Annotated in this window: 50 protein-coding genes and 1 pseudogene (2 of these 51 cut by a window edge); 28 read left to right on the forward strand and 23 right to left on the reverse strand. The window is 67.4% G+C overall.

Translation table 11 applies throughout. The features are described from left to right. Both QNM97_RS02460 and QNM97_RS02465 read right to left on the reverse strand, forming a co-directional pair. Window positions 1–457, reverse strand: partial view of a TetR/AcrR family transcriptional regulator gene (locus QNM97_RS02460; RefSeq protein ID WP_283821445.1) — the 5' portion only. 104 nt of this gene lie to the left of the window's left edge; only the first 457 of its 561 coding nucleotides appear in the window; its start codon is at window positions 455–457; its stop codon lies beyond the left edge, outside the window. 80 nt (window positions 458–537) lie between these two features. Continuing rightward, window positions 538–1,419 carry an IclR family transcriptional regulator gene (locus QNM97_RS02465; protein ID WP_283821446.1) on the reverse strand — a complete coding sequence of 294 codons (882 nt, stop codon included), beginning with the start codon at window positions 1,417–1,419 and terminating at the stop codon, window positions 538–540. A gap of 87 nt (window positions 1,420–1,506) precedes the next feature. Between QNM97_RS02465 and cysD the strand changes: the two genes are divergently transcribed. Genes cysD through QNM97_RS02480 form a run of 3 tightly spaced genes read left to right on the forward strand, consistent with a single transcriptional unit; the run spans window position 1,507 to window position 5,157 of the window. Beyond that, window positions 1,507–2,463 (forward strand): sulfate adenylyltransferase subunit CysD, encoded by a 957-nt coding sequence (cysD, locus tag QNM97_RS02470; RefSeq protein ID WP_208792536.1) that lies wholly within the window; start codon window positions 1,507–1,509, stop codon window positions 2,461–2,463. A gap of 29 nt (window positions 2,464–2,492) precedes the next feature. Then, window positions 2,493–4,370 carry an adenylyl-sulfate kinase gene (gene cysC, locus QNM97_RS02475; protein ID WP_283821447.1) on the forward strand — a complete coding sequence of 626 codons (1,878 nt, stop codon included), beginning with the start codon at window positions 2,493–2,495 and terminating at the stop codon, window positions 4,368–4,370. Window positions 4,371–4,395: 25 nt separating this feature from the next. After that, window positions 4,396–5,157: a 3'(2'),5'-bisphosphate nucleotidase CysQ gene (locus tag QNM97_RS02480; RefSeq protein WP_283821448.1), complete on the forward strand. Its 762-nt coding sequence runs from the start codon at window positions 4,396–4,398 to the stop codon at window positions 5,155–5,157. 10 nt (window positions 5,158–5,167) lie between these two features. Here the strand turns inward: QNM97_RS02480 and QNM97_RS02485 are convergent, their stop codons facing one another. Next, entirely contained in the window at window positions 5,168–5,632 is a 465-nt protein-coding gene (locus tag QNM97_RS02485; protein WP_283821449.1) for a hypothetical protein, read from the reverse strand. 14 nt (window positions 5,633–5,646) lie between these two features. After that, window positions 5,647–7,446 (reverse strand): type VII secretion AAA-ATPase EccA, encoded by a 1,800-nt coding sequence (gene eccA / locus QNM97_RS02490; protein ID WP_283821450.1) that lies wholly within the window; start codon window positions 7,444–7,446, stop codon window positions 5,647–5,649. Between the two features lie 160 nt (window positions 7,447–7,606). Here eccA and purL point away from each other — a divergent pair, with 160 nt between their 5' ends. Both purL and QNM97_RS02500 read left to right on the forward strand, forming a co-directional pair. Next, on the forward strand, window positions 7,607–9,880 hold the full coding sequence (purL, locus tag QNM97_RS02495; protein ID WP_283823074.1) for a phosphoribosylformylglycinamidine synthase subunit PurL: 2,274 nt from the start codon (window positions 7,607–7,609) through the stop codon (window positions 9,878–9,880). Window positions 9,881–9,990: 110 nt separating this feature from the next. After that, window positions 9,991–10,794 carry a hypothetical protein gene (locus tag QNM97_RS02500; RefSeq protein WP_283821451.1) on the forward strand — a complete coding sequence of 268 codons (804 nt, stop codon included), beginning with the start codon at window positions 9,991–9,993 and terminating at the stop codon, window positions 10,792–10,794. On the opposite strand, the gene QNM97_RS02505 is transcribed toward QNM97_RS02500, so the two are convergent. After that, entirely contained in the window at window positions 10,781–11,650 is an 870-nt protein-coding gene (locus QNM97_RS02505) for a glycerophosphodiester phosphodiesterase (protein ID WP_283821452.1), read from the reverse strand. The genes QNM97_RS02500 and QNM97_RS02505 overlap by 14 nt on opposite strands. A gap of 73 nt (window positions 11,651–11,723) precedes the next feature. Here QNM97_RS02505 and QNM97_RS02510 point away from each other — a divergent pair, with 73 nt between their 5' ends. The 4 genes and pseudogenes from QNM97_RS02510 to QNM97_RS02525 all read left to right on the forward strand — a co-directional run bounded on the left by QNM97_RS02510 (window position 11,724) and on the right by QNM97_RS02525 (window position 16,375). Further along, on the forward strand, window positions 11,724–12,800 hold the full coding sequence (locus tag QNM97_RS02510) for an NAD(P)H-dependent amine dehydrogenase family protein (protein ID WP_283821453.1): 1,077 nt from the start codon (window positions 11,724–11,726) through the stop codon (window positions 12,798–12,800). Window positions 12,801–12,922: 122 nt separating this feature from the next. Continuing rightward, entirely contained in the window at window positions 12,923–14,263 is a 1,341-nt protein-coding gene (locus QNM97_RS02515) for a PepSY-associated TM helix domain-containing protein (protein WP_283821454.1), read from the forward strand. A gap of 8 nt (window positions 14,264–14,271) precedes the next feature. Beyond that, window positions 14,272–14,637 (forward strand): hypothetical protein, encoded by a 366-nt coding sequence (locus tag QNM97_RS02520; protein WP_283821455.1) that lies wholly within the window; start codon window positions 14,272–14,274, stop codon window positions 14,635–14,637. A gap of 121 nt (window positions 14,638–14,758) precedes the next feature. Then, window positions 14,759–16,375, forward strand: a pseudogene (locus QNM97_RS02525) (HNH endonuclease signature motif containing protein). 225 nt (window positions 16,376–16,600) lie between these two features. Here the strand turns inward: QNM97_RS02525 and QNM97_RS02530 are convergent. After that, on the reverse strand, window positions 16,601–18,109 hold the full coding sequence (locus tag QNM97_RS02530; RefSeq protein ID WP_283821456.1) for a glutamate-cysteine ligase family protein: 1,509 nt from the start codon (window positions 18,107–18,109) through the stop codon (window positions 16,601–16,603). Between the two features lie 53 nt (window positions 18,110–18,162). Beyond that, window positions 18,163–19,056, reverse strand: coding sequence for an SGNH/GDSL hydrolase family protein (locus tag QNM97_RS02535; RefSeq protein ID WP_283821457.1), 894 nt, complete (start codon window positions 19,054–19,056; stop codon window positions 18,163–18,165). Window positions 19,057–19,233: 177 nt separating this feature from the next. Here QNM97_RS02535 and QNM97_RS02540 point away from each other — a divergent pair, with 177 nt between their 5' ends. From QNM97_RS02540 to purM, 3 genes are all read left to right on the forward strand, one after another. Continuing rightward, entirely contained in the window at window positions 19,234–19,635 is a 402-nt protein-coding gene (locus QNM97_RS02540; RefSeq protein ID WP_283823075.1) for a sterol carrier family protein, read from the forward strand. Between the two features lie 227 nt (window positions 19,636–19,862). Then, window positions 19,863–21,446 carry an amidophosphoribosyltransferase gene (gene purF, locus QNM97_RS02545; protein WP_208792528.1) on the forward strand — a complete coding sequence of 528 codons (1,584 nt, stop codon included), beginning with the start codon at window positions 19,863–19,865 and terminating at the stop codon, window positions 21,444–21,446. A 23-nt stretch (window positions 21,447–21,469) separates the two neighbouring features. Then, window positions 21,470–22,591 carry a phosphoribosylformylglycinamidine cyclo-ligase gene (gene purM, locus QNM97_RS02550; RefSeq protein WP_283821458.1) on the forward strand — a complete coding sequence of 374 codons (1,122 nt, stop codon included), beginning with the start codon at window positions 21,470–21,472 and terminating at the stop codon, window positions 22,589–22,591. 196 nt (window positions 22,592–22,787) lie between these two features. On the opposite strand, the gene QNM97_RS02555 is transcribed toward purM, so the two are convergent. The 3 genes from QNM97_RS02555 to ygfZ all read right to left on the reverse strand — a co-directional run bounded on the left by QNM97_RS02555 (window position 22,788) and on the right by ygfZ (window position 25,056). Continuing rightward, window positions 22,788–22,964, reverse strand: a complete 177-nt coding sequence (locus QNM97_RS02555) for a DUF3073 domain-containing protein (protein ID WP_208792526.1) — start codon at window positions 22,962–22,964, stop codon at window positions 22,788–22,790. 194 nt (window positions 22,965–23,158) lie between these two features. Next, the gene (locus QNM97_RS02560) at window positions 23,159–23,866 is read right to left on the reverse strand and encodes an MOSC domain-containing protein (protein WP_283821459.1); all 708 of its coding nucleotides are present in this window, start codon (window positions 23,864–23,866) and stop codon (window positions 23,159–23,161) included. Further along, entirely contained in the window at window positions 23,863–25,056 is a 1,194-nt protein-coding gene (gene ygfZ, locus QNM97_RS02565) for a CAF17-like 4Fe-4S cluster assembly/insertion protein YgfZ (RefSeq protein ID WP_283821460.1), read from the reverse strand. Before ygfZ ends, QNM97_RS02560 begins: the two co-directional genes overlap by 4 nt. A gap of 67 nt (window positions 25,057–25,123) precedes the next feature. On the opposite strand from ygfZ, the gene QNM97_RS02570 reads away from it, so the two are divergent. From QNM97_RS02570 to QNM97_RS02600, 7 genes are all read left to right on the forward strand, one after another. Further along, window positions 25,124–26,014, forward strand: a complete 891-nt coding sequence (locus QNM97_RS02570) for an aminodeoxychorismate lyase (protein ID WP_283823076.1) — start codon at window positions 25,124–25,126, stop codon at window positions 26,012–26,014. Window positions 26,015–26,212: 198 nt separating this feature from the next. Beyond that, a complete protein-coding gene (locus QNM97_RS02575) occupies window positions 26,213–27,778 on the forward strand; it encodes a cytochrome ubiquinol oxidase subunit I (protein ID WP_283823077.1) in 1,566 nt (521 codons plus the stop codon). Window positions 27,779–27,790: 12 nt separating this feature from the next. Beyond that, complete coding sequence (gene cydB, locus QNM97_RS02580; RefSeq protein ID WP_208792523.1) at window positions 27,791–28,867, forward strand: cytochrome d ubiquinol oxidase subunit II; 1,077 nt, start codon at window positions 27,791–27,793, stop codon at window positions 28,865–28,867. Further along, complete coding sequence (gene cydD / locus QNM97_RS02585) at window positions 28,858–30,579, forward strand: thiol reductant ABC exporter subunit CydD (RefSeq protein WP_283821461.1); 1,722 nt, start codon at window positions 28,858–28,860, stop codon at window positions 30,577–30,579. Before cydB ends, cydD begins: the two co-directional genes overlap by 10 nt. Window positions 30,580–30,622: 43 nt before the next feature. After that, window positions 30,623–32,380, forward strand: coding sequence for a thiol reductant ABC exporter subunit CydC (gene cydC / locus QNM97_RS02590; RefSeq protein WP_283821462.1), 1,758 nt, complete (start codon window positions 30,623–30,625; stop codon window positions 32,378–32,380). 434 nt (window positions 32,381–32,814) lie between these two features. Continuing rightward, window positions 32,815–33,555, forward strand: coding sequence for a hypothetical protein (locus QNM97_RS02595; RefSeq protein ID WP_283821463.1), 741 nt, complete (start codon window positions 32,815–32,817; stop codon window positions 33,553–33,555). Window positions 33,556–33,676: 121 nt separating this feature from the next. Further along, window positions 33,677–34,384: a hypothetical protein gene (locus tag QNM97_RS02600; RefSeq protein WP_283821464.1), complete on the forward strand. Its 708-nt coding sequence runs from the start codon at window positions 33,677–33,679 to the stop codon at window positions 34,382–34,384. A gap of 26 nt (window positions 34,385–34,410) precedes the next feature. On the opposite strand, the gene QNM97_RS02605 is transcribed toward QNM97_RS02600, so the two are convergent. The 4 genes from QNM97_RS02605 to QNM97_RS02620 all read right to left on the reverse strand — a co-directional run bounded on the left by QNM97_RS02605 (window position 34,411) and on the right by QNM97_RS02620 (window position 37,853). After that, window positions 34,411–35,082: a heme-binding beta-barrel domain-containing protein gene (locus tag QNM97_RS02605; RefSeq protein WP_283821465.1), complete on the reverse strand. Its 672-nt coding sequence runs from the start codon at window positions 35,080–35,082 to the stop codon at window positions 34,411–34,413. 257 nt (window positions 35,083–35,339) lie between these two features. Continuing rightward, complete coding sequence (locus QNM97_RS02610; RefSeq protein ID WP_283821466.1) at window positions 35,340–35,645, reverse strand: DUF1416 domain-containing protein; 306 nt, start codon at window positions 35,643–35,645, stop codon at window positions 35,340–35,342. Between the two features lie 2 nt (window positions 35,646–35,647). After that, the gene (locus tag QNM97_RS02615) at window positions 35,648–36,487 is read right to left on the reverse strand and encodes a sulfurtransferase (protein WP_208792520.1); all 840 of its coding nucleotides are present in this window, start codon (window positions 36,485–36,487) and stop codon (window positions 35,648–35,650) included. A gap of 397 nt (window positions 36,488–36,884) precedes the next feature. Further along, window positions 36,885–37,853 carry an LmeA family phospholipid-binding protein gene (locus tag QNM97_RS02620; RefSeq protein WP_502874980.1) on the reverse strand — a complete coding sequence of 323 codons (969 nt, stop codon included), beginning with the start codon at window positions 37,851–37,853 and terminating at the stop codon, window positions 36,885–36,887. Window positions 37,854–38,036: 183 nt separating this feature from the next. Here QNM97_RS02620 and QNM97_RS02625 point away from each other — a divergent pair, with 183 nt between their 5' ends. From QNM97_RS02625 to QNM97_RS02635, 3 genes are all read left to right on the forward strand, one after another. Next, window positions 38,037–38,837, forward strand: a complete 801-nt coding sequence (locus QNM97_RS02625) for a winged helix-turn-helix transcriptional regulator (RefSeq protein ID WP_208792518.1) — start codon at window positions 38,037–38,039, stop codon at window positions 38,835–38,837. Continuing rightward, window positions 38,827–39,777, forward strand: a complete 951-nt coding sequence (gene mshD, locus QNM97_RS02630) for a mycothiol synthase (protein WP_502874981.1) — start codon at window positions 38,827–38,829, stop codon at window positions 39,775–39,777. Before QNM97_RS02625 ends, mshD begins: the two co-directional genes overlap by 11 nt. Before the next feature lie 85 nt (window positions 39,778–39,862). Next, window positions 39,863–40,810 (forward strand): endonuclease/exonuclease/phosphatase family protein, encoded by a 948-nt coding sequence (locus QNM97_RS02635; RefSeq protein ID WP_283821468.1) that lies wholly within the window; start codon window positions 39,863–39,865, stop codon window positions 40,808–40,810. 6 nt (window positions 40,811–40,816) lie between these two features. On the opposite strand, the gene QNM97_RS02640 is transcribed toward QNM97_RS02635, so the two are convergent. Further along, entirely contained in the window at window positions 40,817–41,947 is a 1,131-nt protein-coding gene (locus tag QNM97_RS02640) for an LLM class flavin-dependent oxidoreductase (RefSeq protein ID WP_283821469.1), read from the reverse strand. A 29-nt stretch (window positions 41,948–41,976) separates the two neighbouring features. On the opposite strand from QNM97_RS02640, the gene QNM97_RS02645 reads away from it, so the two are divergent. Then, window positions 41,977–42,801 carry an arylamine N-acetyltransferase family protein gene (locus QNM97_RS02645; RefSeq protein ID WP_283821470.1) on the forward strand — a complete coding sequence of 275 codons (825 nt, stop codon included), beginning with the start codon at window positions 41,977–41,979 and terminating at the stop codon, window positions 42,799–42,801. Here the strand turns inward: QNM97_RS02645 and QNM97_RS02650 are convergent. Together QNM97_RS02650 and QNM97_RS02655 are read right to left on the reverse strand one after the other, a co-directional pair. Further along, on the reverse strand, window positions 42,759–43,961 hold the full coding sequence (locus tag QNM97_RS02650; RefSeq protein WP_283821471.1) for a 4-hydroxybenzoate 3-monooxygenase: 1,203 nt from the start codon (window positions 43,959–43,961) through the stop codon (window positions 42,759–42,761). The genes QNM97_RS02645 and QNM97_RS02650 overlap by 43 nt on opposite strands. A gap of 40 nt (window positions 43,962–44,001) precedes the next feature. After that, the gene (locus QNM97_RS02655) at window positions 44,002–45,180 is read right to left on the reverse strand and encodes a hypothetical protein (RefSeq protein WP_283821472.1); all 1,179 of its coding nucleotides are present in this window, start codon (window positions 45,178–45,180) and stop codon (window positions 44,002–44,004) included. Window positions 45,181–45,737: 557 nt separating this feature from the next. On the opposite strand from QNM97_RS02655, the gene pstS reads away from it, so the two are divergent. From pstS to pstB, 4 genes are all read left to right on the forward strand, one after another. Continuing rightward, entirely contained in the window at window positions 45,738–46,862 is a 1,125-nt protein-coding gene (pstS, locus tag QNM97_RS02660) for a phosphate ABC transporter substrate-binding protein PstS (protein ID WP_283821473.1), read from the forward strand. 64 nt (window positions 46,863–46,926) lie between these two features. After that, window positions 46,927–48,015: a phosphate ABC transporter permease subunit PstC gene (gene pstC, locus QNM97_RS02665; RefSeq protein ID WP_079930769.1), complete on the forward strand. Its 1,089-nt coding sequence runs from the start codon at window positions 46,927–46,929 to the stop codon at window positions 48,013–48,015. Then, the gene (gene pstA / locus QNM97_RS02670; protein ID WP_283821474.1) at window positions 48,012–48,941 is read left to right on the forward strand and encodes a phosphate ABC transporter permease PstA; all 930 of its coding nucleotides are present in this window, start codon (window positions 48,012–48,014) and stop codon (window positions 48,939–48,941) included. The genes pstC and pstA overlap by 4 nt, the downstream gene beginning before the upstream one ends. A 69-nt stretch (window positions 48,942–49,010) precedes the next feature. Beyond that, window positions 49,011–49,787 (forward strand): phosphate ABC transporter ATP-binding protein PstB, encoded by a 777-nt coding sequence (pstB, locus tag QNM97_RS02675; RefSeq protein WP_014361332.1) that lies wholly within the window; start codon window positions 49,011–49,013, stop codon window positions 49,785–49,787. A gap of 126 nt (window positions 49,788–49,913) precedes the next feature. On the opposite strand, the gene QNM97_RS02680 is transcribed toward pstB, so the two are convergent. The 6 genes from QNM97_RS02680 to QNM97_RS02705 form a co-directional block, all read right to left on the reverse strand. Then, on the reverse strand, window positions 49,914–50,066 hold the full coding sequence (locus QNM97_RS02680; RefSeq protein WP_283821475.1) for a hypothetical protein: 153 nt from the start codon (window positions 50,064–50,066) through the stop codon (window positions 49,914–49,916). A gap of 145 nt (window positions 50,067–50,211) precedes the next feature. Further along, window positions 50,212–50,868: a phosphate signaling complex protein PhoU gene (gene phoU, locus QNM97_RS02685; protein ID WP_208792508.1), complete on the reverse strand. Its 657-nt coding sequence runs from the start codon at window positions 50,866–50,868 to the stop codon at window positions 50,212–50,214. 117 nt (window positions 50,869–50,985) lie between these two features. Beyond that, entirely contained in the window at window positions 50,986–53,211 is a 2,226-nt protein-coding gene (locus QNM97_RS02690) for an LCP family protein (RefSeq protein WP_283821476.1), read from the reverse strand. A 185-nt stretch (window positions 53,212–53,396) separates the two neighbouring features. After that, complete coding sequence (gene dusB, locus QNM97_RS02695) at window positions 53,397–54,482, reverse strand: tRNA dihydrouridine synthase DusB (protein WP_283823079.1); 1,086 nt, start codon at window positions 54,480–54,482, stop codon at window positions 53,397–53,399. 140 nt (window positions 54,483–54,622) lie between these two features. Then, a complete protein-coding gene (locus QNM97_RS02700) occupies window positions 54,623–55,615 on the reverse strand; it encodes an acyl-ACP desaturase (protein ID WP_208792506.1) in 993 nt (330 codons plus the stop codon). A 283-nt stretch (window positions 55,616–55,898) separates the two neighbouring features. Continuing rightward, a complete protein-coding gene (locus QNM97_RS02705; protein WP_283821478.1) occupies window positions 55,899–56,429 on the reverse strand; it encodes a nuclear transport factor 2 family protein in 531 nt (176 codons plus the stop codon). Window positions 56,430–56,595: 166 nt separating this feature from the next. Between QNM97_RS02705 and QNM97_RS02710 the strand changes: the two genes are divergently transcribed. Next, window positions 56,596–57,671 carry the 5' portion of a WS/DGAT/MGAT family O-acyltransferase gene (locus tag QNM97_RS02710; RefSeq protein ID WP_208792504.1) on the forward strand. The gene runs 328 nt beyond the window's last position, so only the first 1,076 of its 1,404 coding nucleotides appear in the window; it begins with the start codon at window positions 56,596–56,598; the stop codon falls past the right edge of the window.

A 57,671-nucleotide genomic window follows, 5' to 3' on the forward strand; every position in this document is an offset into this window, starting at 1 on the left:
CGCCCGCGTTGAGGAGCATGCCATAGGCGAGAAATGTCTTCACTGTCACCGGTTCGAGTTCGGTGCCATGGTCGACGGTGTCCCACAGCTGTGCGAAGCACTCACGGACGGTTTCGCGCACCTCAGGGTCTCCGCATGCCGCCAATCCCTGCAACTGCAGCAGTAATCCGGTTCTGTCGGCGAGCAGATCGTAGTATTGCGCACCCATCTCCGAGAGGCCGGCGAGTCCGGTGGTCTCGCCGGCGGCTGTAGTCATTCCCTCGCTGACCCGGGTGAATGCCGCGCGCACCAGCTCGAGGAACAACGCCTTCTTGGTGCCGAAGATCCGAAATATGTAGGCCTGTGTGATCCCCGAGGATTGGGCGATCGACTCGGTCGACGCTCCGTGGAGGCCGAATGCTGCGAACTCCTCCGCTGCTATTGCCAGGATCTGAGCCCTGCGGTCTGCGCCGCTCATCCTCGATGCCATTAGGGATAAATTACCAGTTACTAACTACTTACAAAAGGGAGTAACGACGATCCCTGCGAGATACAGCGTCAGGCGCGATCTCCACTTGAGTGGCCTGCAGGGCGCTCGGAGAGTTCCGCAGCGCACCCACGTGCCGCGTCGATGAGGCGATCGAGTTCGGTGCGATCGACGTGACCGCGCGGGCAGACGACGACCGAGGCGTGGACGGCGCCGCCGGCATCGAAGACCGGTGCGCCGATGGTGACCGCGGCGATCGCGTCGTCGCTGAGCTCGTCGGGCAGATAGTCGATGGTGCTGATCTGCTCGAGGAGTTCATCGACACGCACCCGAACGCCTGCGGGTACCTCCAACGAGTCCAGCGTGGCCATCAGGGTGACGTGGTCGTCGGTCATCCGCTCGATCGAGGCGCCACGTTCGCGGACCGCATCGAGGACGAGTGCGAGACGGGTGCGCAGCGACGCCGGAGCCGTGGCGATCCACGACGCACGCTCGGCCGGTGGCGCCCAGGCGAGAAACTCGCGGCACACCGGCGGCCGCAACGGCATCCGGGCGCCGCTGGTCAGCCACGCCGCCGAGCCGAGGGCGCGGCCAGGTGGCGCCGACCCCACCACGATGGTGATCTCGTCACCGACCCGTCGTGCCAGAAAGCAGTGCAGGCCCAGCTGTTCGGCGAGGGCGTCGAGGAGAGGCCCCGCTCGACGAGTGAGGTGATCGGCCCGGGAGATCGCGACGGCGAGACCGACGAGGCGACCACCCGTCGAATAGGTTCCATCTGGGAGGCGCGTGGCCCATCCGCGCTCTGTCAATTCGCCGAGGATCGCGTGTGCCGTGGCGCGCGAGTGCCCGGTTCGGCGGACAATGTCGGCGAGGGACAGCGGACCGTCGGCGGTACCGAGGATCTCGACGATCTCCACGACGCGTGCAGTCGGCGGCGACGGCGGCCGTGTCACCGACGAGTGGGGTGGTTGTTGACCCGGCCCGTCTGCACCGCCTAGCGTGTCCGTCACATAGTCAATACTGAGTGTCGAATATTCGACATGTCAAGGGAGCGCAGAGTGACAGCGTCATCCGCGAGCACACCCGTACGGGGCCACTACGAGCTGAGTCATCTCGACGCACTCGAGGCCGAGTCGGTCCACATCTTCCGCGAGGTCGCGGCGACCTTCGAGCGGCCGGTGTTGCTGTTCTCCGGTGGCAAGGACTCGGTGGTGATGTTCCACCTCGCCCGCCGAGCGTTCTGGCCGGCCCCGATCCCGTTCCCGCTGATGCACGTCGACACCGGGCACAATTTCGACGAGGTCATCGACTACCGCGACCGGGTGGTCGCCGCGACCGGCGTGCGGCTGGTGGTGAGTTCGGTGCAGGACGACATCGACGCCGGTCGCGTCGTCGAGCAGACCGGACCGGGTGCGAGCCGCAATCGGCTGCAGACCACCGCGTTGCTCCGTGGCATCACCGAGAACGGATTCGATGCGGTGTTCGGCGGGGCGCGCCGCGACGAGGAGAAGGCTCGGGCCAAGGAACGTGTCTTCAGTTTCCGGGACGAGTTCGGCACGTGGGACCCGCGCGCCCAGCGGCCCGAGCTGTGGCACCTCTACAACGGCCGCCACCACAAGGGCGAGCACATCCGGGTGTTCCCGTTGAGTAATTGGACCGAACTCGACATCTGGCAATACATCGCCGAACAGCACATCGAGCTGCCGTCGATCTACTACGCACACGACCGTCAGGTGATACCGCGCGACGGAATGCTGTTGGCGGACACGCGGTTCCTCGAACGTCTGCCGGACGAGCAGCCACACACCGAGCGTGTGCGATTCCGGACGGTGGGCGATGCCACCTGCACGGGCTGCGTCCTCAGCGACGCCGACACCGTCGACAAGGTCATCGCGGAGGTGGCGGCGACGCGGATCACCGAGCGAGGCGCCACCCGCGCCGACGACCGCATCTCGGAAGCGGGTATGGAAGACCGCAAGAAGGAAGGTTACTTCTGATGCCCCAGATCCCGATGCCCCAGACTCCGATGCCCCAGACTCAGACGCCTCAGGACGAGATGCCCGGCGCCACAGGAGAACTCCTCCGCATCGCGACTGCGGGGTCGGTCGACGACGGGAAGTCGACGTTGATCGGTCGACTGCTCTACGACGCGAAATCGATCTTCGCTGATCAGCTTGAGTCGATCGAACGGACCAGTGCCGAGCGCGGTGACGAGTACGCGAATCTGGCACTGCTCACCGACGGTCTGCGCGCCGAACGTGAACAGGGCATCACCATCGACGTCGCCTACCGCTACTTCTCCACGCCGAGAAGAAAATTCATCATCGCCGACACGCCGGGGCATGTGCAGTACACCCGCAACATGGTCACCGGCGCGTCGACCGCGAACCTCGCGATCATCCTCATCGACGCACGCAAGGGTGTTCTCGAACAGACCCGGCGGCACGCCTTCCTCTCGTCTCTGCTCGGCATCCCGCACCTGACGGTCTGCGTCAACAAGATGGACCTCGTCGACTGGTCCCGAGCACGTTTCGACGAGATCTGTTCGGAATTCTCCGATTTCGCTGCCAAACTCAACGTCGGTGAGATCACTTTCATCCCGATCTCGGCGCTGCGCGGCGACAACGTCGTCGACGCCTCGGCGGCGATGGACTGGTATCAGGGTCGAACACTGTTGAGTCATCTGGAGAACGTGCACATCGCCTCCGACCGCAATCTCATCGACGCGCGGATGCCGGTCCAGTACGTGATCCGGCCGCAGCGCAGTGACGGCGCCGATCACCGCGCCTACGCCGGCACGGTGGCGGGCGGGGTCTTCGCCCGCGGCGATGAGATCGTGGTGCTGCCCAGTGGTTTCACCACCACCATCACCGACATCTGGGGCCCCGGCGGGACCAAGGTCGACGAGGCGTTCGCCTCGATGGCGTGCTCGATCGAACTCGCCGACGAGATCGACATCGTCCGCGGTGACATGCTCGCCCGACCGAATAACCGGCCCTACGTGAGCCGTGACATCGACGCGATGGTGTGCTGGTTCTCGGAGGACTCGACGCTGACCGAGCGCAGCAGGTTCGCGCTGATCGCCGGTACGCGTACCACCCGCACCGAGATCACCGGCCTCACCTACCGTCTCGACGTCAACACCCTGCACCGCGACGAGGCGGCGACGTATTTGCACCTCAACGAGATCGCGCGCGTGACGCTGCGCACGCAGCAGCCCGTCATGTTCGATTCGTATCGACGCAACCGGGAAACGGGGAGCTTCATCCTCATCGACGAGTCCACCAACAAGACGGTCGGTGCCGGCATGATCACCGCCCCGGTCAGCCACGACAGCCACATCGTCTGGCAGACCACCAAGGTCGGTCGAGAGCATCGGCCGTACGCCGGCGCGACGGTGTGGCTGACCGGGTTGTCGGGGTCCGGAAAGTCGTCACTGGCAATGGAACTCGAGAGAAGATTCGTCGCCGAGGGGCGGCCCGCCTACCTGATGGACGGCGACAACCTGCGGCACGGACTGAACTCCGACCTCGGATTCGGCGACGACGACCGCCGCGAGAACATCCGGCGCACCGCCGAGGTCGCGGCACTGTTCGCCGACTCCGGATCCATCGCGATCGTCTCGCTCATCTCGCCGTTCGGTGACGAGCGCACCCGGGCGCGCGAGATCCATGCCGAACGCGGACTGCCGTTCTTCGAGATCTTCGTCGATACCCCCCTCGACGAATGCGAGCGGCGTGATCCGAAAGGGTTGTACGCCAAGGCCCGACGTGGTGAGATCAGCCAGTTCACCGGCATCGACTCGCCGTACGAACGCCCCGAGCACGCCGACCTCGTCGTGACCCCCGCCGACGGTTCCCCGTCGGAGGCCGCCGACGCGGTCCTGCGTAATCTGGGGCTGTAGTGGGAATCGAGCATGGGAGACGAGGATGGGCGATCGCGCACTCGCCGGTGAGTTGGCCACGGTGGCAGGACATCTGCTGCTGGATATCCGTGCGACGAGCGGCTTGACGGGCAAGGATCTCGGCAAGGAGGGGGACCTGCGTTCCAACGACCTGCTGATGCGCCGCCTCGCCGAGGAACGGCCCGACGACGCGGTGCTCTCGGAGGAGTCCGCCGACGACAAGTCGCGACTGGGTGCGCAGCGCGTGTGGATCGTCGACCCGGTCGACGGCACACGCGAATACGGTATGGACGGACATACCGACTGGGCGGTCCATGTGGCGCTGTGGTCGGCCGACGGTGGCGGCACACTGATCGCGGGGGCCGTCGCACTGCCCGCGCTGGGAGTCACCTACGTCGACGACGACCTTCCGATCACGCCCACCGACGGACTGGCGAGTACCCCGAAGGGCGAGCTGCCGAGGGTGGTGGTGAGCGGCTCGCGGCCCCCGGCGTTCTCGCAGCCGGTGGCCGACGCGATCGGCGGCGAGGTGTTGTCGATGGGATCGGCAGGCGCCAAGGCGATGGCCGTGGTGCGCGGTGAGGCCGACGCCTACGTGCACGCCGGTGGCCAATACGAATGGGATTCGGCGGCGCCCGTCGCGGTGGCACGGGCAAAGGGCTTGTGGTGCGGCCGGATCGACGGGTCGCCACTGGTCTACAACCGCGACGACACCTACCTGCCCGATCTGGTGATCTGCCGACCGGAACTCACCGAACGCATCATCGCGGTGACCGCTGCTGGTTGAGAACCTCCGGTCAGTTCGGTAAACGGCCGGCGACGAGGTCGGCGATGAGCGCATCGGGGTAGCCGGGACACACGGTGGTGTAGATGTCGATGACGACCCCGAGTCGGGTGTTGTCGGCGGTGGCGCCATTGGCGCGCAACACCGCCGCCTGTGTCGAGCGATCCAGTGTCACGAACTCGCTGCACGTCATCGTCGTCGCGTTCGGTGGCGCGGGCACGTCGCTGATCGGTGCGTCGGAGCTCGAATCGGGTTCGGTCGAATCCGGTTCTGACGCATCGGGAGCCGGGGAGTCGGGAGCTGGGGAGCCGGTGGTGGCGTCGGGGTCGGTGGTCGTCGTGGAGATCGACGCGGCGGCCGGGTCGGCCACCGGGTCGCCGCTGACGGTGCACGCGGGCACCGCCGCGAACACCACCACGGCGAGCGCGATCATCGCCACCCGGATTCGGTGTGTGCTCATGGGTGATTCGGTGCTCATGGGTGACTCCGTGTTCATGCGAGAGTTCTTGCCGGCGCCAGGCCCGACAGCACCAAATTCACTGCGGCACGCAGGTCAGCGACCTCGATGCGCATCAGCTCGTCATGGGTGAGGTTCTCCAGATCGCCGCCCGCCGACAGGCGCACCTCACGTTCTTCTTCGGCGGCCTCGATGATGTTGCGGATGAACCGTCCGTTGCCGGCGAGGTCGGTGGCCCGCTGGGTTCCGCCGGGGCCGTGGCGCACGTCGTGATACAGCGGTGTACACGCCTGCTCGAGTTCGGCCATCGCCTCTACCGTGAGGATTGAATCCCGTTGCGCTGCCAGGAACTCGCCGATGCGGGCCAGCTCGCCCGGCGTGTAGGACTCGAAGCGGACGCGGCGGGCGAAGCGCGAACCCAACCCCTCGTTGGCGGCGAGGAAGCGGTCGATCTCGGCGTCGTAGCCGGCGATGATGACCACCAGCCGGTCGCGGTCGTCCTCCATCCGCGCGAGCAGGGTGTCGACGGCCTCCCGGCCGAAGGCGTCACCTCCGGAAAGGCCTTGCTGGATCAGTGTGTACGCCTCGTCGATGAACAGCACACCGTCCATCGCGGAGTCGATCAGCGTTGACGTCTTGATCGCGGTGGAGCCGAGGTGCTCGCCGACCAGATCTCGTCGGGTCGCCTCGATCACCTTGTCGGACTTGATGAATCCGAGCCCGCAGTACAGTGTGGCGATCACCCGGGCGATTGTCGTCTTACCGGTGCCGGGTGGTCCGGTGAAGGCCAGATGCAGGCTGCGCGCCGACGTCGACAGTCCGCGATCGGCCCGGATCCGGGCCAGTGTCGCCGCCGACTTCAGTTTGGCCACTTGCTCTTTGACCGACTCCAGACCGATCTGTGCGTCGAGATCACGTTGCGCCCGGGCGACGAGGTCGTCGCCGTCGGCCGAGGCCGGGTCTGCGTCATCGGTGCCGGGTGTCGACGCCGGGTCCCACATGTCGGCCCGTGCCGCGATCTCCTCGGCGCTCGTCACGGTCAGCCGCAGAGTCTGGCTGCGCATCGCGTCGGCGGCCGCGGTGAACGTCGGATCCCGGGAGAATGCCTGCTCGAAGGCCGCGCGGGCCTGATCCTCCTGACCGGTCTCCCGCAGGGCGAGCCCGAGAGCGAACAGCGCCCGGGTCGCGCAGGAGGGGATCGGGCCGTCGATGGCCCGCTGTAGGCGGCGCAGCCCCTCGGTGAACATGCCCAGCTGCACGCACGCGCTGCCGCACATGTAGTCGGCGGCGCTGCCCAAATACTCGTCGGCCCAGGAGTCGGTTCGCCCCAGTGCGGTCAGGACATCGGGCCAGCGCTGCGCCGAGAAGTGCAGCACGCCCGTCATGAACTCGGCGATCGGTGCGTCGCCGGTGATCTGTGACAGGACCTCGGCGGCCCCGGCGAGATCGTGTCCGCGGATGAGGGTGGCGGCGTACGCGGCGACGGCGTGGTCGGCGTCGACGAGTGGATAGTCGATGAACATCCCGGTGTACCAGCGGCCGACGAGCACTCCCGGCGGCAGCCCGAGCCGACGCTGTTCGCGACCGATCGCATCGCGGTGGCGATACACCGCGAGCAGCGCCTCGTTGACCGCGTCGCCCGTACCGACGGCCGCCGGTCCGCACGCGAGGCGGCCGATCCAGGCGTCGGCCATGCCCGGGTCCCATTCGCTCGCACGTGTGAAGGCGAGTGCCGCCTGCTGCGGATTGTCCACCGGATCGGTGCCCTCGACCGCAATACCCATCGACAGGACGCCGAGTTCGAACAGTTGTCGTGCCCTGCCGACGTCGACCATCGAGAACTCCCCCCCGTTTCGGACCCTGCGAGGAGCCTAATCGGTGGCGCGCGTCACGGGGAGATGATGTGCACGGATGACCACGTTCGCTGTGGATTGTGTGGACTCACGTGGCTCCGGTAGCCACGTCTATCATGGCCGGGTGAGCGATCAGACTCATGTGGACACCGTCTCCGCAGCTGCCCAGTCCCCCGATCATCCCCAGCCCTACCGTGAACTCGGTCTCAAGGACGACGAGTACGACCGCATCCGCGAGATCCTCGGACGCCGACCCACCGATGCCGAGCTGGCGATGTACTCGGTGATGTGGTCCGAGCACTGCTCATACAAATCCTCGAAGGTGCACCTGCGGTACTTCGGGGAGACCACCACCGACGAGATGCGGGCCGGGATGCTCGCCGGTATCGGTGAGAACGCCGGCGTCGTCGACGTCGGCGACGGCTGGGCGGTGACCTTCAAGGTCGAATCGCACAATCACCCGAGCTACGTCGAGCCGTACCAGGGTGCGGCGACCGGCGTCGGCGGCATCGTGCGCGACATCATGGCCATGGGTGCGCGGCCGATCGCGGTGATGGACCAACTGCGCTTCGGTCCTGCCGACGCCCCCGACACCCGGCGCGTCGTCGACGGCGTGGTGCGCGGGGTCGGTGGCTACGGCAATTCGTTGGGCCTGCCGAACGTCGGCGGCGAGACCGTCTTCGATCCCAGCTATGCCGGCAACCCGCTCGTCAACGCGCTGTGTGCGGGCGTGCTGCGCACCGAGGATCTGCACCTGGCGTTCGCCAGCGGCGCGGGCAACAAGATCATCCTGTTCGGAGCGCGGACGGGGCTCGACGGCATCGGCGGTGTGTCGGTGCTGGCGTCGGAGACCTTCGACGATTCGGGGGAGGCCGGCCCGAACCGCAAGAAACTCCCGAGCGTCCAGGTCGGTGACCCGTTCACCGAGAAGGTGCTCATCGAATGCTGCCTCGAGCTCTACCACGCGGGACTGGTGGTGGGTATCCAGGATCTCGGCGGCGCCGGATTATCTTGTGCCACCTCGGAGTTGGCTGCTGCCGGCGACGGCGGCATGCGGATCGAGCTGGAGAAGGTGCCCATGCGTGCGGTCGGCATGACACCGGCCGAGGTGCTCTCGAGCGAATCCCAGGAACGCATGTGCGCGGTGGTCACGCCGGAGAACGTGGAGGCCTTCCTGACGGTGTGCCGCAAGTGGGACGTGCTGGCCACGGTCATCGGGGAGGTCACCGACGGCGATCACCTGGAGATCACCTGGAACGGTGAGACCGTCGTCGACGTGCCGCCGCGCACGGTGGCCCACGAGGGGCCGGTCTACGAGCGGCCCCTCGCCCGACCGGAGTGGCAGGACGAGGTCATCGCCGCCGGTGCGGCGTCGCTGGCGCGGCCATCGACGCCCGACGAACTGCGCTCGACGCTGTTGACGATGCTGGCCTCGCCGGCGCTGTGCAGCCGCAAGTTCATCACCGAGCAGTACGACCGGTACGTGCGCGGCAACACGGTGCTCGCCGAGAACGCCGACTCCGGAATGATCCGCATCGATGAACGCACCGGCCGCGGGATCGCTCTGGCCACCGACGCGTCGGGCCGCTACACCTATCTCGATCCGTACCGCGGTGCGCAACTCGCGCTCGCCGAGGCCTATCGCAACGTCGCCGCATCCGGTGCCACGCCGAAGGCCGTCACCAACTGCCTCAACTTCGGGTCCCCCGAGGATCCTGCGGTGATGTGGCAGTTCCAGCAGGCGGTTCGCGGTCTGGCCGATGGGTGCGCGCAGCTCGGCATCCCGGTGACCGGCGGCAACGTCAGCTTCTACAACCAGACCGGCGCCACGGCGATCCTGCCGACACCGGTGGTCGGTGTGCTCGGTGTGATCGACGACGTCCGGCGCCGCATCCCCACCGGATTCGGCACCGAACCCGGCGAGACGCTCATCCTGCTCGGGCAGACGCGCGACGAGTTCGATGGCTCGATCTGGGCGCAGGTCGCCCATGATCACCTCGGTGGTGTGGCGCCGGCGGTCGACCTCGACCACGAGAAGTTGCTCGGCGACATCCTCACCGCCGCGTCCCGCGACGGCCTGGTCTCCGCCGCCCATGACCTCTCCGAGGGTGGGCTGATCCAGACCGTCGTCGAGTCGGCGCTCGCCGGCGAGACCGGCTGCCGCGTATTGCTGCCCGAGGGGGCCGACCCGTTCGTCTGGCTGTTCTCCGAATCGACGGGCCGTGTGTTGGTGGCGGTGCCGCGCACCGAGGAGTCGCGATTCGTCGCGATGCTCGACGCCCGCGGCATGCCGTGGACCCGCATCGGCGTCGTCGATCAGGGCAGCGATTCGGTGAGTGTGCAGGACCAGTTCGAGGTCACCCTCGAAGAACTGCGCGTCGCCCACGAGGGAACACTGCCGGCGTTGTTCGGCTGAGCGGGAGCGGAGCGAGCGGGCCGAAATATAACCGTATGCTCGGGTGATCATTCGTTACGCGGTGTGCTGGTCGTGAGAGCTGGGGCATCGAGGAGAAAGGGCGTCACCTCATGACCACTCCGCAGGACGGCTCGGGATCGCAGCCGTACGGCCAACAGTCCAACCCGGGTGCGACGCCGGGATCGTCTCCGTGGGACCAGAAGACGGTGTACGGCGGCGCCGGTCAGCCGCCTGCGACCGGGTCGCCGTCCTACGGTCAGCCCGGTGCCCAGTACGGTCAGCCTGATTACGGGCAGCAACCGGGCTATGGGCAACCTGCGTATGGCCAGCAGCCTGCATACGGCCAGCAACCGAGCTATGGCCAGCAACCCGCATACGGCCAGCAACCGGTGTGGGGGCAGCCCGCGGGCGCCAACGTTCCCTATCCCCAGAACCCGTACGGGGACCCGTACGCGCTGAAGCCCTCGGGTGGCACCGCGATCACTGCGACCGTCCTCAGCTTCCTCGGCGGCGTCTCGGCGATCTTCGGGCTCATCGTTTCGATCGGCGTGCTCGTCACCATCTCGGCCCTGGCGACCGAGGTCGATCGGATTCCGGGGTGGTACAACGCCGTCCTCGTGATGCAGATGATCGTCGACGTGGTACTCGCCGTGCTGTTGATCTGGGGTGGCGTATCGGTGTTGCGGCACAAGATGATCGGCCGAATTCTCGTCGCCTCGGGATGTGGCGTGTCGATCGTGTTCGGCATCATCGGGGCGATCGCGGGCCTGGCTGTCGAGTCGGCGTTGAGTCACAACGGCGTCAGCAGTGGCTTCGGAAGCGGCATTTTCAGCTTCGTCGGTCTCATCTTCCCGATCGCCACGGCGATCCTCGTGATGCTGCCGTCCACCGCGGAGTGGATCAAGGCCGGCTGACGCCCGAATCCTCTGTCGCCGAACCGAACCGCCGGGCCACGCCCTGTGGATCGTCGGTGGTGATCTGGTCGGCGCGCAGCTCGAGCGCGCGGTCGATGTCGGGGTCGTCCCGGCCGAAGGTGTAGATGTCGATCTCGCGTCCGGTGGCGTGGAACGCTGCGACGAGGTCGGTGCCCCGATCAGCGACGGTCAGCACCAGCCGCCGATCGAGATAGATCACCTCGGCGCGCGGTGAGGCGGCGACTGCGTGGTCGACGAAACGCCGATAGGTGCGCCACCTCAGCGCCCGGTCGACCGCGCCGTGATGGCAGGGGTCGTACCCCACACGCAGGCGCGGTACCGCGTCGGTGAGGATGCGAACCGCCTCGGCATCGCCGCACGAGAGAATCGCATGCTCCGCGAACGGTGCGACCGCCTCGGCGAAGGACCGCACGATCGGCTCGTCGAGGTCGTCGGCGGACTGTTTGAGATCCAACTGCAGCACAGCGTTCGGGTGAATGTCGGCGAGCGCACCGCCCAGGTCGCCGAGCAGCGTCACCGGTTCGTCGATCCGACGACCGTCGTTGTCGCGCAAGGTCAACGATCGAAGGTAGTCGGCTGGGGCTGCGCCGACGTCGCCGGAGCCGGTCGTCGCCCCGGCCAGATCGCGGTCGTGCAGGATCGCGAAGCCGCATGGTTCGGACGAGCCCGGTGCGTGGATCACGAGGTCGACCTCCACGCTCGCCCCGACCGCCATCCCCTCGACGATTCTGCTGCGCGTGAAGGGCGAGTCGTCGGAGCGTTTGCGTGCGCGATGCCATTTGAGGCGGGTGCGGTGGCCGTCGGACGTCACGGCGATCGGTTCAGCGGTACTCATCGTCGGCGCACTCTACCGTCGGCAGTTGGCCAAAACGTGTCCGACAAAGTGAAACGTGTTCTAGTTTTGGCTCATGACGTTGCGAGTGGTGGAGTGGTCGACCGGAACCGTCGGCCGACATGCGATTGCCGGGATCGACGCCCATCCCGACCTCGAACTGGTCGGCGTGTGGGTCTCGGACCCGGCGAAGGTGGGCAAGGACGCGGGCGAACTCGCGGGTCTCGGCCGCGACCTCGGTGTACTCGCGACCGACGACCGGGCCGCTCTTCTCGCGCTGGCCCCCGACGCCATCGTGCACACCGCGATGACCGACGACCGCATCTTCGAGGCGATCGACGACCTCATCTCCTTCGTCGAGGCGGGCGTCAATGTGGTCTCGAGCGGGCCGGTGGTGCTGCAGTTCCCCCAGGGCATCCTCGATCAGAAGCTTCTCGATCGCATTGCGGCCGCAGGCGCGGCGGGCGGGGCCAGCCTGCATGTCAACGGCATCGACCCAGGATTTGCGAATGATGTTCTGGCGCTGTCGATGACGAGTCTCTCGCAACGGATCGACGAGGTGCGCTGCCTCGAGATCGCCGACTACTCGACGTACTACCAACCGGTGGTCATGCGCGACATCTTCGGTTTCGGGCAGCCGATGGACGCGACACCACTGCTCCTGCTGCCGGGTGTGCTTGCGATGGGGTGGGGCAGCGTCGTCCGCCAGCTCGCCGCCGGGCTCGGACTCACACTCGACGAGCCGCTGATCGAACGGCATGAACGCGTCGCGGCCGAACGGGACTACTCGACCGTGTCGGTGGAGATTCCCGAGGGAACCATGGCCGCACTGCATTTCGAGGTGGTCGGCCAGGTCGCCGGAGTCGACCGCATCGTGCTCGAGCACTACACCCGCACTCACCCCGAGCAGTGCCCGCAGTGGCCGAGTCCCGTCGACGGTGACGGCTGCTACCGCATCACCATCTCTGGTGAGCCGCAGATGTCGGTGGAGTTCGCTCATCACGGCGAGGACGGCGATCACAACGTGTCGGGGATGATCGTGACGGCAATGCGACTGGTGAATTCGGTTGCCGCGGTGGTTGATGCACAACCGGGCCTGGTGACGGCACTCGACCTGCCGCTCATCACCGGAGCCGGACTGGTGTCGCGCTAGGAGGCGCGCTTCGCCGGTTGCCTGCGCATCCAGGAATCACCGCACTGCAGCGCATTTCGTAATTCTCGGACAAGTCGGACAAATCAAATCTTTGGTATTTGGTTATGCTAACCTTGGCCGCCATGGTCACGGAGCAGGTTGCCAGCCCACCGGTCGAACGCGCCACGGCATCGGCGAACCGTCGGCGAACGTCAAAGAAGCCGGTTCGACGTGCTCTGATCGTGACGCACCGGTGGAGTTCGATCGTACTCGGTCTGCTTCTGGTGGTCGTCTGCACCAGCGGCGCGATCCTGGTGTACGAGCCAGAACTGGTGCGCGCCACCAACTCCTCGCTGTTCACCACCACCGACACCGGGCGCCAGGCGAGTTTCACCGACGCGGTGTCGGCGGTCCACGCTGCCGACCCGGATTTCGATGCCCAGTACCTGTCACTCAAGGACGGTGTCTACTTCCTCAGTTCCGCCGATACGGCCGCAGGTACCTGGGCCGTCGATGCCGGCACCGGAAAGGTCAACGGCCACGGCGATATTGACGGCGGTTTTCTGGGTTTCCTGGTCAACCTGCATGACTGCGGCCTGGCGTGTGAGGGCTATCCGGGGTACATTTCATGGTTGGCCAAGCCGTCGGTGGTCGCCGGTTGGGGTTGGTTCACCGCCGATATGACTTGGGGTGCACTACTTCTCGGGATCAGCGGACTGTTGCTGGTCTTTCTGGCGATCTCCGGCATCGTCATCTGGTACCCAGGGCTGCGACGCTGGCGCAACGGTTTTCGGGTGCGCATCGGCAAGGGGCGATTCGCGCGGGACACCGACCTGCACAACGTGATCGGCATCGTGGCCGCGATCCCGCTGCTCATCTGGGGGCTGACCGGGATGAACTTCGAGATCCCGGGCGTCGGCAAGGTGTGGTACGCCGCCACCGGAGGTGTCGCGCCGGCCGACGACGCGTACACGATGCCGACCTCGGAGTCGACCGGACCTCTCATCTCTCTCGACCAGGCAATCGCCGCCGCCCAGGCCCGCTACCCGGGCTCGCACACCACCTGGGTGGGGATGCCGTCGGAGGGTTCGGAGTACTACTCGGTGGATCTGCTTGCCGGAGGACCGGATCTGTGGTCGGGGAGCGCGACCTACCACGGCAACCGAGAACTCGGGATCGACGGCCACGACCCGTCGGTGATCAAGGAGTTCTCCGGGGCGCCGGCGACGGTGTCCAACACGATCGCTGACGACTGGGCGCAGCCGACCCTGCACTACGGGGTGTCGGTCAACGGCTGGTGGCGGGCGCTGTGGTTCATCTTCGGGATGACGCCGCTGCTACTGATGATCACCGGGCTGAGTACCTGGCAGATCCGAAACCGCAACGCGCGGCGCAGACGTCGTCGCGCCCGCGATCGAGTGGCCGCTGCACCCGACACCTCCGCAGGCTCGCCGAGCGTCGCCGCCGCGACCGGCGCCGAATGAATCCATCGGTGGCATTGCTGCTCTGCGCCGCGTGCGTAGGGACGGCGCTGTGGTCGCTCCTGGGCCTGACCTCCGTACCGTCACTGGCGTGGCCGACGCGAGTCACCGTGATCGTCGCGGTCGCTGTGATCGCCTGGACCGCAGGCGGTCTGGTGGCGTGGATGATCGGCGCCGACGCCCCGGCGCGACCCGGGGTGTTCCTCGGCTACGCGGCCACGGCGGTAGCTCTCGCGGCATTTGGCGTGCCGGCGACGACGGCCCTCGGTCGACGGGGTTCGGCCGTCGTCAGGGCGCTCGTCCTCGCTCTCTTGGCTTTCGTGTGCTGGCGAGCCGAATCCGTCTGGCTGATCGGCGTGCCCGGGGTACGAGGTTGACCCGCTGAAACTCACCCGAAAAAACTTTCGACAACCCCTTGCCAACCCGACAAACCCGACATGTGCTCGAACACAACAGCACACAAACACATGTGCGCTTATCGCCGGGGGGTGAGAAATGATGGTCGATACCGCGTTACCCGACGTGTCCGGGTTGTCGACCACCCAGAAACTTGCCCTCGCCCACCGCTTGGTCGATTCGTTGGCCACTGATGATGTGACCGGCCTGTCCCACGATGACCTGGTGTCGGTTGCTCAATCCACCGAACGGTTGATCACCCGTGTCACCGTCCAAGGGCGATCGGCAGATCGTCGAGTTCTCCGACCGTCATTTGGCGCGGGAGTACGGGTTCGGGTCGATCACCGACGCCATCATCGGCTTGTTGCGTGTGTCGGAACCGTGGCGGCGGTGGAAACAACTCACAGCGACCGCCACCTTCCACACCTTCACCGGCGAGGTCGCCGCCCCGAAATATCCGGCACTCGCCGAAGCGATGGCCTCCGGGGCGGCCGGCCCCTCCCACGCCGCAGTCGTCATCGACGTGCTGGACCGCATCCCCGCGACAGTGCCGTTCGACGAAAAGATGTCGGCCGACGCCACGATGGCCCGCTACGCCCGCACCCACACCCCCTCGGATCTTCGGATCTTGGGGGCACGGGTGTTGGCGCACCTCGACCCCGACGGTGAGTTGACCGACGATGCTGATCGGCAACGGCACCGCCACATCCGCATCGGCCGCCAAGACGCCCAAAAAATGAGTGGCCTGACCGGACAAATGACCCCCACCTTGACCGCACACCTCGGAGCAGTACTCGCCGCGTGGGCGGCGCCTGGAATGAACAATCCCGCCGACCCGGAGTCCCCGACCGGGAGTCGCGAAGACGCTGATCCCGACGCGTTGGCGGCTGCGGCAGCCCGCGATCACCGTGACCAGGTCCAACGCAACCATGATGCGTTGGAAGCAGTCCTGCGTGCCGGGTTGGATGTCGGTCTCGGCCCGCAATCGCATCGCGGCCTACCACCGCATCTGATCATCAAAGCATCGCTGTCGGAGTTGATCGCCCAAACCGGGATGGGCGTCACGGCGACCGGCACTTTGCTGCCGATCACCGATGTCATCGCATTGGCCGCCCACAGCCAACCCTGGTTGGCGGTGTTCGACGACCACACCCGCCTGCCGCTGTATTTGGGGCGGGCGCGGTTGGCGAGTCAAGGACAGCGGATCGCGTTGTTCGCCAAAGACGGTGGCGAGTACTGCTCGTTTCCCGGGTGCACTCAACCTGCCGCGCACGTGGAAATTCATCACGCCACCAAAGATCATGCGAAAGGTGGGCTCACCAACATCGGTGACCTCGCCCCCGCCTGCGGCAAACACAACCGGATGGTCGGCGACAAACCCGGACAATTCACCACCGGGATTTATCGGGACGGGCCGTGGGCCGGACGCTGCTGGTGGCGCAACAACACCCCCGTCGGCGCAGCTGAACCGAACCCGAAACGGCCCGTATCCGGGCGGAGTTGCATCCACCACCCGACCCACCACAGGCTGCTGCCGATACCGATCTCGCCACACGCGACGACCGGGACTCGATGCTGCCCACCAACCGAATCCGCCGCAGCCGAGTCCCGATCGGGCACGGATATTACGACCTCGTCGAAATCCTCCACCCTGACCCTGGCTCGGACTCGCCGGTCGAGAACCGACTCGCCCAACTACTCGGCAGTCGCCGGCATTAGACCGTCACGTGCTTCGGTCCGTGGTCGGAAACCAGCAGCGGTGCAACAGGTCTCGAGGCTCGTCGCTAACGCTCCTCGGCACCTCGACCACCGGGAGAAAAGCGACCATCGGGATGACAGCGCTCCTCGGCACCTCGACCAGCGAGAGGAAGGTATCGTCGCTAACGCTCCTCGGCACCTCGACCACCGATCAAGGGGAGTCTCGAGACCTCCGACAGCCGACGCTCACAGGGTCCAGGAGTGCACGGGCTCGCCCTCGTGCATGAGGGTGACGTAGTCGGCCAACATCCCGCGAAGGGCGGCGGCGCGGTCCTCACCGGCCTGCTCGCGGGCGGCGACTGCCCGACGCTGCCAGACCGAGCCGGTTTGTCTTGTGACACAACGGCCTTCGATGACGGACAGGTAGCGGGTGCGCGCCCTGGACGAGACGCCGAATGCGCGGAGGCCGTCGTCGGCGAGGGGGAGCAGTCGACGTAGGGTGAGCTCGTCGGGGCGCACCCATCCGACGTCGGGCCAATACAGTTGCGACTCAAGGCCTCCGCGGGCGCCGGCATGAAGATTCTCGGCGGCGCCATTGAACGACATCTGTGACCACAGCGGCCGGTCGGCCTCCACGAGCCCGCGGACCACCCCGTAATAGAAGGCGGCATTGGCCATGGTGTCGACGACGGTCGGCCCGGCGGGCAGCACACGGTTCTCCACCCGTAAATGTGCCTGCCCGTCGACGACGTCGTAGACGGGCCGGTTCCACCGGTACACGGTGCCGTTGTGCAGACGCAGTTCCTCGAGCGCGGGGATACGCCCGGCGTCGAGTTCGGCGAGCGGATCGACATCCGTCGACACCGGCAACAATGCCGGAAAGTAGCGGGTGTTCTCTTCGAACAGATCGAAGATCGTGTTGATCCATCGCTCCCCGAACCACACTCGCGGTCGCACGCCCTGGTTCTTCAGTTCCAGCGGCCGGGTGTCGGTCGCCTGCTCGAAGACCGGGATGCGACTCTCGTGCCACAACGCGGTCCCCGCCAGGAACGGTGCGTTGCCGGCCAGCGCGACCTGCACCCCGGCGACCGCCTGCGCGGCATTCCAATGCGCGGCGAAATCCTCCGGCGCCACCCGCAGATGGAGTTGCAGCGAGGTACACGCGGCCTCGGGCAGGATCGAATCGGTTGAGGTGTGCAGTCTTTCGCTGGCGTGATGCTCGCCGAGCGGGACGCCCGCGATGTCGATCTCGATGTCCTCACCGCGGGCGGCAAAGATCTGCTGATTCAGCAGGTCGTAACGCGGATTCGCCGAGATCCATTGATGTGCGAAGTGCTCGGTCCGCAGGGTGGGCAGTGTGCCGATCATGACGAGGTGCGTACCCACGCGGTTGGCCTGCTGTTCGGCGCGATTGAGCGAGGTGCGCAGCCGTTGTTCGAGAGACATCGTGTCGTTGTCGACGAACGGTCGCGGCGAGACGTTGATCTCGATGTTGAACTGGCCGAGTTCGGTTTGATAGTCGGGGTCGGCGATGGCGTCGAGTACCTCGGCGTTGGCCATGGCCGGGTTCATCTCGTCGTCGACGAGATTGAGCTCGACCTCCATGCCGAGCAACGGCTCGGGCGGAGCGCCGTGGTCGGTGAACAAGCCGTCGGCGAGCATCCGGGCGATCGCCTCGGTGCCGCGGCTGACCTGCTTGCGAAAGCGCACCCGGTCGGCGCCGGAGAACTGTTGGGTGCTGACGTCGGTGCCCATGGCCCAATCCTGCCCGGTCCGTCCGGGTTGCGGGCGCGATCAGCCCAGGGCACTCAACGCAGGGCGGCCACGACCTGGTCGGCCATTGCCTGCTGGCCGCGCGTGTTGGCGTGCATGGACGGGAAGTTGACCGCACCCAACGTCGGCTCGACCCATCGTCGATCGCCTGCGCAGGCGTCGTGGCCTGCGGACACCTTCGACATGTCGACGAAGGTCGCGTGTGTCGTCGCGGCGGCACGTCGCAAGGCGCTGTTGAGGGCCGCGAAGGTCCGGTGCAGATACTCGGTGTCGGCGGGCGTGGTGAGCAATGCCGCCGAGCAGACCGGGGTTCCCACAGCCGGGAAGATCTGCGGATATCCGACGAGGAGCACTCGCGCGTTCGGTGCGGCGGTGTCGATGCGGTGCAGCACGTTCACGAGGTCGGGGTAGGTGGAGGAGTTGATCTTGTCGACCAACGAGGTGCCGAATTCATCGCGGCACGGGGTGGCCGACAACGGCGCGGACAGCCAGGCCTGCTGGCAGGCCGAGGTCGAGTCGTTGAACAGTCCGTTGTTGTTCGCGCCGATCGTCAGGGTGATCAAGCGGGTGGCCGGTCCCACAGCGTTGATCTGCGGGCCCTGCCACCGGTATTGCGACTTGGTCAGGTCGGTGGTGGTGGCGCCGGCGCAACTGACGTCGGCGACGTTCATCCCTCGTCGCTTGGCGACGAGGTGGGAGTAGTTGACCAGCGAGTTGGAGCAGAACGTGGCCGCACTCGTGGCCTGGGGGAACACCGATGCTCCCGCGCTGTAGCTGTCACCGAGATTCACGTACGGGTATCCGTCGGCCGCCTGCGCCCCGCCGGCCTGAGCGAGTCCGCCGAGGAGGGCGACGGCGGTGGCCGCCGCGGTCAGCACGGTGCGGATGCCGAGGCGTCGGTGGGGGCTGCGGCCGTACGGCAATGGCATTCGGTGACTCCAGATCGTGGTGATCAAGTTACTGACGTTGTTAGTGTGACAAATGGTACTGGTGATGTCGTCGGGTTCGGCCGGAGCGTTACCGGAATGGGTCCTGACTCCCCGCGGGCGTCGCTGTACCCCGCCGCGAGGAGCGGCGTGATCCGGCCGCGAGGCATCATGGGCGGCGTGCCCGCCCGAAAACCCATCGATCCCACCGACACTCGCGCAGCGGTTCTCGCCGTCGTCGAGTGGTTGCGTGATGAGCAACTGCCCGCGCCTGCACGGCCCACGCTCGCGGCCGCGGTCCGGCTGACCGCGCGCACGCTCGAGGACATCGCACCGGGGAACTCCGTCGAGGTCCGAGTGCCACCGTACGTGGCCGTCCAATGCATCGTGGGTCCGCGGCACACGCGGGGGACTCCGCCGAACGTTGTGGAGACCGACCCGCGCACCTGGTTGAGCCTGGTGGTGGGGGATGCGCGATTCGCCGACGCCGTCGAGTCCGGTGCGGTCACGGCGTCGGGATCCCGCGCGGGCGAGGTCGCGCAGTGGCTGCCACTGGTGCCGGTGCCCCGCCCCGACCTATGACCCTGCTCACCCCGGCGGAATACCGTCGGGCGCGTCGTCGCTGCACGGTTGGCATCGGGGTAGTACCGATCGGTAGACTCCGGAGGGTCTCCAGCCCATTGCCGCGTTGGCTTCCGCACGGCCGGTCTCGCCCGTGATCGGATCACCATCGTGACCCGACATCTCATCCGGCCGTGGTGTCCGCGTCCGAATGTGCAGACCAGAGCCCAGCCCCAGGGAGATCGTCGATGACCGAAGAGTCGATAGCCGGCCGGAACCTCCTGGCCCCCACGTCGCAGGGATGTCCCTCGACCCGACCGATCGACGAACCCGAGAACGAGCCGCGCGAGGAGTGCGGCGTTTTTGGTGTCTGGGCCCCTGGTGAGGACGTCGCGAAGCTCTCGTACTACGGCCTTTACGCCCTGCAACACCGTGGCCAGGAGGCCGCCGGAATCGCGGTCGGCGACGGCTCGCAGGTGCTGGTCTTCAAAGATCTCGGACTCGTCAGCCAGGTGTTCGACGAGCAGACGCTGGCATCGATGGTCGGCCACGTCGCGATCGGCCATTGCCGCTACTCGACGACCGGATCGACCACCTGGGAGAACTCCCAACCGATCTTCCGCACCACCGACGCCGGCACCGGGGTTGCGCTCGGACACAACGGCAACCTGGTCAACACCGCGCAGCTCGCGGCGCGGGCACGTGAGGTCGGTATCAAGAGCACCGCGGCGACGTCGGATTCCGACGTCGTGGGTGCGCTGCTGGCCCATGGTGCCGCCGACAGCAGCATCGAGCAGGCGGCCATGGAGTTGCTCCCGACCCTGCGGGGTGCGTTCTGCCTGACCTTCATGGACGAGCACACCCTGTACGCGGCGCGTGACCCGCACGGCGTGCGCCCGCTGTGCCTGGGCCGGCTCGATCGCGGGTGGGTCGTCGCCTCGGAGACCGCGGCCCTCGACATCGTCGGTGCGTCGTTCGTGCGTGACATCGAACCCGGCGAACTGCTCGCCATCGACGCCGACGGCGTCCGCAGTTCCCGCTTCGCCGAGCCGACGCCACGCGGCTGCGTCTTCGAGTACGTCTACCTCGCCCGCCCGGACAGCATCATCCACGGCCGCTCGGTGCACTCCACGCGTGTCGACATCGGGCGGCGGCTGGCCCGCGAGTTCCCGGCCGTCGGTGACCTGGTGATCCCCGTCCCCGAGTCGGGTACGCCCGCGGCCGTCGGGTTCGCCCAGGAATCGGGGATTCCCTACGGGCAGGGGCTGATGAAGAACGCCTATGTCGGCCGTACCTTCATCCAGCCCTCGCAGACCATTCGCCAGCTCGGCATCCGCCTCAAGCTGAACCCGCTCAAAGAGGTGATCCGCGGCAAACGCCTTGTTGTCGTTGATGATTCGATCGTGCGTGGCAACACCCAACGCGCACTGATCCGGATGCTGCGGGAGGCGGGCGCGGCCGAGGTGCACGTCCGTATCGCGTCGAGTCCGGTGCGTTGGCCCTGTTTCTACGGCATCGACTTCGCCTCGCCCGCGGAACTGATCGCCAACGGCATGGAGTCCGAGGAGCACATGGTCGAGGGCGTCCGGCAGGCGATCGGCGCCGATTCGCTCGGCTACATCAGCACCGAGGAGATGATCGCGGCGACGCATCAGGAACCGTCGGCGCTGTGTGCGGCGTGCTTCGACGGCAACTATCCGATCGAGCTGCCCAAGGAGTCGTCACTGGGCAAGGCGGTGCTCGAGCAGATGCTCGCCAACGCTGCCGACGATGTCCGGATCGACCCATTGACCGCTCCCAATGACAACGTCAGCGCCGTGATGCGGCCCTGAAGCACTCGGGTAGCGTGTCTCCCGTGAGCGAACCGGATGCGGCTGACGAGAAGTCCACTTCACCTTCCGCGGAACTTCCTTCTGGCGGCCTGTCGTACGCGGGGGCCGGGGTCGACATCGACGCCGGCGATCGCGCTGTCGAGCTGATCGGTCCGCACGCCAAACGCGCCACCCGCCCGGAGGTCCTCGGCGGCCTCGGCGGTTTCTCCGGACTGTTCGCCCTCAAGGGCAACTACCGCGAGCCGGTGCTCGCCGCGGCGAGCGACGGCGTCGGCACCAAACTCGCCGTCGCCCAGGCGATCGGCAAACACGACACCGTCGGCCAGGACCTCGTGGCCATGTGCGTCGACGACCTCGTGGTGTGCGGCGCCGAGCCACTGTTCCTGCAGGACTACATCGCCATCGGCAAGGTGGTTCCGGAGACCGTCGCCGAGATCGTCGCCGGGATCGCCGACGGCTGCGTGATCGCCGGTTGCGCACTGCTCGGCGGCGAGACCGCCGAACATCCCGGTCTCATGCGTGACGACCACTACGACCTCTCGGCAACCGCGGTCGGCGTCGTCGAGGCCGACCAGGTGCTCTCGCCGGATCGGGTCCGCGCCGGCGACTCGGTGATCGCATTGGGCTCCTCGGGCCTGCACTCCAACGGATATTCGCTGGCGCGCAAGGTGCTTCTCGACTGGGGCCACATGGATCTCGCAGGCGACGTCGAGGAATTCGGTCGCACCCTCGGTGAGGAACTGCTCGAACCGACACGCATCTACGCACGCGATTGCCTCGCGCTGGCGGCCGAGGCCGACGTGCGGACGTTCGCCCACATCACCGGTGGGGGGCTCGCGGAGAATCTGGCCCGGGTCATCCCGTCGGGGCTCGTTGCCGATCTCGAACGCAACACCTGGACTCCCGCACCGATTTTCGCCATGATCGCCCAGCGCGGTCGCGTCGAGCAGGCCGAGATGGAACGCACCTTCAACATGGGTGTCGGCATGGTGGCCGTGGTGGCGCCCGAGGACACCGACCGTGCCCAGGCGGTACTGACCGCGCGCCACGTCGACAACTGGGTGCTCGGCACCATCAAGCGCAATCCCGAGGTCAAGGGCGGATCGGGGCGTGTGAACCTCGTCGGCGACCACCCGCGCTTCTGACAACCCGATCCGGGCCCGACGCTGCGCGAAAACGGCCCGAAGCGTCGCGAAAACCAACGATCACCGGTCCGTTCGCCGGACGCATTCGAGAAATGCGTCAGAAGATCGGACCGGTGATCGCCTGTGGTGGCGCTACCGTGACGACGACGCCGGGGCAGTCGGCGTCAAGGGGTGAGCGAAATGAGGGCGTTCGCGCTCAGGCGCGGCGCCACTCGTCCTCTTCAAGCCACTCCTCCACCGGATCCGGGCGGTCTGCCGAATCCGCCGAACCCGACAACTCGCGCTGCAAGCTGTCGAAATCGGTGTGGGGAGTGGAGTACTTCAGCTGACGAGCAACCTTCGTCTGCTTTGCTTTAGCCCGGCCGCGGCCCATATGGGACCCCCTCGCACAATGACGGGGCGGCCAAACTGGTGGCGGCCCCGTTCTCTCGGTAGTTGAGTATCTCGTGGGCACCAGTTTAGCGCGCGTTTCGCGATTACGCGGATTGCCCCGTCAATGGCACGCCGACCAGCTGTGATGGGGTGTTGTCCGGGTGGTTTGCCGGAGTCCTCGAGCCGGGCGGTTCGTCAGACCTCGGCGACGCGTGCGAGGTGTCGGCTCGCCTCGCGGCGGACCTTCGCGGGCAGGTCGTCGGCGGCCAGCAGGGTCTGCAGGGGCTTGGCCTCGGTGCCGGTCAGCAGATCGCGGACGGTGACCCCGTGGTCCGGGCGGGAGACGACGCGGATCGCGTCGCCGGCCCCGATGCTCCCGGGCGTGAGAACCCGCAGGTAGGTGCCCACGTCGCCCTGCTGCATGAACCGTTTGACCCACCGGGGCTCACCCGCCCAGGCAGCGAAGGTCCGGCACGGGGTCCGGGGGATGGTGGTCTCCAGCAGGACGCCGGTCGACGGGTCGTCCGGCGGCCCCACCCACCAGCGTTCGCCGACGAGCGCGTCGGTGACGGGCAGGCCGTCGACGCGCATGTTCTCGCCGAACCAGCCGTAGGGCAGGTCGCGGCCGAGTTCGTCGGCCCAGCGGCGTGCCTCGCGGTCGTCATAGGCGTAGACGGCTTGGTCGTGGCCCCCATGGTGTTTCGTGTCACGGACGTGGTCGGTCACCAGGCCGAGCTCGCCGACCTGCACCCGCCCGTCGTGCGGCCGCTTGTCGATCGCGCTGATGCCCGCCCTGCCGAGGTCGACGTCGGCGTGGACCGCGCAGACCGCCAGGACGCGCCCGTCCGGCTGACCCTGGTGTGCAGGACCCAGGTGAGCCGGCTCGTGCGGTGTCACCGTCATGCCCGACCGCGGAGGCGTTCGATGGCCACCCGGCCCGCCTGCACCCGGTCGTCGGCGTCCATGGAGTCGGGATCGACGCGGGCGGCCATCGGGGGTTCGTCGGCGTCTCCTCTCACGAGCAACTCGACGTCGGGGCTGATGCCGCGCTTGAGGAGTCCGAGGGCGATGGGACCGAGGTCGAAGTGGTCGACGGCGGTGCCGAGGCGGCCGACGGTGCGCCCGCCCGCGGTGATCGGGGTTCCTGGCGGCGGACGGTGATCGGTGCTGCCGTCGAGGTGCAGCAGCACGAGTTGGCGCGGCGGCTTACCGAGATTGTGTACGCGGGCGACGGTCTCCTGACCGCGGTAGCAGCCCTTGTCGAGGTGGACGGCGCCGAACCGCTCCGGACCGCCGATCCACCCCGCCTCGTGGGGAATGGTGCGTTCGTCGGTGTCGACGCCGAGGCGGGGACGCCGGGCGGCGACGCGCAGGGCGTCGAAGGCCCAGCTGCCGGCCATCCGCGCGCCGGCCTCGGTGAGCTGCTCCCACCAGCGCAGCAGCAGGAACTCCGGTACGACGAGGTCGACCATCGGGAGCGAGGTGTCGGCGTGCTGGCCCTCCGACAGCGGAGGCATCATTCGCCAGAAGCCGAGCGGCTCGTCCTCGTGATGGGATTCGGGCAGGTCACCGGCCTGGTAGGGCGCGGCGTCGGGGTCGATCTCGAGGAGATCGGCGATCGGTCCGCGCACCGCGTCGGGGCCGATGAGCGTGAGGACCTTGACGTCGGTACGCGCCGCGGGCTGCACCTTGGCCCAGAAGACCATCCTGGTGAGAAATGTCAGCAGGGCCTCGCCGCGTGCGGCCTCAGTGTCGATCCAGGTGACCTCGTCGACGTCGGTGAGCACGAAATGATCCTCGACCCGGCCGTTGGCGTCGAGGGACAGCGCCTCGGCACTCGACCGGTCACCGAGATCGCTCACCTGCTGAGAGCAGATCGTGTTCAGCCAGGTGAGGCGTTCGGGGCCTGGGAGTTCGAGGACCGCACGGTCGGTGCGGTCGACGATGGCCGCGCCGCGGACCGCCGCCCGCTGCTCACCGAGGGGATCGCCGTAATGCCAGGCGACTCCAGTGCCCTGCGGGGTGGTGGGAGTCTCGGGAGCGGCGACCGCGCCCTGGCTGGAATACCTGGTCAGGATGGGTGAGCGGCTCACGGGTCGAGTCTACGCGGCGGGTCGATAGGGTGGCGGCATGTCCCAGCCCGACAAGTCCCAGCCCGCAGTGTCGCAGTCCATCCTGGTGTCCCTCGATGGAACCGTCCTCGATCCCGAGGTCCCGTTCCTGTATGCCGACGATCTGGCCGCGGTGCGGGGCGACGGGATCTTCGAGACGCTGCTGATCCGCGACGGATGGGCGCGGTGCGTCACCCTGCATCTGCAGCGTCTGGCCCGCTCCGCGGAGATGCTCGATCTGCCCGAGCCGGATGCCGAGAAATGGCGTTCGGCGATCGAGGTCGCGACGCGCACGTGGGTCGACCGGAACGGCGAGTTCGCCGAAGGCCTTCTGCGCCTTGTCTATTCGCGTGGTCGGGAATCTCATCCGGCAGGCGCGGGCGCCGGGTCCGGGGCGCCGACGGCGTACCTGACGGTCGGGCCGGTGGCCGAACGGGTCGCCGCCGTCCGGGCGAATGGGGTTTCGGTGATCACCCTGGATCGCGGGTATTCGATCGATGTCGCCGAGGCCGCCCCGTGGCAGTTGCTCGGCGCCAAGACCCTGAGCTACGCGACCAACATGGCGGCACTTCGCCACGCCGCCGACAACGGTTGCGACGACGTGATCTACGTCAGCAGTGAGGGCGCGATTCTGGAGGGTCCGCGCTCGACGGTGGTCGCTGTGATGGGGAAGACACTCGTCACGCCGCCGGCCGAAATCGGCATCCTGCCCGGCACCACCCAGGTGGCGACGTTCGCGTTGGCGGCCGAAGAAGGCTGGCAGACCGAGACCCGCGTGCTGCGTCCGGCCGATCTGCTCGAGGCCGATTCGGTGTGGCTGATCAGCAGCGTCACCCTCGCCGCGCGGGTGACCGCGCTCAACGGTCACCCCCTGTCTGTGACGGAAGTTTGCCAGGATTTTATCGATTTGGTCGACCGCGCCATTTCTGCTGACCGATAATGGTCGGTGTCTGCGGGCTCTCCCCGCGGGCACCAGCGAGATCCAGCCCACAAACGAACCCAGGTGACGGGACTTTTGGCGCTTGTTCGTGTGAGTGGCCAGGCGTAGCGTCACATACATGGTTACTACGTGGTGTAGTAGCCAACTTTCGTCCCGCGTCTCGCAGCCTGAGACGCGACCATGCGATTCGAGGCGACGTTGAACGCTCTGGATTTGTCACGATGGCAATTCGGTATCACGACCGTTTATCACTTCCTGTTCGTCCCGTTGACCATCGGTCTCGCACCGATGGTGGCGATCATGCAGACGGTCTGGCACAAGACCGGAAACGAGCAGTGGTTACGGGCCACGAAATTCTTCGGGAAACTGTTCCTGATCAATTTCGCCCTCGGCGTGGCCACCGGCATCGTGCAGGAGTTCCAATTCGGAATGAACTGGAGCGAGTACAGCCGATACGTCGCCGATGTGTTCGGTGCACCGCTGGCCCTCGAGGGATTGATCGCCTTCTTCCTCGAATCGACATTCCTGGGACTCTGGATCTTCGGCTGGTCGCGTCTGCCCCGCCGGGTACATCTGGCCACCATCTGGCTGGTCGCGATCGGCGTGACCGCCTCGGCGTACTTCATCATCGCCGCGAACTCGTGGATGCAGCACCCGGTGGGTGTGGCATTCGACCCGACACGTAACCGCCCGGCCATGAACAACTTCTGGGCGGTCATCACCAACAACACGACCCTCGCCGCGTTCCCGCACGTGATCGCCGGTGCCTGGTTGACCGCGGCCACCTTCGTCGGTGGCATCGGTATCTGGTGGATGTCGCGAAACATGTGGCGCGCCAAGAAGTTGCGCGTGGCCATCGATACCGGCGACACGAGTGGGATGCCCAAGACCACCTCGCCGAGCCAGATCGATGCCACCCCTGAGGATCTCGAGCGCGACGCCCATCGCCTGTGGCGTCCGGTGACCCGGTTCGCGTGCTGGGTGGCCATCGTCGCCGGTGTGCTGTTGTTCATCACCGGCGACTTCCAGGCGCAGATCATGTTCAAACAGCAGCCGATGAAGATGGCGTCGGCGGAATCGCTGTGCAACACCCAGGAGAACGCCGGGTTCTCGGTGCTCTCGATCGGGCGGCAGAACAATTGTGCCGACATCGACCACGTCATCGAGATCCCGGGCATGCTGTCCTTCCTGGCCACGCACCGCTTCGGCGAAACATTGCAGGGTGTGAATCAGTTGCAGGCGCAATATCAGGAAGGGCTGAACATGCCCGGCCAGAACTTCGCCCCCAATCTGTTCGTCACCTACTGGGGATTCCGCGCGATGATCACCTGGGCGCTCGGATCGGTCGTCGTGGCCTTCGGCGGACTGTGGTTCACCCGACGAAAGAAGGTGGTCGAATCCAGACGCCTGGGCCTGTTGGCCCTATGGATGATCCCGACCCCGTTCCTGGCCAACGCATCCGGCTGGATCTTCACCGAGATGGGCCGCCAGCCATGGGTCGTCGCCCCCAACTGGGAGAACAACCTCGACCCGCTGCGCATACACATGCTCGTGGCCGACGGCGTCTCCAACCACACGCCACCGATCCTGTGGGTCACCATGATCGGCTTCACGCTGCTCTACGGCGGGCTGGGTGTGGTGTGGTTCCTCCTGCAACGGCGCTACGCCATCGAGGGTCCCGCGGCACATGACCACATCGCTCCGGAGGTGGAGTCCGACGACTCCGATTCCGATGAGCCCAAACAGCTTTCGTTCGCGTACTGAGGAGCGGGACAGATGTCACTCGAAAACTTCTGGTTCATCGTCGTCGCGGTCCTGTTCATCGGATACTTCGTTCTCGAGGGCTTCGACTTCGGTGTCGGCATGCTGATGCCGTTCCTCGGCGCGAGCCACACCGGTGGCGACGAGAAGGTCGCGGCCGACGACGATGCCGCCGACCCGGACAAGCGCAGGCGTGCGCTGCTCAACACCATCGGCCCGGTGTGGGACGGCAACGAGGTGTGGCTGCTGACCGCCGGCGGCGCACTGTTCGCGGCGTTCGGTGGTTGGTATGCAACGATGTTCACCGCGTTCTACCTGCCGCTGTTCCTGATCTTGATCGGACTGATCACCCGGGTCGTGGCCATCGAGTGGCGGGGCAAGATCAACGACCCGCGCTGGCGGATGTGGTGCGACGTCGGCATCGGCCTGGGATCGTGGATTCCCGCACTGCTGTGGGGCGTGGCCTTTGCCAACGTCGTCCGCGGTCTGCCGATCGACGCCGCGCACCAGTACACCGGCGGATTCTTCAACCTGCTCAATCCCTATGCGCTACTCGGCGGTGTCACCACGCTGCTCGCATTCCTCACGCACGGTGCGGTCTTCCTCGGACTCAAGACCAGCGGTGTGCTGCAGCAGGACGCGATGAGATACGCCAAGCTGCTGGCCATTCCGACGCTGGTCGTGGCCGCGGCGTTCCTGCTGTGGACGCAGTTCGCCTACGGCAACGGATGGACGTGGATCCCGGTGCTCATCGCCGCCGTCGCCGCGCTGGTCATGGTCGCGGCGACCCAGGTGCAGCGCGAGGGCATCGCCTTCCTGGCGACCTCGATCGCCATCGCCGGAACCGTGGCGACGCTGTTCTCGGTGCTGTTCCCGAATGTGCTTCCGTCGACCACTGATTCGGCCTACAACCTGACCGTCGCCAACACCGCGTCGAGTCATTACACGCTGACCGTGATGACGATCGCCGCGCTGATCATGACGCCGGTCGTCATCGCCTATCAGGGCTGGACCTACTGGGTCTTCCGCAAGCGCATCAGCGTCGGCCAGATCCCGGCACCGACCGGGTTGTCGTTGAAGGCATGGCAATAGCGGAGGAGGACGGGGGTTCTCGGCGCGCGCGGCGGGCCCGCCCCCCGCTCGATCCCCGCCTGCTCCGGTATTCGCCCGCCACCCGGCGCTATGTGCTGGTGACCGCCTTGCTGGCGGCGATCACCACGGTCGCGGTGATCGTCACCGCCGTGATGACGGCGTCGATCCTCGCGGAGTTGGTGACCGATCCGGCGCGCCGTTCCCTCGCCGCGCAGTCGGCGCACCTGTGGGTGTTGGTGGCAGCGGTCGTCGTCCGCGTGCTCACCTCATTCGGCCACGATCGGTACGCGCACCGGGCTTCGGCGACGGCGATCGCCGAGCTGCGCGCTCGCGCCCTGGCTGAATTGACCGACCCGGACCGCACACCGCCGCGAGAACTGCTGCGGCGTCGCGAACACGCGACGACGGTGCTGCTCCGGGGACTGGGCGCACTGGGGCCGTATCTCTCGGGATATGTGCCAGCGCTGATCGTCACGGTGCTGGTCACGCCGACGGTGCTGGCCGTGATCGCCGTCGCCGACTGGCCGTCGGCGGTGATCATCGTGATCACGCTGCCGTTGATCCCGCTGTTCATGATCCTCATCGGACTGATGACACGTGATCGCACCGAGCGCAAGCTCGCGACGATGAGCCGGCTCAGCGCTCAACTGCTCGACCTGGTCACCGGTTTGCCCACGCTGCGCGCGCTCAATCGCGCTCGCGCGCCCGCCCGGCAGGTCGCCGACCTCGGGCAGGCGCACCGGCGCAGTTCGATGTCGTCGTTGCGGGTGGCGTTCCTCTCCGGCGGGGTCCTGGAGTTCCTCGCGACCATCAGTGTGGCGTTGGTCGCCGTCGGTATCGGCCTGCGTCTGGTGTCGGGCGAGATGACCTTGTACGCAGGTGTTCTCGCACTGATCCTGGCGCCCGAGGCCTATCTGCCGCTGCGGCAGGTCGGTGCGCAGTTCCACAACTCGGTCGACGGGGTGACCGCTGCCGGCGAGGTGCTCGATCTCATCGACTCCGGTTCCGCGGGCGCGGGTGTCGGCCGGACGCGCTCGTGCACCGTTGCCGGAGAACCGATCCGGCTGCTCGACGTCGGTGTGCACGGCCGGGACGGCTGGGCGCCGTACGAACTCACGGCGACCGCGAATCCCGGTGAGCTGACGGTGTTCACCGGACCCAACGGGTCGGGCAAGTCGACGATGTTCGCCGCCGTCCTCGGTCTGCTCGCCCCGGACGAGGGTTCGGTGCTCGTCGGGTCGATCCCGGTGGCCGAGCTCGAACCCGATGCCTATCACGAGCAGGTCGCGTGGCTGCCCCAGCAACCGGTCGTGGTACCCGGCACCGTGGCCGACAACCTCGCCCTCTTCGGCGCCCTCGACTCGGCACAGCTCCATCGTGCCAGCGCCGCAACGGGTTTCGACGAGGTCCTGGCCTCCTTGCCGGACGGCGTCGACACCGTGCTCGGTACCGGGGGCGTCGGGCTGTCCGCGGGGCAGCGGCAGCGGCTCGCGCTGACGCGGGTGCTGGCCTCGCCGTCGCCGCTGTTGCTGCTCGACGAGCCCACCGCACACCTCGACGCCGCGAGCGAGGAGTCGGTGCTCGCCGCGCTGGCCGCGCGGGCGCGCGCCGGTGACACCGTGCTCGTCGTCGCCCATCGCGATGTGGCCCGCGCACACGCCGACCACGTCGTCGAGCTCCCGGAGGTACTCGGTGTCCGCCGATCTGGCTGAGACCTCTGACGTCGCAGAAAGTACTGGGCGGCATCGTGATCCGTTGATCCGCGCGCTGGGATTCCTCGGTCTGCGCACCCGGCCGGTGTTGTGGTCGCTGATGCTCGGCGTGGCCGGTGCCCTCTCGGCGCTGGGGCTTGCTGCGCTCTCGGCGTGGCTGATCACCCGTGCCTGGCAGATGCCACCGGTGCTGTACCTGTCGGTCGCGATCACCGCCGTTCGCGCGCTGGGCATCTCGCGGGGACTATTCCGGTACCTGGAGCGCCTCGCCACCCACGACCTCGCACTCGGCGCGATGGCGACCGCGCGCGAACGCCTGTATGTGGCGTTGGCGTCGGGATCGCCCGCCTATTCGGTGACCCTGCGTCGCGGAGATCTGTTGACCCGCACCGGAGACGACGTCGACGAGATCGGCAATGCGCTCATCCGGGCGCTCATCCCGATCGGCGTCGGAATGACGACCTCGGTGGCCGCCGTGGCGATCATGGCGCTGGTCTCCGGGTGGGCCGCCCTCGTCCTCGCGATCGCCCTGATCGTCTCCGGGGTGATCGCACCCTGGCTGGCGGCCCGCGGCTCCGATCGCGCCCTGGGTGACGCCGCCCGCGCGAACACCGCGGTCGCCGAGGCGACCACCACAGCCCTGTGGCATGCGCCCGAACTGGTCGTCTCGCGGCGGCGGCGCAGCGTGCTGGCCACCGCGCGGCAAGCCGATGCCGAGGCGATCCGGGCCGCTGACCGGGGCGAACGCATCGAAGCACTGGCCGCCGCGGCGACCCCACTCTCGTTGGGGGCGTCGCTGATCGCGGCCTGCGTCATCGGGATCGGTCTCGCCTCGGGGGTTTCCGGCTCGCTGGCCGGCGTGTCGAGTACGACCGGCCTGCTGACGCCGATGGTGCTCGGCGTGTTGATCCTGTTGCCGCTGTCGTCCTTCGAGTCCACGGCGCCGCTGACCGAGGCGGGTATCCAACTCGAGCGCAGTCGACAGAGCGCCGCGCGGGTGATGGCACTCGTCGACGGGGCACGCAGGACCGGGGCACGCAAGACCGTGCAGGGCGACTCGGATGGCCAGGACTCGAGCGTCGGGGATGCGGCGATGGACGACGTGGACGTGCATGCCGCGCCCGTGACACTGCGCCTCGATGCGCTGCGCTGGGGATGGTCGGATGCGGCCGTGCTCGGCCCCGAGGCGGGTGTGACCGCGACGCTCACGCCGGGCTCACGGATGGCCGTCGTCGGGCCCAGCGGTATCGGCAAGTCGACGCTGCTGCTGACGATGGCCGGTCTGCTCGATGCCCGAGGCGGGTCGGTGACGGCCATCGACGACGCCGGGAAGCAGCTGGCAATCCGTTCGGCGACATGTTATTTCGCCGAAGAGGCACACATCTTCTCCACGTCGCTCGAGGAGAACCTCCGCGTCGCCCGCGGGGATGTGACCGTCGAGGAGATGCACGCGGCGCTCGCCGAGGTGGGACTGGCCGACTGGGTGGCCGAACTGCCCGACGGGCTCGGCACCGAATTGACCGGCGGCGCCGAATCGCTCAGCGGCGGCCAGCGCCGGCGACTGCTGCTCGCCCGCGCGTTGCTGCACCGTGCGCCGATCGTGCTACTCGACGAGCCGACCGAACACCTCGACGCCGCCGACGCCGAGCGTCTGCTGCGGCGCATCCTCGACCCGTCATCGAGCATGTTCGCCCCGGATCGGACCGTGGTGGTGGTGACGCACCAGCTGTCGGCGGTGGCGCTGCATCCCGGGCGTGCCGAGTCGGTTCGGGTGGTCGACCTCAGCCCGGTCGCGCACTGACGCGAATCTCGGGTGAAAACCCTCGGAACGAAAACCTGTTGCCGTGCTTGCGATTGCGGCGTAGTTTCGTCGGTACACATGGAAGGAGGTGGTCCGAAGTTGATTGGCAAACGGACAAGTGAGGTGACCATCCGCTGACGCGGAGATCCATCTGATATCCCTCGATCGATCCCTCGCATCGGCGAATACCAGGTGGTCACCCGACCCCTGCACCCGACCTGGTCCGGTCGCTCGGCCCGAATCCCCGGGCGGTGCGGGGGTCGTTCCATGTGCGGGCTCGGGTCTTTCTCGTGCGTCCGGTTTTTCGGTTAGTGCACTACTCGTGTTCGGGCGGTCCGGCCGGTGTGGACTGACGTGCAGATCAGCCCACCAACGCGGGAGACGTCATGAACACCGGCATCTTGGATTCGTCCGAAACTGCCTCATCACCAACCGTGGGCATTGCGACCGCATCGACGCGGGAGTTCTCGGTACCCACCGGCCGACTGTCGCGATTTCTCACCCCGGGCGATCGCGACTGGAACGACGACGGCGCGGGGACCTGGATCGCGGGGTACGCCGGCGGCCTCACCTATACGTTGACCGCCGATTCCGCGGACTCGCGTCTGACCCTGCACAACCGCGGACGCAGTGATCTCGCCGTGCTCTCGATCCCCGGCTTCACCGCGATGTCGGGTGCCCGGCTCACACCACTGAGCGCGGGATCATCGGCGGCGTTGCCGGACAACGAGTTCCACGTGCTGCAGGCCGAACGCCGTGGCGGGCGGCCGGTCGTCGTCGGGCAGATCGTCGACGACGGCGAGCCCGCCTTCCTCATCCACCCACCACGGCCCGACGAGGTCGACTGGCCGCGTATGCCCGGTGCGGACGAGTTCTGGACGCCCTACTCGGCCACGCCCCACAGCGCTGCTGAACCGCACAGCGCCTCAGACTTTCACGACGCCGCGGACGCCGGGGTGTGCTGCGAGAGTGTCGCGGGGACGGCCGTCGTCCACAATCGGGGGCCGCGACGGATCGCGGTGCTGATGACCGGGCTCGGCGGGGCCTTCGACCTCGTCGTGGCGCTTCCCGGGGAATCGATCCCGATCCCTCCCGGCCCCGGCATCCACTACGTGCAGGCGGCGCGGGAATCCGGGCGGCCCGTCGTCGTCGACGTCATCCACGTGCGCCCCTGATGGGTATCAGGTCCTTGTGTATGACGTTCTTGTGTATGACGATTCCGTCGGAAACCGGGCAAATCGTCATACTGATCGACCTTCCGGGTGGCATGGGGGGATTGACGGTAGCGTATGCGCGGTGAATGAACCGGGGAGCCCTTATTCGAATCCGTACCCACAGCAGCCGCAGTACCCACAGACCCCGCAGTGGGGTGGCGGCCAGTACCCGGGCGGCTACGGGGTGCCCGGTGCGTATCCCGGTGCGTATGGGGCCACACCGTTCACACCACCGCCCAAGCCACCGCTGCGCCACGTCGCGCTGACGCGGACGTTTGCCGCGTGCACGATGCTCGCGTGGCTGCTGATCGGTGTTCTCGGATTTCTCACCTTCGCGACGGTGACCGCAAACGACGGCGGCGACTCGACATTCAACGGATGGGCTCACTGGACCTCGCAGGGTGAGGGACTGCCGCTGATGGGCGGATCGCATGCCGTCGTCTTCCCGGGAGTTCTGCTGCCGCTACTCGTCCTGTTCCCGACGCTGCTGTCGTCGATCCTCATCCTGTGCAACGTCGCCCGGCGCGGATTCTCCGCGGTGAACGTGCTGTTCGGGGTCATCGGTGCGGGCGTAGCGACGGTGGCCGTCGTCGACCCCTCGGTGGTGGTCGGCACCTTCGACAACGACTCATCGCAGTACGTCGAGGCCCACTACACGTTCTCGGCGGGACCGTCGGCGATCCTGAACGTGATCCTCGGCGTCGTGGTGGTGCTGCTGGGAATCGGCGGAATCATCTGGGGTGGCAAGGCGCCCGCGCCGGCACCGGTCTATGCACCGCCGCCGGTGTGACGGCGCAGCAGTTCAGCCGACGCAGTTCAGCCGACGTGACGCCGCAGCTTGGCCGATAGGCGCGGGGTGAGGTCGCCCTCGGCGTCGACGCGTTCCTCGACGTAGGCGAGATCGCCGTCGGGCACGATGCCATAGAGACGCTTGGCGCCGCCGGTGTGCTTGCCCGACTCGGAGCGGATGACGACGTCGGTGGTCAGATTCCACGACGTCTGATTGAGCGGGCGGCCGTAGTACAGCTCGATGGAGCCCTCGGCGTGGGTGAGGAGGAGTTCGATGCTGTCGTCCTCGCCGATCCGCCAGAAGCCGGCCTCACGCAGATCGGGTCGGACGAAGTTCCCGTCCTCGTCGATCACCCACGAACGGGCCTCCCAGTTGAGGAAGTTCTGTCCGTCATGGCTGACCACGATCTGTTGGGCGAAGTGGTAGTCGTTGCCGCTGACCGGGTCGTGCCCCTCGCCCTCGCCGCGCCAGACTCCGACCATCGGCAGGAGGGCGAGCAGGCCCGGATGCAGGTCGGCGCCGATCCGCAGATTGGCGGTGTCGGCGGGCAACGGCAGATCGTCCCACGAGGGGGTGTTGCGTTCGCGGCTGCCGGATTCGGCGGCACGGACCTCGGCCTGGTTGATCGCCTCGTCACCCGACCGACGTGGGGTATCGGCCCCGTCGGGGTCGGGTTGTCCGTCGGACGGCAGGGTCACGATTCGTCGTTGACCAGGCGGTAGATCACGTACAGCGTGAACCAGATGATCAGCAGCGTTGCCAGACCCAGCAGGATTTCGAAGAAGAGGACCACGGGTGGGAGTTTACCTCTCGGGGTGTGCGCGGACGTCGTCGGTCCGGCCGAGTGAAAGATGAATCACGGGCCGCCCTGGGAAGACCCGAGGAAGAACAGGTGAGAACGCCGACGGCCCGGCCACCGCGAGGGTGACCGGGCCGTCGGGGAGTCCGTGTGGACTTACTTGCTGACGGTGATGTCGTGCGTGTGCACGCCGGGTCCGTCCGGATTGACGGTGACGTCACCGTTGCCGACCGAGCTCAGTGCACGCAGCGTCCACTTGCCGGGCGCGGCGAAGAAACGGAAGTCGCCGGTGGGGCTGGCGACGACCTCGGCGGTGAACTCACCGGTCTCGTCGAGCAGCCGCACGAACGCACCCGCGACGGGGCTCCCGGAGTTGTCGGTGACCTGTCCGGTCAGGACGGTCTCCTTCTCGACATCGACGCCCGCGGGCAGCTTCTGTCCCTGCTTGGGTGCAGCACACATGATTACTTACCTTCTCCCAGTTCAACCGGAACGCCGACGAGCGAGCCGTATTCGGTCCAGCTGCCGTCGTAGTTCTTGACGTTCTTGTGGCCCAGCAGCTCCTGCAGAACGAACCAGGTGTGGCTGGAACGCTCGCCGATGCGGCAGTAGGCGATGGTTTCCTTCTCGCCGTCGAGGCCGGCGTCGGAGTACAGCTCGGCGAGTTCGTCGTCGCTGCGGAAGGTGCCGTCCTCGTTGGCGGCCTTGCTCCACGGCACGTTGATGGCGCCGGGGATGTGGCCGGGACGCTGGCTCTGCTCCTGCGGCAGGTGGGCAGGGGCGAGGATCTTGCCGGAGAACTCGTCGGGGCTGCGCACGTCGACCAGGTTCTTGGCGCCGATGGCGTCGACGACCTCGTCGCGGAAGGCGCGGATCGAGTTGTCCGGATCGGCGGCCTTGTACTCGGTGGCCGGACGGCTCACGGCGTCGGTCGACAGCGGACGGCCGTCGAGCTCCCACTTCTTGCGGCCGCCGTCGAGCAGCTTCACGTCCTGGTGGCCGTAGAGCTTGAAGTACCAGTAGGCGTACGCCGCGAACCAGTTGTTGTTGCCGCCGTAGAGCACGACGGTGTCGTCGTTGGCGATTCCGCGCTCGGAGAGCAGCGCGGAAAACTGCTCGCGGTCGACGAAGTCACGACGAACCGGATCCTGCAGGTCGGTCTTCCAGTCGAGCTTGACCGCGCCCTCGATGTGGCCGCCGTCGTAGGCGCTGGTGTCCTCGTCGACCTCGACGAACACGACCTTGTCGGTGTGCAGGTTCTGCTCAGCCCAATCGGCGCTGACCAGGACGTCGGAACGTGCCATGGGTGTTTCCTCCCGTTGATGTGGGTATCGGGTGTGGTGGAGATGATCTGTGAAACAATGATGAAGGCGATCGGCGTCGGACGCCGACGACTTCGGCGGATGATGACGGCATGATCCGGGTGCGAACCCGAGATCTCGGTGGACGGCGTCGTCATGGGAAACGCGCTGTACCGGCCGGCATCGAGTGATCGTGGCGACTCGGGCGCGACGGTGCGGGCGCGAGCGAGACGATCACATCGTGATGCGACAGCAACAGTCGGCGACTCGACAGAAGTCGATCGCCCGGCGGCGGGTGAGCATGAACTCACGGCGCTGTTGCATGTCCACGAGGGTACAACAGCGATCGGTACCCGCCACAAGCGTGTCCCCGCCCCGGCGGTGGTTGCGATCGTCGAGGTCAGAAGCGCTCGGGCAGCAGGTCGCGTGGCCCGGACCCGGCGGTGAGCAGGATGTCGCTGCCCGAGCTGTGTGCCCCGGTCGCCGGCAGGTCCCACGGCATGGGCAGCAGCGGCAGTGTGGCGGTGAAACGCGCGAGCACGGCCGCGCGTAGGGCGGACTTGTCGGCGCCGGCGAGTTCCGGTGCGTCGACGTGCTTTTCGGGCCCGGTGTAGAAGCCCGTCGCCTGCACGTGCAGCCGGCCGTCGCGTACCGATACCTCGACGATGACGCTGACCCTGGTCCGTGGGCCCGGGTACTCCGAAGCCGACGGCGCGAGCTGCGGACTCGGCGTCGCACCGGTCGGCGGCGCCGAGTCCGGCCGCAGGGCCACCGATCCGGTCAGCACGATGCCCGAGGTGCGCTCGAGATTGCCGAACTGGGGTCCGCCGCCGCCGACACGGTCGGGGCCGGCGGGGGTGTTGACGGTGAGATCCAGGATGCCCAGCATGCGGCCCAGATTCACCGAGTCGAGTCGCGAGTAGGCGGTGACCGAGTCGGTGCGCAGGGTGTCGGTGGGCCCGATGTCGAAGCCGTCGGGGACCCGCAGCGCTCCCAGCGTCGCCCCGAGTTCGGCGAAGCAGGGGCCGGCCGCGGGATACGAGCAGCCATGCGGGATCGGCACGCCACGGGCGGTGATCGTGGCGCCGGTGAACTCGCCCGAGGAGGCATGGGTCAGGAACGGGAAGCCGCCGAGCGTCACCTCGGGCCGGTAGGTGATACCCGGCGCACTCGCGAGGGACATCGAGAGGCGATGTTCGCTGCGACTCGCCGTGACGGTGTCGGCGATCACCGCGATGGCACCCACGACGACGACGAGCGCGAGCGTCACCAGAAGCGTGCGTCGGAGCCGATGTCGCGAGGGTGCAGGAGTCGCTGCGTCCGAGGTCACGGCCTCCGAGTCTGCCTTGTTAACAGCCGAGCGTGACATTGCGGCTATTCTGTCATCTGTCGCGCACATGTTGGTAAGGCAGAGTAAACATGCTCTTTCGGGCGCGATCGGTGGATCGCCTCAACGTCGAGGTGGCCGGGAGACGGGGTACGACCATCCCCGAGGCCCCCTGCCTCGGGACGTAAGGTGCGCGAGGCGCGACGAGGAAGATCGGAGAAGGACGTGGATCTCCTGTTGTTGACCGCCGATCCCAACCCGGAGTCGGTGTTGCCGTCCCTGTCGCTGCTCGCGCACACCGTGCGGGTGGCGCCGACGGAGGTGTCGTCGCTGATGGAGGCGGGTAACGCCGACGTCGCGATCGTCGACGCCCGCACCGACCTGGCCGCGGCCCGCGGACTGTGCCGGCTGCTCGGTAGCACCGGATCGGCGGTGCCGGTGGCCGCGGTGCTCACCGAAGGCGGATTGGTCGCGGTGAATGCCGATTGGGGGCTCGACGAGTTCCTGCTGCCCGGGACGGGCCCCGCCGAACTCGACGCCCGCCTGCGTCTGCTCGTCGTGCGCACCCGCGGCGTCAGCGCCGAGGAGGCCTCCGGCAAGGTCACGCTCGGTGAGCTGGTCATCGACGAGGGCACCTACACCGCCCGTCTGCGCGGACGCCCGCTGGATCTCACCTACAAGGAGTTCGAGCTCCTGAAGTATCTGGCGCAGAACGCCGGCCGTGTCTTCACCCGGGCGCAGTTGCTGCAGGAGGTCTGGGGATACGACTTCTTCGGTGGCACCCGCACCGTCGACGTCCACGTCCGGCGCCTGCGTGCGAAACTCGGCAGCGACCACGAGTCGTTGATCGGCACCGTCCGTAACGTGGGCTACAAGGCCGTGCGCCCGACGCGCGGCCGCTCCGCCTCGGCGGAGACCGCCGACGACGAGGTCGAGGACTCCGGAGACGAACTCCCCGGCGAGGATCTCGGCGACATCGGCGACACCCGGATCGATCCCTTCGACGAGGAGTTCAGTGCCCCCTGAGGTCGAGGTCCCCGAAGTTGACGTCCCCGAGGTTGATGTCACCGAGTCCCTGACACCCGAGACGGCCTCGCACGCACACCGTCTCGTCGCGGCAGCGACCGCGGCCGACGGGGTGGCGCCACTGTCGGAACAGGCAGTCCTCGCCATCGACGGTGCCGGCGCGGGCGTTCAACACGTCATCAGCGCGGCCGGCTACGCCAACATCGTCCCCGGCCGCGACGACGAGCCGGCGATGATCGAGGCCGTCGTCGATCCCGAGCAGCGTCGCCGGGGGCACGGCCGGGCACTACTCACCGCCGCCTTCACCGCGGCGCGCGAACGTGCCGGCGCGGCTTCCTCCTCGGATGCCGTGCGGGCCTGGGCGCACGGCGATCTCCCGGCCGCGCAGGCGTTGGCCGCATCGCTCGGGCTGCAGCGTCGGCGAGAGTTGTTGCAGCTGCGGCGAACCGGCGGCGCCGATGGCCTGCCCGCCCTCGAGGTTCCCGCCGACATCGAATTGCGCACCTACGCAGGGCCTTCGGATGATGCGGAGATCCTTCGCGTCAACAACGCCGCCTTCGCCTGGCATCCCGAGCAGGGTGGGTGGGCGCCGGAGCAGATCGCCGAGCGGGTGGCATCGGACTGGTTCGATCCGGCCGGGTTGTTCCTGGCGTTCGACGCCGCAACCAGCGCCGGCGAATCAGATCGCCGACCGCTCTTGGGTTTTCACTGGACCAAGACACAGGGGCCGGGACTCGGCGAGGTCTACGTCGTCGGTGTCGATCCGGCCGCGCAGGGACGCGGCCTCGGGCGGCTGCTGACGCTGGCGGGTCTGCACTACTTCGCCGAGCGGGGTGTCGACGAGGTGCTGCTGTACGTGGAGGGTGACAACACCGCGGCGCTGCACACCTATGAGCGGTTGGGCTTCACCCGCTACGCCATCGACGTCGCCTATGGGTGAGTCGGCCCCGGCAACAGGTGGTCGTCGTTCGAGCTCTACCGGGGTGACCCGCTTCGGTGTAATCAGGTGGAGTGTAATCCGTTGGGTGACAACGGTTGTCGGCGCGGTGCTGGTCGGTGCGGGGATCGCTGGGGTGGCCGCGCATCATTCGCCGCTGACCAGCTCGACGGCCAGCCGGATCGCCGCGTTCACGCCGTTGCTGGTGCTCGCCTCGATCGTCGGGTTGGCCGCGATGCTCGCCGCACGGCGCCGCCTCGGCGCGGTGCTCGCGGCCGTCGTGGTGGTGGCCAGCGTGGCGACCCAGGTACCGCTCTACGTTGGATCGGCGTCCGCGCGGGCCGACGATCTGGTGGTCATGCAGGCCAACATCTACCTCGGCGACGCCGACACCGATGCGCTGGCGGCCACGGTGCGCGCCGAGAAGGTCGACATCTTGACCGTCGTCGAGCTCACCGACGCGGCGCTGACGCGGCTACGCTCCTCGACTCTGGCTGCGACGCTGGGATATTCGTTCACCCACGCCCTGCCCGACGGTCGGGGGATCGGCATCTTCTCCCGGTTCCCCCTCGTCGGGGGGACGGTGTTGGAACATTTCCGCCTGGGGAACATTCGCGCGGTGGCCGAGATCGACGGCCACGGCCGCCACGCCGTCTACGCACTGCATCCGTTGCCGCCGTGGCCGGAGCCGGCCTGGCGCTGGGAGACCGAACTCTCGCGACTCTCGTCGATCCTGAACGCCGAGACACTCCCGACGATCATCGGCGCCGACATGAACTCCACCTGGGATCATCGGCAGTTCCGAGAGTTGTTGCGCGGCCACGGCCCCGACGGATCGCCGGGCCTGCTCGACGCCGCCGAACTCACCGGCGCGGGCGCCGCCGCGACCTACCCGGCGAACCGTCGGATACCGCCGATGCTGGGGATCGATCACGTCATGACCCGCGGCGGGCCGGTACCGACGTCGCTGCGCACGGTGGACCTACCGGGGTCCGATCACCGCGGTGTGGTGGCCACGGTGCGGCTGCGCCGATAGCGGGCGTCAGGCCACCGCGGGGTGGTGGGCGTCGGCGAGCAGCGGCAGCAGGAGGTCGGCGGCGATCTCGGCCTCCGCGGCCAGCGGCCAGCCCGACAGAATCCAGATGTCGATACCGGCTTGTGCGGCAACGGTGTTCATCGCGCGGGCCACGTTCTCGGCGCTTCCGACGAAGTACGTTCCGGTGCCCTTGCCCGCGATGTCGAAGGGAGGTTCGGCGGCGGTCCAGGTGGTCAGCCCGGCGGCCATGTTCGGGGCGAACTCGAGCAGATCGCGCCCGGGGATGCGCACGGCACGCAGCGTGTCGATCCGGCCCTGCACCTGCGGGTCGGGACTGGTGATCTCGTCGAGCCCGGGGAAGCCGAAGCTGCGCAGATTGCGGTCGGCGGTCGCGAGCACCGTCTCCGGGCGTGTGCGGGACAGCTGATCGGAGAACCGCTCCCACGCCTGCTCGTCGGTCTCGCGCACGATGACGCTGGCGAGCACCCCGAAGCGCAGTGACCGGCCGCGGCCCGCGGCGGCGTCGCGAACCCGGGCGAACAGCGTCGACAGGTCCGCAGGTGCCGACATGAACGACAGGTACACGTCGAGGACCTCGGCCGCGTGCGCGATGCCCTCCGGTGACGCGCCGGTGCCCCAGACCTCGATGCCGCCGGGCTGTCGGGGGCCGGGAATCGCGGGCTTGTATCGCGGTCCGTAGGAGAAGAACTCGCCGTCGTAGGCATCGGTGGCGTCGGCGTAGAGACGTTTGACCTGGGTCCAGTATTCGGCCGAGAGCCGGTACCGCTGCGCCTTCGAGGCGTACTGGCCGTACCGGGCGAGGACGGCGTCGGCGCCGTTGACCTGATTGAAGATCAGCCGCCCGCCCGAGTACTGGTCGAAGACCTGTGCCTCCTCGGCGAGCATCGCCGGTGGCTTCACCCCCGGATACACCGGGACCAGGAAGCGCAGGTTCTCGGTCTCGGGAACCAGGGCGATCGGCTCGCGGGCGGTGGTCAGTGCCCCGCGGTAGCCGAGCCGGTCGAGGGTGCGGGCCTGATGACGGATCACCTCGAAGGTGGGTTCGGTCCGCAGCGACGGTTCCCACGGGACGTCACCGTCGGTCGGATTGATGTACCAGAAGACCTCGGGAGCCATGGAAGATGAGGTTAGCCTATCCTGTTGTCGTGGACGCAAGCGATGCCTGGTCGGGTGGTGAGGGGGCGCCGCTTCAGCCGGCCGTGTATCTGTCGAGGATCGGCGTGACCGAGGTTGCCGCCGACCCGGCGGACCTCGTCGTCGCGATCGCCACCGCGCAACATCGACGAATCCCGTTCGAGAATCTGGGTATTCATCTCGGGACACCCGTCGAGGTGGATCCGCGCGTCATCGTCGACAGGCTCGTCGACGGCCGTCGGGGCGGGATCTGCTACGAACTCAACGGACTGCTGCTGCTCGCGTTGCGCGCACTGGGTATCGATGCACACGCGGTCGGGGCGAGGGTGGAGAACGCGGCCGGCCTCGGCCCGCCGCTCGGGCACATGGCCGTGCGCGCGCAGGTCGGCGCAGAGCAGTGGCTCGTCGACGTCGGATTCGGTGGTGAGATGGTCTGCCGGCCCATCGACCTCGACTCGGTCTCCGAGCGTCGGATCGAATTCGATTCGGCGGCCTACCTTCTGGAGCCGTGCACGCGGGAACTCGCCGAGTTCGAGGCGATGGCGTGGTGGCACAGCACCTCGCCGCGGTCCCGATTCACCGGCTCGCTCATCGCCACCCTGCCCGTCGACGGCGGCCGCGTGAGCATCACCGGCGGCGTCGATGACTATCGGCTGATCGTCACCGACGCGCGGGGAACACGCACCGAATCCGACCTCGATCACCGTGCGGCGCTCGACGTGTGCCGCCGGGTCCTGCGCCTCGGCGTCGACGAGTTACCCTCGCTACCACTCGGTTCCGCGCGCGACCGCTCTCACTCCGGGCGCCACGGGGTGGGAAACGGCAACCCGAGGTAGACCTCGCCGAGCGCCCCCTGCTCGGCGCGGGAGGCAACCCACCGATTCAGCTTCGCGCGCCGCAGCCCCCAGTCGAACGGATCGTCGGTGAAGCGGTGCAGCACCGAGGTCAGCGTCCAGGAGAAGTTCTGCGCCTGCCAGATCCGCGGCAGCGCGGTGTCGGTGTAGTTCTCGAGAGGGGTGCGGTCACCGTCGCGGTAGAAGACGCCGAGGGCATGGGACAGCACGCTCGCGTCCGACACCGCGAGGTTGAGCCCCTTGGCGCCGGTGGGCGGCACGATGTGGGCGGCGTCGCCGAGCAGGAACAGTGAACCATGCTGCATGCGTTCGGTGACCACGCTGCGCAGCGGGGCGAGGCTGCGGTCGAAGATCTCTCCGGTCTGCAGTTCCGGATGATCGTCGGAGGCACTGCGCCTGCGTAATTCGGCCCAGATGCGTTCGTCGGGCCAGTCGGCGAGATCGGTGTCGGCCGGCACCTGGAGGTACTGGCGCGTGATGTGTGTGCCGCGCATGCTGTGGACCGACAACCCGTCGGGGTGGGCGCAGTACATGCCCTCCTCGGTCACCGGAGTCGTTCGGGCCAGGATGCCCAGCCACGCAAAGGGATACACGCGTTCGATGGTGCGTACCGAGGACGGCAGCCGGGTTCGGCCGACCCCGTGGAAGCCGTCGCAGCCGGCGACGAAGTCGGCGGTGAGGCGATGGGTGCGGCCCTCGACGGTGTAGGTGACCTCGGTGGTGGGTCCGTCCGTCGGGCCGATCTCGACGTCGGCGGCGTCGAACACCAGCGGCAACCCGGCCGCCGTGCGCGCGTCGATGAGGTCGGCGACGATCTCGGCCTGCCCGTAGACGAAGGCGTTGCGCCCGGTCAGCCGGTGGAAATCGAGGTGGTGGGTGTGGCGATCGAACCGGAGGTAGAAACCGTTGTGGCGCAGCGCTTGCGCGTGCAGCCGGTCGGCCACGCCGAGGTCGGTCAGGGTGTCGACGGTGGTCTGTTCGATCACCCCGGCGCGAACCCGGGCACGCACGTGCGTCTCGTCGCGCGCCTCGAGGACGACGGCGTCGATACCCTGACGATGCAACATCATCGCCAGCGACAAACCCGCCGGGCCGGCGCCGATGATCGCGACCTGACAACGTATGAGGGGACTCCTGGGCATGAGGGGACTCCTGGGGTGTGGGTGCTCGGTCGGTACGCGCTCAGGTGAGCGCGACCAGGGCACGAAGACGATCGGGCAGGGCGGCGAGTGCGTCGGCGACCGCGGCGGAGGACACCCCGTCATCGAAATAGGCTGCGGCCACCGACATCCCGCCTCCGACGAGTGCGGTCGTCACGGTAAGGCCGTGTGGTGACGGGGGGTCGGCAACCGAGAACACCCGCGCCCGATCGTCGGCGAGCCACGTCCAGCGGTGATCCCGGCCCGGCACGGTGCCCACACTCGAATGCAGCAGCGGCACCGGCACATCGGTGAATGCGGGGGGCCGCGGGTCGGCTGTGCGCCGGGCGGATGCGAGCGTCTTGACCGAGGTGATCGCCAGGTTGGCGATCGGGCGTCCCATCCGCGCCGACGCCGACAGGGCACGTTGAAGTTCGTCCGGCTCACTGCCGGGCGGAACCGGAAAGGCCAGTCCGGCAGAGAAATTCGCGAGCGTGTTCCGGGATCGGGGGAGATAGACGCGGGCGTCGAAAGGGGCGGTGATCGTCGGATGCAGATCGACGCCGGCCTCGACGAGCGCGTCGACGAGCGCGACGGTGGTCAGTGCGTACATCCCCACCCCGGGACGGTCACGGTCCCGCGCGGCGCGGACTTCGGCGACCGTGGCCGCGGGGACGTGGGCGAGGGTGGCGCGTGGGCGGCGGTCGTCGGCGGTGTCGACACCACTGACGGTGCCGGAACCGCCGGGTGGCGAGGCCGCTTCGCCGGCGGTGCGGATCCCCCCGGGCTCGGACGGCGCCCGACGGAGCAGCCGGGCCAGTGCGACCACGCGGCGTGGATCGGCGCAGATCGCGGCCGAGGCCAGCACCAGCGGCGGTGTGCGGTGGCCGAATCGGCGCCACGTCCGGCGGTCATGCGGGTCGGTGAACCCGAGGATCACCGCGACGACGACGTTGAGCAGTGCGGCGTCGCCGAGACCGTGATCGAAATCGATGGCGATGTGCTCGTCACCGAGTACGACGCGCAGGGGCCGCTCGGGGCCGCTGCGGACCTCGTCGAGCAGACGCAGCGGATCGTCGCCGCCCCTGCTCGCCCGCACCTGGCAACCACCGGCGTCGGGATCGTGGGTCCATCGTGCACGTGCCGGCGTGGGGTGCAGGCCCACCCGCGTGAACGGGCCGGCCGCAGCCATCGCACGCACCCGATCGCGCACCTGCGTCACGGACGGGACCTCGACGGGTCCCACGACCAACGCCGAACGCCGACGGCTGTGGTGGCGGTCGAGGGCAGCGCTGCGAATCGATTGCCGCGGGAGTGACCCACGTCGCATCGCGACCCGGGGAGTCGGGAGTGCGGGATCGGGGGTTCGCTGCGTCGCCATGAGAATCGAATCGACTTTACCAAGCCTTACCTAAATTGATGGCGTCGGGATGGCATTGCGCCGGTGCGCACCGGGTGGCCACCCGGCATTCACCGCGCGCTCACCCGAGTGGTGGCAGCGGGCCACGGGCCGCAGTTGTCGACTGGCACGTTTCGTCGACGTGCCGGGGCTCGTGGCGCACCCGAATGGGACGTATCGGACCAGCTCCGAGGGGTGTTTGTCCGATCCACGCCGCTGATCGGGAGAGCCGGCGACGGGAATCGGCATGTCCGAGTCGTCCAATTCATCTTCTGTTCACCTTTCGTCGGGGGACCGTCCATCACTGCCCCATAAGGTCAGCTCGACCGGGCAGGGTCGCGTGGCCGGACTGCCGTGTTTTGATGCTGGAGGAACCAGAAGTGAAATTGAGTCGTACAGGTGCTGTTGTGGCCGCCATGGCGGCCAGCTCGGCCCTCATTCTCGGCGCGTGTAGCAGTAACGCGGACAAGGGGACCACCAGCGCGGCACCCGCGTCGGCCGTCGCCAATGTCAAATGCGAGGGCAAGCAGTCGCTCAAGGCCAGCGGCTCGACCGCCCAGGCCAACGCGATGAAGATCTTCTCCACGTCGTTCGCCAAGACCTGCCCCGGATACGAGCTCGCCTACGGTGGCGGCGGCTCCGGCCAGGGTGTCTCCGACTTCACCCAGGGCCTGACCGACTTCGGTGGCTCCGACTCCCCGCTCAAGGGCGACGAGATCAGCAAGGCCGCCGCGCGTTGCACCGGTTCCGAGGCCTGGCAGCTGCCGCTGGTCTTCGGTCCGATCGCGGTCGCCTACAACGTCGACGGGGTCAGCGACCTCGCACTGTCCGGCCCGACGCTGGCCAAGATCTTCAGCGGCGAGGTCAAGACCTGGAACGATCCGGTGATCACCGCCGACAACCCGGGCAAGACCCTGCCGGCCACCCCGATCAGCGTCATCTACCGCGCGGATCAGTCGGGTACCACCGACAACTTCCAGAAGTACCTGACCGCGGCCGGTGGCTGGACCAAGGGTGACGGCAAGACCTTCAACGGCGGTGTCGGCGAGGGCAAGCAGGGCAACCCCGGTGTGGGTTCGGCCGTGAAGCCGACCCCGGGTTCGATCGCCTACGTCGAGTGGGCCTACGCGCAGTCCAACAACTTGTCGATGGCCAAGATCATCACCGATCAGGATCGCAGCGGTGTGGCGTTGACGGCGGAGTCGGGTGGCAAGACCATCGAGTCGGCCACTCTCAAGAACGGCCCGGACAACCACAACATGGTGATCGACACCTCGTCGTTCTACAAGCCCACCTCGGCCGGTGCTTACCCGATCGTTCTGGCAACATATTCGATTGTCTGCTCGAAGTACTCCGACACAGCGGTCGGGCAGGGCGTCAAGTCCTTCCTCTCGGTCGCCTCGGCGCCGCAGAATCAGGGACAGGAACTGATCAACGCGGGCTACATCCCGCTCCCGAGTGACTTCCAGCAGAAGCTGCAGGCCTCGATCAACGCCATTCAGTAATCGGCGCGCACGTCAACGAAACACCCCGAAGCAGCGAAGACCCGAACCCTAGGCGATAAGAGTTATGTCAGTGGATGACACCACCGGTACGGGCCGGGGTCATACGGACAATCCGTACGACCCCGGCGCGCAGCCGCCCGAAACGCCCAACCAGTTACCGCCCGAAGAAGAGCGAGAACTCGACGAGCAACTCCACCCGGGCCTGCGTAGCCACCGAGGTGCCACCGGCGACCGCGTCTTCTCCTATCTCGCCCGGGGTACCGGGTTCTTCGTCATCGCCCTGATCGCCGGTATCGGTATCTCACTGATCGTCGATGCCATACCGGCGATCGCGGCGAACAACGCGAACTTCCTGTTCTCCTCGGAGTGGCAGGTCAGCCAGTCGAACTTCGACGGCAACTCCGTGCGCTTCGGTGTGTGGGAGTTGTTCCGGGCCACCGCATTGTCGTCGGTCTTCGCCCTCGCGCTGGCGACGCCGATCGCCATCGGCATCGCGGTCTTCCTGGTCGAATACGCACCGCGGCAGATCTCCCGGCCGCTCGGTGCGGTCATCGACCTGCTCGCCGCGGTGCCCTCGATCATCTTCGGCCTCTGGGGTATCTACATCCTCGCGCCGTTCATCGCGCCGTTCGCGGAATGGTTGAACAGCTCGTTGGGCTGGTTCTTCCTGTTCTCCTCGGGCAGCACGTCGGTCGCCGGCGGCGGCACCGTCTTCACCGCGGGCATCGTGCTCGCGATCATGATGCTGCCGATCATCACCTCGATCACCCGCGAGGTGTTGCGCCAGACGCCGAGCGGCCAGAAGGAGGCCGCGCTCGCGCTCGGCGCCACCAAATGGGAGGTCATCCGGATGACCTCCTTCCCCTACGGACGCTCCGGCATGATCGCCGCATCCATGCTCGCCCTCGGTCGCGCACTCGGCGAGACCATCGCGGTGATGATCATCCTGAGTTCGGCCGTCGGCCGTCTCAAGTGGTCGCTGTTCGAGGGCGGTGACACCTTCGCCTCCAAGATCGCCCGCGACGTCGGCGAGTTCGTCGGCAGCCGCGACACCCAGAGTGCGTACATCGCAGCAGGTCTGGTGCTGTTCATCCTCACATTCGTGGTCAATGCGATCGCCCGTTCGGTCGCCGGTGGAAAGGTGAACGGATGACCGTCACGATGGACAAGACCCCCGGGGGCGGCCCGGTCAAGGACTCCGGCACGGCCTTCCGCGAGGTCTCGCTGAGCCGGAAACTACGCAACAACTCCGCGAAGGGCATCTTCATCGGCTGCTTCATCATCGGCGTCATCCCGCTGGTGTGGCTGCTGTGGACGGTCATCTCCAAGGGCGTCGGTGCCATCACCGACCCGAACTGGTGGTTCGGCGACGCCTACGGCATCGACACCACCACCCAGTTCGGGGCGGGCGTCGCGCCGGCCATCATCGGTTCGATCATCCAGGCGCTCGTCGCCGCGATCATCTCGGTGCCGATCGCCGTGCTGACCGCGGTCATGCTCGTCGAATACCCGACGTCGCGGCTGGTGAAGCCGGTCAGCTTCATGGTCGACATCCTCGCCGGAGTGCCGTCGATCGTCGCGACGCTGTTCATCTTCACCGTCTTCGTCATCGGGTTGTCGATGGGGCAGAGCGGCTTCATGGTGAGCCTCGCACTGATCCTGCTGATGATCCCGATCGTCGTGCGCTCCACCGAGGAGATGCTCAAACTCGTTCCCGACGAGCTCCGCGAAGCCTCCTATGCGCTGGGCATCCCCAAGTGGAAGACCATCATGCGCATCGTCATCCCGACCGCGCTGTCGGGCATGCTGTCGGGCATCTTCCTGGCCATCGCCCGCATCATGGGCGAGACCGCGCCGGTGCTGATCCTCGCCGGACCGGCGAGCACGATGGTCAAGACGAACCCGTTCGAGGGCGGCATGAACTCGTTGCCCCTGTTCATCAAGGACATGTGGGCGGCGAGTCAGCCCGCGTCGTCGTTCTACTACTGGGGCGCCGCGCTCACCCTGATCATCATCGTCGCCGTCCTCAACCTGTTCGCCGCCGTGCTCTCGAAGCTGCTGGCCCCCAAGACCAAGTAAGTCCGAGCCGAGCGCAGTCGAAAGGGGCTGTGCGCCAAGCTCATCCATCGCCGTAAAGAAAGTAGTTCCATGGCCAAGCGCCTCGACATCAAAGACCTGAACATCTACTACGGCAAGTTCCACGCCGTGAAGGACGTGACGCTCTCGGTCCCGCCGCGCAGCATCACCGCGTTCATCGGCCCGTCGGGCTGTGGCAAGTCGACCGTGCTGCGCACGCTCAACCGGATGCACGAGGAGATCCCGGGCGCCTACGCGGTGGGCAGCGTGCTGCTCGACGGTGAGGACATCTACGGCAAGGGCGTGAACCCCACCAGCGTCCGTACGACCATCGGCATGGTGTTCCAGCGCCCCAACCCGTTCCCGACGATGTCGATCCGCGACAACGTGGTCGCCGGGCTCAAACTGCAGGGCGTGCGGGGCAAATCGCAGCTCAACGAGGTGTGCGAACGCAGCCTGCGCGGCGCGAACCTGTGGGAAGAGGTCAAGGACCGGCTCGACAAGCCCGGTGGCGGGCTCTCCGGCGGTCAGCAGCAGCGTCTGTGCATCGCCCGCGCGATCGCGGTCTCCCCGGACGTGTTGCTGATGGACGAGCCGTGCTCGGCGCTCGACCCCATCTCGACCCTGGCCATCGAGGACCTGATGGGCGAGCTCAAGAAGGACTACACGATCGTCATCGTCACCCACAACATGCAGCAGGCCGCGCGGGTGAGCGATCAGACGGCGTTCTTCAACCTCGAAGGGGTCGGGCAGCCCGGCCAGCTCGTCGAGATCAACGACACCGAGACGATCTTCTCCAACCCGACCAAGCGTGAGACCGAGGACTACATCTCGGGACGCTTCGGCTGAGGCCGGGGAGCGCAGTACCGGAAGCGCGCAACGACCGAAGTCCCCGGATCGCCTGGCAGTGGCACGACGCCGCTGGCGGCCGGGGACTCGTCGTATGTCGTGGTCCTGTCACATGTTGAGGTCTTGTCACATGTTGAGGTAGAGAATCACCAGTAGTGCCAGCAGGGACGCGACCACCCCGGCATAGGTGAGCAGCTGCCGGGCACACACCCCGGCGCCGACGTCGCCCTGATCCCCGGCGGCGTTGACATCCTGGTCGGCGGGAGAGTGCAGGCTCATGACGAGCTACGCTAGCCGGTCGCCGGGGCCCGATGCACACCGATCGGTGACCTCGGATGGGGTATCACACGCACATACGCAACGTGGTGAAGCACACACCAGGCGTGCTGCACCACGAAAGCGGAAGTGACCAGGGTGAGATGCCCTAGGCGTCGAGGTCGGCGAGGGTCTTACCGGTCGCCTGGAACACCACTCGGCGTCCGATCATGACGGCGTGGTCGGCGAACCGCTCGTAGTAGCGGCCGAGCAGGGTGATGTCGACCGCGGAGGCCACCCCGTGCTCCCATTCCCGATCCATCAGCACGGTGAACAGGTGACGGTGCAGGTCGTCCATGGCGTCGTCATCCTCTTCGAGACGGACGGCGGCCTGCGGATCCTGCGAATCGAGGGCTTCGCGGGCGTTGCGCGCGAGATGCACGGCCAACCGCCCCATCTCCGCGAAGTACCCGGCGACCTCCTCGGGCAGCGCCTTGGCGGGGTGCCGACGACGTGCGACCTTGGCGACATGCAGCGCGAGCGCGCCCATGCGGTCGGCGTCGGCGACGATCTGCAGCGCGCTGACGATGCCGCGCAGATCACCGGCCACAGGGGCCTGCAGGGCCAGCAGCCCGAAGGCCTGCTCCTCGGCGCGGGTGGCGAGTTCGTTCATCCGGTCGTTCTCACTGATGACCTCTTCGGCGATCGCGAGATCGGCTTGGAGCAGCGAGCGGGTCGCGCGCTCCATCGCCGAGCCCGCGAGGTCGCACATCTCACCCAGGATGTTGTTGAGTGAGTGGAGTTGTTCCTGGTAGGCGGTCCGCATGTATCAAGGCTACTGCCTGTGTCGAGCGGTCACCGTCCCCTGTCGGGTGAACACACCGTGAACGGTGATCGGCGGTTCGACGCGGGGCCGACATACCACCACGCAGAGTGATGCAGATCACGAACAGGTGGTGTCACCGGCATTGGTGATGGCCAGGTCATTGGGCAGATTCGAGGTGTTGGCCGCCGGCGGCAACGACGACGCCGAGAGCGTCGTGCCGACCGAGGGGGCCGTCCCGACCGACCCGTCGAAGGCCGATCCCAGGATGACCTCCACGCCGTCGCGCACCGTGCGGTCGAGCTGGATCGAGGCGCCCGGGAACATCTCGGCCACCGTGGCCGCCGAGTCCTCCGAACCGGTGCCGTACCGGATGACGGTGTCGGTGCGGTTCTCCGACGCGTCGGCGACGCCCTGGACGTCGAATCCCTGCGCCGACATCTGGTCGGAGACCTCGCTGGCGACACCGCTGCGTCCGCTGCCGTTGAGGACGCGCAGCGAGACGTTGCCCGGGTTCTGGGCGGTCGCCGCGACCTTGGTGGGGGCGGCCTGCGTCGTCGTCGACGGGCGGGCACTCGAACTGGAGCCGGCCTTCTCGGCCTGCTCGCCGGGCAGCGGCTGATCGTCGATGATGGCGTTGAAGATCGCGTTGATCGCGTCGGTGTTGGGTAACTCGTTGTTGCTGCCGTCCGTGGCGGTGCCGCTGGTGGGCAGGGTGATGAAGGTGACCCGGCCGGCCTCGATGCCCTGCATCGATTCGGCGAGCTTCAACAAGGAGTCGGTGTTGACGTTGTCGACGAAACTGTAGTTGATGAAGGTGTTGACGATCGAATTCAGCTTCGCCGGATTGGTCAGGACGTTGCTCGACAGACTCGACCGCAGCAGCGACGACATGAACAGCTGCTGGCGCTTGATGCGTCCGTAGTCGCCGTTGCCCTCGGTGGAGACCATGCGGGCGCGGACGTAGTTCAGGGCACGACGGCCGGTCAGCTTCTGTTTGCCCGGTTTGCGCAGGATCTGACCGAGCTCGTAGTCGTAGATCGGTTGGGTCGAACAGACCTCCACACCGCCGACCGCGTTGACGACCTTCTCGAAGCCCTCGAAGTCCATCGCGATGAAGTGGTTGATGTTCAGACCGCTCATCTCGGTGATGACCCGCACCAGGCACTGCGGACCACCGTCGGCATAGACGCTGTTGAGTTTCACCTGCGTCTCGGCGCCCAGCGGCGCGCCGTAGGAGCCCTTGTCGTTGTCCCACTGTTCGCATTCGGGCCGGTCGACCTGCAGATCACGCGGGAAGGACACGGCCACGACCCGGCTGCGGTCGGCGGGGATGTTGACGAGGATGACGGTGTCGGAGCGGGCGCCCTCCACGTCGGCGGTGGTGCCCGCGCCGACATCGCCGTTCTGCCCGCTCCGGGTGTCGGTGCCGACGATGAGGTAGTTCTCGTCGCCGTACTGGGCGTTCTTGTTGCGGATGTTGGTGTCGTCGGGGTTGACGGCCATGATGTTGCGCCAGGCGCCGTTCTTGGAGTTCAGATAACCCCAGACGAAGCCGGTGCCGACCAGCGCCATCACGCAAGCCACCGCGACCAGGATCCGACCGGTCACCGTGGCGTTGCGTCGCATCACCTGCTTGCGTGTGCGGGCCCGCACACGGCGGGGACGCGACCGCGCCATCTCGGTCAGATCCGGGGTGCGCTGCAGCGGGGGGCCGGCCGGTTCGGTGGCATCGGCAGGAGTGTCGGTGCCGGTGGTGGTGTCGGGGGCCGGTGCGTCCTCGCTCTCACCCGTCGGCGCGACCGGTGTGACGGGTTCGAACTCCTCGGGTGCGACCGGCGCGGCGTGGGAGCCCTGTGCGCGCGACTCCTCGCTGGCACGGCGCGCGGTGGCCTGGTCGGAGAGGTCCACGCCGGTCGGTGCGTCGGTGACCGGGGGGAGTTTCTGGGTGACGTCGGCCGGGGCGTAGCGCGTGACCGGGGGAACCGACACCGGGGGAATCGACTCGGTCGGCGGATCCGCACGCGGGGGAGCAGGCGCAGGTGGCGGGCTCGACCGCGGGCGTCGAAGTCTCGGGCGGGTCGGCGGGATGGCCTGAGTTGGGGTGTCGTCGGATGCTCCGGCCGACGCATCGTCGGCATTCATCTGCTCCATCAGCTGCCGCACCGTCAGCCGACTGCGCCCCCGGACGAACCGATCCGCGGAGCGGGGCTCGCGGAGCCGATCGGCGGGCGGGCTCTCACCGGACGCGGCGAAGCCCGACCCACGGTCATCGCCGGTACGGCGAGCGTCGGGGTCGTCACCGTCACCCGGCTGGGCGCCCTTGTTCGGCGTCGAACGACTCAACTGACAGTTCCTCTTCCCCCGGCAAGCTTTCGTGGACCGCGTCGTCGGGGTTCAACGCGTGCGGCACGCTCCGATCACGAACCTGCCGCAGCAGGACCTTGCGACATCTTACTTAGCCTCTGCGGGGAAGCACTTCCGCCGGTCGCCGATCCCGGCGGCGCGGGCACGAGTCGCCTGGGCTCGGCTCACCCGCCGGAGTGCATCACCTCGGCGCCGGCCGGCACCACGTCCTCGTCCGGATCATCGAGCCAGCCGTCCGGTAGCGCCACCTTGGCGGGCGATCCCTGACGCCCGCGAGGACCGTGTCCGTCGTCGGGGAATGGGGCGTCGGCGGGCAGCGTCGCCACCAGATCACGCAGCTCCGGAAGCGTGGTGACCAGTGAAAGTCGTTGACGCAAATCCGATCCGGCAGGAAAGCCGCGGAGGTACCAGGCGACGTGCTTGCGGATCTCGCGCATGCCCTTGTCCTCGCCGTGGTGGTCGGCGAGCAGCTCGCCGTGGCGCACGATGATGGCCGCGACCTCGCCGAGGGTCGGCTGGGCCGGCGCGGGCAGGCCGTTCAGCTCGGCGGCGAGTTCGGCGAACAGCCACGGCCGGCCCAGGCAGCCGCGGCCGATGACGACGCCGTCACACCCGGTACGCTTCATCATCGCCACCGCGTCGGCGGGCTCGAAGATGTCGCCGTTGCCGAGCACCGGGACGTCGGTGACATGCTCCTTGAGCCTGGCGATCTCGTCCCAGTTGGCCTGCCCGGAGTATCGTTGGGATGCCGTACGTGCATGCAGCGCAACCGCTTTCGCGCCCTCCTCGGCAGCGATGCGCCCGGCGTCGAGGTGGGTGTGGTGCTCGTCGTCGATGCCGATGCGGAATTTCACGGTGACCGGGATGTCGGTGCCCTCGGTGGCGCGCACCGCGGCGGCGACGATCTTGCGGAACAGGGTGCGCTTGTAGGGGATCGCCGATCCGCCACCCTTGCGGGTCACCTTCGGGACCGGGCAACCGAAGTTCATGTCGATGTGGTCGGCGAGGTTCTCCTCGACGATCATCTTCGCGGCCTCGTAGGTGTACCGCGGGTCGACCGTGTACAGCTGCATCGACCGCGGATTCTCGTCCGGACCGAAGGTGGTCATGTGCATCGTCACCGGATGGCGCTCGACAAGCGCTCGCGCGGTGACCATTTCGCACACGTAGAGCCCCGACACCGTCCCGGTGCGGGCAAGTTCGAGTTCGCGGCACAGGGTGCGGAAGGCGACGTTGGTGACCCCGGCCATCGGGGCGAGGACCACCGGGCTCGACAATTCGAACGGTCCGATGCGCAGTCCGGATTCTCGGGACGGGGCGGTCGGGACAGACGCCGAACCGGCGCCCTCGGTGGTCGAGGACGCCGGTGCGGTCAGGGTCGGTGCGGTGCTCAGGATGCCTGACGCTCCCGCTTCTTGGCCTCGCGGGCGAGGGCGCGGTCGCGCATCTCCTCGAACTTGAGGGTGTCCTTCTCGAGCTGCTCGAGGAAGGCGGCGAGTTCCTCGCGGGTCTTCTCGCCCTCGGCGGAGAAGTCGTCGCGGTCGAACACGTTCCACTTGCGCAGGACGGGCTGCACGACCTCTTCGAGGTGCTGGCGCAGGTCGTAGATGCCGTGCTTGGCCATCAACACGCCGTGGCGGCGGAAGTTGGGCATGCCGGCGCCGGGCATCTGGAAGTTGGTGACGATGTCGGTGACCGCACGCAGCGTCTGATCGGGGGCGAGATCCATTCCGGCGCCACAGATGTTGCGGTAGAAGATCATGTGCAGGTTCTCGTCGGCGGCGATGCGCTGCAGCATCTTGTCGGCGATCGGGTCGTTGCAGGCCTTGCCGGTGTTGCGGTGGCTGACCCGGGTGGCCAGCTCCTGGAAGGTGACGTAGGCGACGGAGTGCAGGATGCCGAGCTCGTCGACGTGCTCCTCGATCTCGTCGGTGCGTCCGGCGGCGGCGAGCATCGGGTCGTAGCCGTTGGTCATGTGGACCATGCGGTCGGCCTCGAGGGCGGCGGGATCGACACCGCGGGTCACCACGAGGTAGTCGCGCATCACGATGCCGTGACGGTTCTCCTCGGCGGTCCAGCGGCCGACCCAGTGGCCCCACGCCGAATCCATCGAGAAGTTGTCGGCGATCACGCGGTGATACGAGGGCAGGTTGTCCTCGGTCAGCAGGTTGGTGATCATCGCGGCCTTGGCGACCTCGCTGAGCTGCGACTGCTCTGGGTCGTAGTCCGGGCCGCCCAGCGCCGGGTAGTTCTTGCCCTCGTCCCACGGGATGTAGTCGTGCGGGTTCCAGTCGCGAGCGATCTTGAGGTGTCGGTTCACGTTCTCTTCGGCAACCGGAGCGAGTTCCTGCAAGAGCTCCAGTTGAGTCAGTGCACGTGCCATAGAGATTCCTCCGAACGGTGGTCGCATACGTGTGGGGTCGGTGCGCACACGGTTGGGTCAGCACTACAGGTTACGGCACAAACCAGGCCGAACCCAAGTCATTACCTACGGTGTCGTAACCAGACCTCTCGGTCATGTTGCTGGGGTGATGTCGCTGCCTTTGCGATGTCGCTGTCCCTCGGATGTCGCTGTGGACCTCGATGGTGTTACCCCGGTTCACCATCGTGGGCGATCGGCATCGGCCGGTCCAGGCCCGGACGCGTACTCACAGGTGATCGGCAGATCAGCGGCGCGCGGCGAACGCGGGCCCGATCCGGCGCATCCATTCGGCCGCGCCGTCGTCGAGAGTACCGAGGTCGGAAGCCTTTTCACACCACTTCATGGCAGCGGCCCCGAATTCGAGCGGGTTGTAGACGTCCTCCTCGCGCGACCACAGCCCGTCGCCGGCGTAGGTGAGGATGGTGATGTTGGTCGCGGTGATGAGGCTGCCGTCGCCGGGATCGCGCATCGGGTTGTCCACCTCGCAGATCACCCGCGCGGTCGACGGGTCGGCGACGTGCCACAGTGCCGGAAAGCCCGTCATATGGCTGCCCGGGAATGCCGTCATCGTCTTCCAAATCCACGCCCGGATCTCCTCGCGACCACGCATGACGCCCATGGCGTGCTCGACGTAGTCGGCGTCGGTGGTGAACAGCTCGGCGAAGCGATCCCAGTCCCGGCTGACCCCGATCTCCGCCACGGTCTGCTGGAAGTCGGCGAAAGCGGCGTCGAGTTCGGCGGCGTCGAAGGTCGGCGCGTCGGCGGGGTTGGACACGTGTCCACCCTACGGGTGGCAGGCGCCGAATCGGTCGAATTCCGCATTCTCGGGCAATGCGTGGGGATGGCCGCGGTCGGGGAGCAGAATGGTGAGTGGGGCCGAAAGAGGGCCGCGTCGCCGAAGCGCTCCGGGGTGCTTCGGCCGAGACAAGTGGAGGTCCGCAGTGCAGCGGTTGAGTGGTTTGGACGCGTCGTTCCTGTATCTGGAGACGCGCTCGCAGTTGATGCATGTCGTGGGGATCATGGAACTCGATGCGAGCACCATTCCCGGTGGCTACAGCTTCACCCGGATGCGTACCCAGCTCAACGCGCGGGTCGCCGCGATGCCGATGTTGCGACGCAAATTGGAGAACTCCGCGCTCAACATCGACCACCCGGTGTGGGTCGAGGACGACCACTTCGACATCGATCGGCACGTGCACCGGGTGGCGTTGCCCTCGCCCGCGGGTAAGAAGGAACTCAACGAGCTCTGCGGCCACCTCGCCGGGCAGGCCCTCGATCGGGGCAAACCGCTGTGGGAGCTGTGGATCATCGAGGGCAGCGCCGACGGCAAGATCTGCGCGTTCCTGCGGATGCACCACGCCAGCGTCGACGGCGTCACCACCGCCGAGGTGCTCGGCCAGCTCTGCAGCCTGACCCCCGACGAGCCCGACGTCGACCCGGAGAAGGTCGCCGAGACCGCCGGTGGACCCAACCGGACCGGCATGGTGATCTCCGGCGCGCTCAACTACTTCGTGCAGCGACCGATCGCGATGGTCAAACTGCTTCCACAGACCGTCGGCGTGCCGATCGAGTGGTTCCGCCGGTCACGCTCCCGGACCGGAATGCCCGCCCCCTTCGCCGCGCCACGCACCGTGTTCAACGGTCCGATCTCACCGCATCGCAGCATCGCGACCACCCAACTCTCCCTCGACGACGTCAAGCGGGTGAAGAATCGCTTCGGGGTGAAGGTCAATGATGTGGTGCTCGCTATGGTCGGCGGCGCGCTACGTGAATATCTCTCCCAGCACGGTGACCTGCCGGGGTCGCCGCTGGTGGCGATGGTCCCGGTGTCGGTCCACGACGCCGACGAGCGCGATCTCGTGGTCAACGGCACCAACAAGGTGACCGGCATGTTCACCGAATTGCCGTCGGACGTCGCCGATCCGGTCGAACGGCTCGAACGTGCCGGAGAACTCGCCCGCCGCGCCAAGGAGCATCACGCCGACATCGACGCGAACATCCTGCGTGCGTGGGCGCA

Source organism: Gordonia sp. L191 (assembly GCF_030077625.1).
Lineage (GTDB): Bacteria > Actinomycetota > Actinomycetes > Mycobacteriales > Mycobacteriaceae > Gordonia > Gordonia polyisoprenivorans_A.

Coding starts and splice junctions, on each gene's coding strand:
- cysD (WP_208792536.1), top strand. CDS start 1,507: ATGTCAAGGGAGCGCAGAGTGACAGCGTCATCCGCGAGCACACCCGTA.
- cysC (WP_283821447.1), top strand. CDS start 2,493: ATGCCCCAGACTCAGACGCCTCAGGACGAGATGCCCGGCGCCACAGGA.
- QNM97_RS02480 (WP_283821448.1), top strand. CDS start 4,396: ATGGGCGATCGCGCACTCGCCGGTGAGTTGGCCACGGTGGCAGGACAT.
- QNM97_RS02485 (WP_283821449.1), bottom strand. CDS start 5,632: ATGAGCACCGAATCACCCATGAGCACACACCGAATCCGGGTGGCGATG.
- eccA (WP_283821450.1), bottom strand. CDS start 7,446: ATGGTCGACGTCGGCAGGGCACGACAACTGTTCGAACTCGGCGTCCTG.
- QNM97_RS02500 (WP_283821451.1), top strand. CDS start 9,991: ATGACCACTCCGCAGGACGGCTCGGGATCGCAGCCGTACGGCCAACAG.
- QNM97_RS02505 (WP_283821452.1), bottom strand. CDS start 11,650: ATGAGTACCGCTGAACCGATCGCCGTGACGTCCGACGGCCACCGCACC.
- QNM97_RS02510 (WP_283821453.1), top strand. CDS start 11,724: ATGACGTTGCGAGTGGTGGAGTGGTCGACCGGAACCGTCGGCCGACAT.
- QNM97_RS02515 (WP_283821454.1), top strand. CDS start 12,923: ATGGTCACGGAGCAGGTTGCCAGCCCACCGGTCGAACGCGCCACGGCA.
- QNM97_RS02530 (WP_283821456.1), bottom strand. CDS start 18,109: ATGGGCACCGACGTCAGCACCCAACAGTTCTCCGGCGCCGACCGGGTG.
- QNM97_RS02535 (WP_283821457.1), bottom strand. CDS start 19,056: ATGCCATTGCCGTACGGCCGCAGCCCCCACCGACGCCTCGGCATCCGC.
- purF (WP_208792528.1), top strand. CDS start 19,863: ATGACCGAAGAGTCGATAGCCGGCCGGAACCTCCTGGCCCCCACGTCG.
- QNM97_RS02555 (WP_208792526.1), bottom strand. CDS start 22,964: ATGGGCCGCGGCCGGGCTAAAGCAAAGCAGACGAAGGTTGCTCGTCAG.
- QNM97_RS02560 (WP_283821459.1), bottom strand. CDS start 23,866: ATGACGGTGACACCGCACGAGCCGGCTCACCTGGGTCCTGCACACCAG.
- cydB (WP_208792523.1), top strand. CDS start 27,791: ATGTCACTCGAAAACTTCTGGTTCATCGTCGTCGCGGTCCTGTTCATC.
- cydD (WP_283821461.1), top strand. CDS start 28,858: ATGGCAATAGCGGAGGAGGACGGGGGTTCTCGGCGCGCGCGGCGGGCC.
- QNM97_RS02610 (WP_283821466.1), bottom strand. CDS start 35,645: ATGTGTGCTGCACCCAAGCAGGGACAGAAGCTGCCCGCGGGCGTCGAT.
- QNM97_RS02615 (WP_208792520.1), bottom strand. CDS start 36,487: ATGGCACGTTCCGACGTCCTGGTCAGCGCCGATTGGGCTGAGCAGAAC.
- QNM97_RS02620 (WP_502874980.1), bottom strand. CDS start 37,853: ATGTCACGCTCGGCTGTTAACAAGGCAGACTCGGAGGCCGTGACCTCG.
- QNM97_RS02640 (WP_283821469.1), bottom strand. CDS start 41,947: ATGGCTCCCGAGGTCTTCTGGTACATCAATCCGACCGACGGTGACGTC.
- QNM97_RS02650 (WP_283821471.1), bottom strand. CDS start 43,961: ATGCCCAGGAGTCCCCTCATACGTTGTCAGGTCGCGATCATCGGCGCC.
- pstC (WP_079930769.1), top strand. CDS start 46,927: ATGTCAGTGGATGACACCACCGGTACGGGCCGGGGTCATACGGACAAT.
- pstA (WP_283821474.1), top strand. CDS start 48,012: ATGACCGTCACGATGGACAAGACCCCCGGGGGCGGCCCGGTCAAGGAC.
- pstB (WP_014361332.1), top strand. CDS start 49,011: ATGGCCAAGCGCCTCGACATCAAAGACCTGAACATCTACTACGGCAAG.
- QNM97_RS02680 (WP_283821475.1), bottom strand. CDS start 50,066: ATGAGCCTGCACTCTCCCGCCGACCAGGATGTCAACGCCGCCGGGGAT.
- phoU (WP_208792508.1), bottom strand. CDS start 50,868: ATGCGGACCGCCTACCAGGAACAACTCCACTCACTCAACAACATCCTG.
- dusB (WP_283823079.1), bottom strand. CDS start 54,482: ATGGCCGGGGTCACCAACGTCGCCTTCCGCACCCTGTGCCGCGAACTC.
- QNM97_RS02700 (WP_208792506.1), bottom strand. CDS start 55,615: ATGGCACGTGCACTGACTCAACTGGAGCTCTTGCAGGAACTCGCTCCG.